This is a genomic window from Pseudomonas fluorescens (assembly GCF_018614655.1).
Lineage (GTDB): Bacteria > Pseudomonadota > Gammaproteobacteria > Pseudomonadales > Pseudomonadaceae > Aquipseudomonas > Aquipseudomonas fluorescens_BX.
In genome coordinates this window covers 55,565-113,235 of sequence record NZ_JAGGOG010000023.1, presented here as the reverse complement: position 1 = coordinate 113,235, position 57,671 = coordinate 55,565, and the positions used below count along the sequence as shown (strand labels likewise).

Genomic DNA, 57,671 nt, shown 5'->3' with positions numbered 1-57,671 from the left:
GGCGTGTTCTTCGGCAACTGGTACAGCCAGATGCTCCAGAGTCGGGTTCATGGCCAGATCAAGGACGCGCGACTCGACCAGGCGATTGCGGGTGTCGAGCGGCTGGAAAAAATGCTGTGCGATGAAGGTGCGTTGATCTTCAAGTTCTGGTTCCACCTGTCCAAGAAACAAATGAAGGCCCGGCTCAAGACCTTGCAGGATGACCCGCTGCACAGCTGGCGCCTCAGCCCGCTGGATTGGCAACAGTCCGAGACCTACGACAAGTTCGTGCATTTCGGCGAGCGCGTATTGCGTCGTACCAGCCGGGACTACGCGCCCTGGCATGTGATCGAAGGTGTTGATGCTCACTACCGTGGGTTGACCGTTGGCAAGATTCTGCTGGAAGGCCTGCAAAGCGCCCTGAAAGTGCCCAAGGGCAAGGCCAGCGGCATGAACCCCGCGCCATTGCCGTCCGCCGTGGACCAGATAAGCTTGCTCGACAGCCTGGACATGACCCTGCGTCTGGACAAGGACGATTACGAAGAGCAGTTGATTACCGAGCAGGCCAGGTTCTCTGGCTTGATGCGCGACAAGCGCATGCGCAAGCACGCCCTGGTGACTGTGTTTGAAGGCAACGACGCGGCGGGCAAGGGCGGGGCGATTCGCCGGGTCGCGGCCGCGCTCGATCCTCGCCAATACCACATCGTGCCAATTGCCGCGCCGACTGAAGATGAACGGGCCCAGCCTTACCTGTGGCGCTTCTGGCGCCAGATCCCGGCGCGGGGCATGTTCACGGTGTTCGACCGTTCCTGGTATGGCCGGGTGCTGGTGGAGCGGATCGAAGGGTTCTGCACGCCGGCGGACTGGATGCGTGCCTATGGCGAGATCAACGACTTCGAAGAGCAACTGCGCGATGCCGGCGTGATCGTGGTCAAGTTCTGGCTGGCCATCGACAAACAGACCCAGCTGGAACGTTTCCAGGCCCGGGAAGAGATTCCGTTCAAACGCTTCAAGATCACCGAGGACGACTGGCGCAACCGCGACAAGTGGGACGCCTACCGGGCGGCGGTGGGCGATATGGTCGACCGTACCAGCACCGAGGTTTCACCCTGGACATTGGTTGAGGCCAATGACAAGCGCTGGGCGCGGGTCAAGGTGTTGCGCACCATCAATCGATCGCTGGAGGACGCGTTCGACAAGTCCGACAAACATGACAAAAAGGGCAAGAAGAAAAAGTAATCCCTGTGGCGAGGGGGCTTGCCCCGTTGGGCTGCGGAGCAGCCCTAAAACCTGTCATCGAGGTCTATCTGAAAGAACTCAACGATCCTATTGGGGCTGCTGCGCAACCCAACGGGGCAAGCCCCCTCGCCACAAAGGCTCTTCACCTTCGGGGATCTGTCGATACCTGAGACATACGCGGGATGAATGATTGTCGCGGTTGATGGGGGCTGGATCTATGCTCGATCCATCTCTCTACCACCACAACAAGAGGCAAGCCCATGCGTGAAGTAGTGATCGTCGACAGCGTGCGAACCGGCCTGGCCAAGTCCTTTCGCGGCAAGTTCAACCAGACGCGCCCCGATGACATGGCTGCCCATTGCGTCAATGCGCTGCTGACCCGCAGTGGCATCGATCCGGCCAGTGTCGAAGATTGCATCGTCGGCGCCGGCTCCAACGAAGGGGCTCAGGGCTACAACATTGGGCGCAACGTCGCGGTATTGTCGCGCCTGGGCACGGGTACGGCGGGTATGACCCTCAACCGTTTCTGTTCCTCGGGCTTGCAGGCGATTGCCATCGCGGCCAACCAGATTGCTTCCGGCTGCAGCGACATCATCGTCGCGGGCGGGGTCGAGTCCATCAGCCTGACCATGAAAAGCGTCAACACCGACAACCTGATCAACCCGTTGCTCAAGGAGCAGGTGCCGGGTATCTACTTCCCCATGGGCCAGACCGCCGAAATAGTCGCTCGCCGCTACAGCGTCAGCCGCGAAGACCAGGACCTGTATGCCCTGCAAAGTCAGCAGCGTACCGCCCAGGCGCAAGCGGACGGTTTGTTCGATGATGAAATCGTGCCGATGGCGGTCAAGTACAAGGTTGAGGACAAAAACACCGGTGAGGTACGGATCCTTGATGGCGTGGTGGATCGCGACGACTGCAACCGCCCGGACACCACCTTGGCCAGTCTGGCCGGTTTGAAACCGGTATTCGCCGAGGACGGCTCGGTGACGGCGGGCAACTCGTCGCAGTTGTCCGATGGCGCCTCGATGACGCTGCTGATGAGCTTGGAAAAAGCCCTGGAACTGGGGCTCAAACCCAAGGCGTTTTTTCGCGGCTTTACCGTGGCGGGTTGTGAACCGGACGAGATGGGCATCGGCCCGGTGTTCTCGGTGCCCAAGCTGCTCAAGGCGCGGGGTCTGAATGTAGCGGATATTGATCTATGGGAGCTCAATGAAGCGTTTGCTTCCCAGTGCCTGTATGCGCGCAATCGGTTGAAAATCGACAACGCCAAATACAACGTTAACGGTGGGTCAATCTCTATTGGGCACCCGTTCGGCATGACCGGGTCGCGACAGGTCGGGCATCTGGTGCGGGAACTGCAGCGGCGAAAATTGCGTTACGGCATCGTCACCATGTGCGTGGGGGGCGGGATGGGCGCGACCGGGTTGTTCGAGGCCGTGCGCTAACCCGTAATACACCGCAGATCGAAATGTGGGCGCGAGCAAGCCCGCCCACAGTTTGATCTGTGTGGAGTCATAATAAATAGCTCGCCAAAGCCCCCCCGCAACCCCCTAGAATGCCGTTCTTCTTCCTCAGGCATCCGGGGCATTCATGCACATCTCATCCGGCCGCTGGGTCTACGGTTTATCCCTGGCCCTGCTGACCGCGCTGCTTTGGGGTATTTTACCCATCAAGCTCAAGCAAGTCCTGCAGGTCATGGACCCGATCACCGTAACCTGGTTTCGCCTGACAGTGTCCGGTCTGTGTCTGTTCATCTACCTCGCTGCCGTCAAGCGTTTGCCCAGCCGAAAAGTATTGGGGCCAAAAGGCGGTTGGTTGGTAGCGATGGCGGTGTGCGGGCTGGTGGGCAACTACGTGCTGTATCTGGTGGGGTTGAAATTGCTGAGCCCCGGTACCGCGCAACTGGTGGTGCAAGTGGGGCCGATCTTTCTGATGATCGCCAGTGTGTTCATCTTCAAGGAGCGCTTCAGCGTGGGGCAGGGCATGGGCCTGCTGGTGCTGATTATCGGTTTCGGGTTGTTCTTCAACCAGCGCCTGGAAGAACTGCTGACGTCCTTGGGTAATTACACCGCCGGGGTGCTGACCATCCTGCTCGCGACCACCATCTGGACCTTCTACGCCTTGGGCCAGAAGCAGTTGCTCACGGTATGGAACTCCTTGCAGGTAATGATGGTGATCTACCTGTCATGCGCCGTGCTGTTGACGCCGTGGGCGCATCCTCTGCAAGCACTGCAATTGAGTCCGCTGCAAGGCTGGCTGTTGCTCGCCTGCTGCCTGAACACGCTGATTGCCTATGGCGCGTTTGCCGAGGCCCTGGCCCATTGGGAAGCATCGCGGGTCAGCGCAACCCTGGCGATGACGCCCCTGGTGACCTTTGCCGCAGTTGCTGTTGCAGCGTGGCTGTGGCCCGAGTATGTGCATGCCGAGCAAATCAATGCGTTGGGTTATGGCGGTGCGGTGTTGGTGGTGCTGGGGTCGGCGACGGTGGCATTGGCGCCTTCGTTGTTCGCCGGGCTCAGGGCCCGGCGGATACGACTGTTGTAGCTGCTGCCGAGGCACGAGGCTGCGATGGGTGGCGAAGCGACCCCCGGAGGCGGTCCTGCGGACACGCATCGCAGCCCCGTGCCTCGACAGCGGCTACGGGCGTTAGACCATGTTCTCCGGCCGCACCCAGGCATCAAACTCTGCATCGGTCAGGTAACCCAGCTCCAGCGCCGCTTCCCGCAACGTCAGCCCTTCGGCATAGGCCTTCTTGGCGATTTCGGCTGACTTGTCGTAGCCGATATGCGGGTTCAGCGCCGTCACCAGCATCAAGCCACGCTCCAGGTGCTGGGCCATTTGCACCGTGTCAGGCTCCAGCCCTGCAATGCAATGCTGCTGGAAGTTGCTGCAGCCGTCGGCCAGCAAGCGAATCGATTCGAGCAGGTTGTGGATAATCACCGGCTTGTACACGTTCAACTGCAAGTGGCCCTGGCTGGCGGCAAAACCGATGGTCACGTCATTGCCCATCACTTGGCAGGCCAGCATCGACAGCGCTTCGCACTGGGTCGGGTTGACCTTGCCGGGCATGATCGAACTGCCGGGCTCATTGGCGGGCAACTTGACTTCCGCCAGCCCCGCCCGCGGGCCGGAACCCAGCAGGCGCAGGTCGTTGGCGATTTTCATCAAGGCCACGGCCAGGGTTTTCAGTGCGCCAGACAACGTGGTCAGCGGTTCATGCCCCGACAGTGCGGCGAATTTATTCGGCGCGGTGACAAACGGCAGGCCTGACAGCGCCGCCAGTTCAGAGGCGATCGCCTCGCCAAAGCCGTGGGGTGAGTTGAGCCCGGTGCCGACGGCGGTGCCACCCTGAGCCAGCTCGTACACGGCGGGCAGGGCGCTGCGAATGGCCCGTTCTGCGTAGTCCAACTGCGCGATGAACGCCGAGACTTCCTGGCCGAAGGTGATCGGTGTGGCATCCATCATATGAGTACGGCCGGTTTTCACCAGCTTCATATGGCGCGCCGACAATTCCGCCAGGCCGCCGGACAGCTCGCGGATGGCCGGCAACAAGTGTTGGTTGACCGCTTGGACAGCCGCAATGTTCATGGCGGTGGGGAAACAGTCGTTGGAACTCTGGGAGCGGTTGACATGATCGTTGGGGTGTACCGGGTCTTTGCCACCGCGGGGCTTGCCCGAGAGCTCGTTGGCGCGACCGGCGATCACTTCGTTGGCGTTCATGTTGCTCTGGGTGCCGCTGCCGGTCTGCCAGACCACCAGAGGGAACTGGTCGTCGTGCTGCCCGTCGAGCACTTCGTCGGCGGCTTGTTCGATCAGCCGGGCGATGTCGGCGGGCAGGTCACCGTTACGGTCGTTGACCCGTGCGGCCGCCTTCTTGATCAGGGCCAGGGCGTGCAGTAACGCCAGGGGCATGCGCTGGTCGCCAATGGCGAAGTTGACCAGCGAGCGTTGGGTCTGAGCACCCCAGTAAGCGTCGTCCGGGACTTGCACCTCTCCCAGGCTGTCGGTTTCGATACGGCTCATCGGGCACACTCCTTCCAAGACATGATTGCGCAGTTTAGGCCGTGATCGCTGTGAGGGGTTCCCCTGCGGTCTGTTTATCGACTTTCGTCGCGCAAATGCAGGCTCTATAAGGGGTGGGGTTGAGCGCTGAGGTTTTTTAGGCGCAGAATGGTCGCCCTTGGGGTTTTACCTCGCCTGCTAGAAAAGGAAACTCGATGACTCGTCTTCGTGCCATCTGTACCGCGGTTGCTCTGGTATGCGCCAGCGGCCAGGTTTTTGCCGATACCGCCAGCCACAACGCCAGTGCCGAAGCCTTCCTTACGCTGGCCCATGCCGACAAGCTGGGTACCCCGGTGTACATGCAAGTGCAGCAAATGTTCGCTCAGCGTTTCGAACAGACCAAGGCGCCTGCTACCAAGCAAAGCGTGCTGGACAGCTACCAGGCCAAGGCCAACGCTGCCCTGGACCAGGCTATCGGCTGGAACAAGCTCAAGCCTGACATGGTCAAGCTCTATACCACTAACTTCAGCGAATCCGAGCTCAAGGACCTGGTTGCGTTCTACCAGTCGCCCCTGGGCAAGAAAGTCCTGGAAAAAATGCCTCAGTTGACCCAGCAATCGGCCCAGATGACCCAGGCCAAGCTGGAAAGCGCGGTACCTGTGGTGAACAAGCTGTTGGAAGACATGACCAACGAGCTGACGCCTAAAGCCGCAGCACCGGCCAAAAAGAAGTAATCAGGAATGACCATGCAACAGCGTATTGAAGCGGCACTTGTCGCCCTGGCCCCGGAACACCTGAGCGTGCTGGATGAAAGCCATATGCACAGCCGTGGGTTGCAGACCCACTTCAAGGCCGTGCTGGTCAGCCAGCAGTTCGAGGGGCTCAACCGCGTCAAGCGCCACCAGAAGGTCTACGCCACCCTGGGTGACCTGATGAGCGAGTTTCATGCGTTGGCGCTGCATACCTATACGCCTGAAGAATGGGCGAAAATCGACGCAGCCCCGGCCTCGCCGACCTGCGCTGGCGGCCATAGCTGATCAGAAGGTGTTTCTGACACCTGGCATTTGCTAGAATCCGCAACGCGCCGCTCAGTCGGCGCGTTTTTTTTGCATCCGGTTCACCCTTTGCGAGGGTAGCCACCTGGAGAGATACATGACACACCCTATTGTCGTGGCGGCACTGTATAAGTTCGTCACCCTGAAAGATTACGTTGCCCTGCGCGAGCCACTGCTGCAAGCGATGGTCGACAACGGCATCAAAGGCACCTTGCTGATCGCCGAAGAAGGCATCAATGGCACCGTCTCCGGCAGCCGTGAAGGCATTGATGGCCTGATGGCCTGGCTCAAGAACGATCCGCGCATGGACGATATCGACCATAAAGAATCGTACTGCGACGAGCAGCCGTTCTACCGCACCAAGGTCAAGCTCAAGAAAGAGATCGTGACCCTGGGCGTCGAGGGTGTCGACCCCAACAAGAAAGTTGGCACCTATGTCGAGCCGCAAGACTGGAATGCGCTGATCAGCGACCCTGAAGTCTTGCTGATCGACACCCGCAATGACTACGAAGTGTCGATCGGCACCTTTGAGGGCGCCATCGACCCGAAGACCACCAGTTTTCGCGAGTTTCCCGACTACATCAAAGCCAACTTCGACCCGGCCAGGCACAAGAAAGTCGCCATGTTCTGCACGGGCGGCATTCGTTGTGAAAAAGCTTCTAGTTATATGCTCAGCGAAGGTTTCGACGAGGTGTATCACCTCAAGGGCGGCATCCTGAAATACCTCGAGGAGGTGCCTCAGGAAGAAACCAAATGGCAGGGCGACTGCTTTGTCTTCGATAATCGCGTTACCGTGCGCCACGACTTGAGCGAAGGCGACTACGATCAATGTCATGCCTGCCGCACACCGATCAGTATCGAAGACCGCGCGTCCGAGCACTACGTGGCTGGCATCAGTTGCCCGCACTGCTGGGATAAGCTCTCCGAGAAAACCCGTCGCAGCGCCATCGATCGACAGAAGCAGATTGAGCTGGCCAAGGCCCGCAATATGCCGCACCCGATTGGCTACAACTACAAGCAATCACCTTCCGAGGCCTGAGCCATGTCCGCGCGCCTGCTCTATGTAATGGATCCGATGTGTTCCTGGTGCTGGGGCTTCGCGCCAGTAGCCAAGGTACTGGTGGAGCAGGCGCAGGCCGCCGGCGTCGAGTTGCACTTGGTGGTGGGCGGCTTGCGCACCGGCAGTGGCGCGGCGCTGGAGCCGGCAACCCGGCGCTATATCCTCGAGCATTGGCAGGCGGTCACCGAAGCCACCGGTCAGCCGTTCAAGCTGGACGGTGCGTTGCCTGACGGCTTTGTCTACGACACCGAACCTGCCTGCCGCGCCCTGGTCACGGCCCGCAGCCTGGCCCCGGATTGCGCCTGGAAGCTGTTGGGCCTGATCCAGCGTGCGTTTTATGTCGAAGGTCGGGATGTCACCCAGGCCAGCGTCCTGGTGGAGTTGGCCGAGACCGCCGGCGTGCCGCGGATCGAGTTCGCCGAAGCCTTTGACCGTGCCGACCAGCATGCCGCCACTGCCGCCGATTTCACCTGGGTCCAGGACCTGGGTATTGCCGGCTTCCCCACGCTGTTGGCCGAGCGCAACGGCCAGTTGTCCCTGTTAACCAACGGCTACCAGCCGCTGTCCGAGCTATCGCCCTTGCTCGGTCGCTGGCTGGAGCGCGCCGCCTGTGCCTGATCAGCCCGACAGTACTGTGCCGCCCCGGCGTGTCGATCGCCTGACCTGGGCGGAAGTTCGCCGTCTGGCGCTGCATCACAAGAAATCCCTGTGGATCGCCAATGGCGTCGCCGTGCTGGCGACCTTGTGCAGTGTGCCGATTCCCCTGTTGTTGCCGTTGTTGGTGGACGAAGTGCTGCTCGGGCATGGCGACGCGGCCCTGAAGGTGATGAACCATGCGCTGCCGCTGGGCTGGCAGAAAGCGGCTGGCTATATAGGCTTGATGTTGCTGGTGACCCTGGCGTTGCGCTGCGGTGCCTTGGTGTTCAACGTGTTGCAGGCACGATTGTTCGCACGGCTGGCCAAAGACATCGTCTACCGCATCCGGGTGAGATTGATCGAGCGGCTCAAGCGGATTTCACTGAGTGAATACGAAAGCCTGGGCAGCGGCACCGTGACCACCCACCTGGTCACCGACCTGGACACGGTGGACAAGTTTGTCGGCGAGACCCTGAGCCGTTTCCTGGTGGCCATGCTGACCCTGGTGGGTACCTCCGGGATTCTGATGTGGATGCATTGGAAGCTGGCGCTGTTGATCCTGCTGTTCAACCCGTTGGTGATTTACGCCACGGTGCAGTTGGGCAAGCGGGTCAAACACCTGAAAAAACTGGAAAACGACAGCACTTCGCGGTTTACCCAGGCCCTGACCGAAACCCTCGACGCGATCCAGGAAGTACGCGCTGGCAACCGTCAGGGGTTTTTCCTCGGGCGCCTGGGCCGGCGTGCCCAGGAAGTGCGGGACTTCGCCGTCAACTCCCAGTGGAAAAGCGATGCATCGAGTCGTGCCAGCGGCTTGCTGTTCCAGTTCGGTATCGACATCTTCCGCGCGGCGGCCATGCTCACGGTGCTGTTTTCCGACCTGTCCATCGGCCAGATGCTCGCGGTGTTCAGTTACCTGTGGTTCATGATCGGCCCGGTAGAGCAACTGCTGAACCTGCAATATGCCTACTACGCGGCAGGGGGTGCGCTGACTCGGATCAACGAGCTGCTGGCACGGGCCGACGAACCGCAATACGCTGGTGGTACCGATCCCTTTGTTGACCGCGAGACCGTGGGGATCGAGGTCCGTGGCCTTGACTTCGGGTATGGTGAAGAGCTGGTACTTGACCAACTCAACCTGGTCATTGCGCCGGGCGAGAAGGTGGCGATTGTCGGCGCCAGCGGTGGCGGTAAAAGCACCCTGGTGCAACTGTTGCTGGGGCTCTATACACCACAGGCGGGCATAATCCGTTTTGGTGGCGCTACCCAGCAGGAGATTGGCCTTGAGACGATTCGCGAGAACGTTGCGGTGGTGCTCCAGCACCCGGCGTTATTCAATGATACCGTGCGCGCCAACTTGACCATGGGCCGCGAGCGCAGTGATCAAGCTTGCTGGCAGGCGCTGGAAATCGCCCAACTGGAGGCTACCGTCAAGGCTCTGCCTTTGGGGCTGGACAGTGTCGTGGGGCGCTCAGGGGTGCGTTTTTCCGGTGGGCAGCGTCAGCGTCTGGCTATCGCGCGGATGGTCCTGGCTGAGCCGAAAGTGGTCATACTCGATGAGGCCACCTCAGCCCTGGACGCGGCCACCGAGTACAACCTGCACCAGGCATTGGCACGGTTTCTCAGTGGTCGTACTACACTGATCATTGCCCACCGACTGTCGGCGGTAAAACAGGCTGACCGCGTGCTGGTGTTCGATGGTGGGCATATTGCCGAAGATGGCGACCATCAGCAGCTCATCGCCGACGGCGGGCTCTACGCCAAGCTGTACGGACATTTACAGCAGGTGCGCTGAGGTTGTTGAGTTTCAAGCGAATTTCTGTGCTTAGTACGTGAGTTCCCCGTGGGGAAAGCGGCTTTCCTGCTTCATTTCATGAAGTGGGCGCTAAATCGATCCGGGACATCCCTGTGGATGGACCGCATTTAGCTTGGGCTGTGCTGTCAGGAGCGGTTATCCACTGGCCTGTGCTTGTGCAAGGGACCTCATGAAGCAAAAGCGGACTCTCGGAACACCTCGGTTGTTGGGCATTGTCTGGCCATTTATTGCCGTCGTGCTGTTTCAGGCATTGATGGGCGGCGTCAGTCTTTACATGCTTTCAGCGGTGCGCGGCTACGTGGCAGGTGAAAGCCTCTGGTCCAAGGGCCAGAAAGACGCCATCTACTACCTGACGTTGTACGCGGACAGCCGCGACGAAGCCATCTTCCTTAAATACCAGAACGCTATTGCCGTGCCCCAGGGCGGGCATGAGCTGCGGGTGGCGCTGGACCGTCCTGCGCCAGACCTGGAGGCGGCGCGCCTGGGCATTCTCAAGGGCGGTAACCATCCTGATGACGTCTCCAGTCTGATCTGGCTGTACCTCAATTTTCGCCATTTCAGTTACCTGGAAAAAGCCATCGAGTTGTGGATGGTGGGGGATGGCTACCTGGTGCAATTGGATGACTTGGCGCAGGAGATGCACAGGGCGATTGTCAGTAATCAGGTGAACAGCGGCGACGTGAACCGCTGGAAAGAGCGCATCTTTGCCATCAACGACGGCGTGACGCCGGCCGCCAAGGCGTTCAGTGATGCCTTGGGCGAAGGTTCACGCATGATTTTGCGGCTTCTGCTGGTGATCAACCTGGCCACGGCCTTGGGCTTGATCGCCCTGGCGTTGTTGCGTACCCACAAGTTGCTGGCCCAGCGGCATGCCTTTGCCGATGCCCTGCAGCTGGAGAAGGAGAGGGCGCAGATCACCCTGGAGTCCATTGGTGACGGGGTGATTACCACGGATGTTGACGGCGCCATTGCCTACATGAACCCGGCGGCCGAGGTCCTGACCCACTGGAAAGCTCCCCAGGCGCAGGGGCTGCCGCTGGCAGCCTTGTTCAATCTGCTGGATGAAAACGCCCAGTCTGATGGTTTTACCCTGATCGAGCACATTCTTGACGGCCAGCTCAGTGGTGGCAGTGAACATTCGAAATTGATCCAGCGGATGGATGGCAGCACGGTTTCCGTGACGCTGGTAGGCGCGCCGATCCGCAGTGCGGGCAAGGTCAGTGGCGCGGTGCTGGTGCTGCATGACATGACTCAGGAACGGCAGTACATCGCCAACCTGTCCTGGCAGGCGACCCATGACGCCTTGACTGGCCTGGCCAATCGCCGTGAGTTTGAATACCGCCTGGAGCAGGTGCTGCACAACGTGGGGCACCAGCAAGCGGGGCGCCATGCATTGATGTTCCTCGATCTGGATCAGTTCAAGCTGGTCAACGATACCTGCGGGCATGCGGCAGGCGATGAGTTGCTACGGCATATCTGCGCGCTGTTGCAGTCCGGCCTGCGTGAAGGCGACACCCTGGCCCGTCTGGGCGGCGATGAATTCGGCATTCTGCTGGAGAATTGCCCCGCCTCTGCGGCGGAAAAAATCGCTGAAAGCCTGCGCCATACCGTGCAAAGCCTGCACTTTGTGTGGAAGGGCCGACCTTTTGTAACCACCGTCAGCATCGGCCTGGTGCACATCTCGCATACCCCCGCCACCCTGGAGACTTCGCTGCGAGCCGCCGACATGGCCTGCTACATGGCCAAGGAAAAGGGGCGCAACCGGGTGCAGGTCTATCACGCCGATGATTCGGAGTTATCCCTGCGTTTTGGCGAAATGGCCTGGGTGCAGCGCCTGCACATGGCTCTGGAGGAGGATCGCTTCTGCTTGTACGCCCAGGAAATTGCGCCGCTGGGGCATACCGAGCATGACAATGGACACATCGAGATCCTGTTGCGCCTGCACGACGAGGCCGGTCGGATTATCTTGCCCGACAGCTTTATTCCGGCCGCAGAACGTTATGGTCTGATGACCTCCCTGGATCGCTGGGTGGTAGAGAATGTATTCAAGATTATTGCTGGATGTATGTATGAGCGCCCGGGCCGCCCCATGGCCATGTGTGCGATCAATCTGTCAGGTATTACTATTGGCGATGATGCTTTTCTTGGATTTTTGCGTGAAAAGTTCACTGCCTACAACATACCTGCGGAAATGATTTGTTTTGAAATTACTGAGACCAGCGCGATCTCAAATTTGGGTAGTGCAATTCGCTTTATCAATGAACTCAAAGAGTTAGGTTGCCATTTTTCCTTAGATGACTTCTGCGCCGGAATGTCCTCATTCGCATATCTTAAACATTTACCTGTAGACTTCCTGAAGATCGATGGAAGTTTCGTAAAGGATATGCTGGACGACCCGATTAACCGCGCGATGGTCGAAGTGATCAATCACATCGGTCATGTCATGGGTAAACGCACAATTGCCGAATTTGTCGAAACACCGCAGATCGAACAAGCCCTGCTTGAGATTGGTGTGGACTACGCTCAGGGATACCTGATTGAGCGCCCGCAGTTGTTTACCTTTGACAGCTTGCAGTGTCGGCCTGTACGGCCACAGCCCCAGTTATTCAAGGCGCCTGGCACGTTCCGCTGAAACATTTGCTGGTCTGTACAATCACACATCAAAAGGAGCTCGACAGTGATCGACACATTCAACAGAACCGGTCCGCTTATGGAAGCCTCAAGTTACCCCGCCTGGGCTCAGCAATTGATCCAGGACTGTAGTGAGAGCAAGCGCCGAGTTGTCGAGCACGAACTGTACCAGCGCATGCGCGATAACAAGCTCAGTGCCAAGACCATGCGCCACTACCTGATTGGTGGTTGGCCGGTGGTGGAACAGTTTGCGTTGTACATGGCACAGAACCTCACCAAGACCAAGTTCGCCCGTCATCCTGGGGAAGATATGGCGCGGCGCTGGTTGATGCGCAATATTCGCGTAGAACTTAACCATGCCGATTATTGGGTGCACTGGGCTCGTGCCCACGGTGTCAGCCTGGAAGAGTTGCAGGCGCAGAACGTGCCGCCTGAGTTGCATGCCCTGAGTCATTGGTGCTGGCACACCAGTTCGGCCGATTCACTGATCGTCGCCATCGCCGCCACCAACTACGCCATCGAGGGGGCTACGGGGGAGTGGTCTGCCGTGGTGTGTTCGACGGGCGTCTACGCGGCGGCCTTCCCTGAGGAAGATCGCAAGCGCGCGATGAAATGGCTGAAGATGCATGCCCAGTACGATGATGCCCACCCATGGGAAGCGCTGGAAATCATCTGCACGCTGGCCGGGATGAATCCGAGCAAGGCGCTGCAGGTCGAGTTGCGTCAAGCGGTGTGCAAGAGCTACGACTACATGTATCTGTTCCTGGAGCGTTGCATGCAGTTGGAGAAAGCGCCGGCAGTCCGTGAGCGTCCGACGCTGGTCGCCAGCGAGGCCTGATGCGGGGGTGGCGGGGTATGGTTACCCCGCCATTGCCAGGCGGTTGCGGCCTTCGCGCTTGGCCACATACAAGGCATTGTCCGCCCGGCGCAACACGCTCTCGGCGGACTCTCCAGCCAGCAATGTCGAGCAACCCAGGCTCACCGTCAATTCGATACATGTCCCATCCATCCAATAGTCCTGGGCCTGTGCTGCCTGGCGCAGGCGCTCTCCAACCATGGCTGCAGCGTCCCGGCCAGTGTTGGACAGCAGGATCAGAAACTCTTCGCCACCAAACCTGAACACCATATCCACATTGCGCAACTGGCTCTTGATCGAGGCGGCGACGGCCTTGAGCACCTTATCGCCAGCGGCGTGGCCATGGCTGTCGTTGATGCGCTTGAAGTGATCAATATCCAGCATCAGCAATGACAGCGGGTGCAGGTGCCGTCTGGCCATGTCGATTTCCCGTTGCAGGGTCTGGTCCATGGCGATGCGATTACCGGTTTCGGTCAGTGGGTCACGCAGGGCGCTGCGGGTTGCTGCGCGGTACAGCAGGGCATTGCGCATCGGGTAGAGCAGCGTCGCCAGCAGTGACTCCAGCTTGCCTTGCTCGTCGTCCAGAAAGCGCTGATTGCGCCGAAAGACCAACTCGCCCAGATGCTCGCCTTCATGGCTGAGGGCGTAACTCACGCAGTGGTGGCCTCGCTGACCGTATTCCAGGCGCAAATCGCTGGTTTCGTGACGGTATTGCAGGGCGTCGAGGGGGACCAGGCGTTGGATTTCCCGGAAAAACAAACCGAGGATGCGCTCAGGCTCCAGGCTGGTCTGCAATTGCAGGCTCAGTTGCTGGCGAAGTTGGGTGGCTGTGGTGGGGCGCCGTGCGAGAAGAGAAGGTTGACCAAAGCCCAGGCGTTGCAATTTGGCGCTATCGAAGTCAATTGCGTTGGTCTGGGTCGGTGTTTTCATAAACTGATAGGCCTCTAAGCACTTAATGCTGCCTTACAGGCTGGATGGGAGCGGCGAGTGCCAAGCGTCTTCCTGTTCCTTCAGTTCCGTAGGACATGGGGATAGTCTAGACCGCTTTGCCGGGGGTTATAACCCCTGTTTCCGGCCACACGTCGTGTCTTTGTGCCACCTGTGTGAGAGAGGTCTCGACGAAATTCGTGCCATTTGCCTTGACTGAGTGAAAGCGCTTTTAATTCAGTTGGTTGGGTTTTTGGCGGGAAATGGGGTGGGTGAGGAAGGGCGGTAAGCTGGCGTAGGAGCTGTTGAGTGTCAGGTGGATCCTCAGGGATCGCCGCTTTACTCGACAGCTCCTGCGAGCTTTATTGCGCGTCGAACGCCTGTCCGTTGATGCCGGTGCTGTCCGGACCCATCAGGTACAGGTATACCGGCATGATTTCTTCAGGTGTCGGATTATCAGCAGGATTTTCTCCAGGGTAGGCTTGGGCGCGCATGCTGGTGCGGGTTGCGCCTGGATTGATGCTGTTGGCGCGCACGGGCGCGACGGTGTCGAGTTCATCAGCCAGGGTCTGCATCAAGCCTTCGGTGGCAAACTTCGACACCCCGTAGGCGCCCCAATAGGCGCGGCCCTTGCGGCCTACGCTGCTGGAGGTGAACACCACCGAGGCGTCCTGGGACAGCTTGAGCAGTGGCAGCAGGGTGCTGGTGAGCATGAACATGGCGTTGACGTTGACTTGCATCACCCGCATGAAGTTCTCGCCGGACAATTGTTCGATCGGTGTGCGTGGGCCGATGATCGATGCGTTGTGCAGCAGGCCATCGAGGTGGCCGAACTCCTGTTCAATCATTGCTGCCAGTTCGTCGTACTGGTGGGGCAGGGCGGTCTCCAGGTTGAACGGAATCACGACGGGCTGTGGGTGGCCGGCCGCTTCGATCTCGTCATAGACCTGGGCCAGGTTGGCTTCGGTCTTGCCCAGCAACAGCACAGTGGCGCCATGGGCGGCATAGGTTTTTGCCGCTGCCGCGCCAATACCGCGACCGGCACCCGTCACCAGGATGACCCGGTCTTTGAGCAGTTCTGGGCGTGCGGAGTAATCAAACATAAACGACCTCTACAGAGTTCACAGGGTTCAGCAGCTGCACAGCGCGTTATCCAGCACCTGACGCAACTCCAGCGGATGATTCACCACGACATCGGCACCCCAGTTGCGCGGGTTGTCGTCCGGGTGAATATAACCGTAGGTGACGGCGGCGGTGCGGGTCCCGGCGTCACGTCCCGATTCGATATCTCGTAGGTCATCGCCGACGAACAGCACGCTGGCCGGGTCCAGGTCGAGCATCTTGCAGGCCAGGATCAATGGCTCTGGATCCGGCTTACTGTTTTTCACGTGGTCCGGGCAGATCAACAACGCCGAGCGCTCGGCCAGGCCCAGTTGTTTCATGATTGGTTCGGCAAAGCGCAATGGCTTGTTGGTAACCACGCCCCAGATCAGCTTGGATTTTTCGATGTCGGCCAGCAGCTCGGCCATCCCGTCGAACAATTTGCTATGGGTCGCGCAGCCCTTGAGGTAGCGCTCCAGAAACTCCAGGCGTAGCTCTTCAAAGCCCGGAGATTGCGGGTCAATGGAAAAGGTCACTGCGACCATTGCCCGGGCACCGCCGGAAATTTCATCGCGGATGTGCTGGTCATTCATCGGCGGCAGGCCGCGCTCGGCACGCATGGCCTGGCAGATGGCGATAAAGTCCGGCGCGGTGTCCAGCAGGGTACCGTCCATGTCGAAAAGAACCGCTCGCAACTTCACAGGCTTACTCCTCTCGCAGGGTCTGGATCATGTAGTTGACGTCAACGTCGCTGGCCAGTTTGTAATGCTTGGTCAGCGGGTTGTAGGTCAGGCCGATGATATCCTTGACGGTCAAGCCGGCCTGGCGGCTCCACGCACCCAGCTCGGAGGGGCGGATGAATTTCTTGAAGTCATGGGTGCCGCGAGGCAGCAGTTTCATGATGTATTCAGCGCCGATGATCGCGAACAGATAAGCCTTCGGATTACGGTTGATGGTGGAGAAAAACACCTGGCCGTCCGGCTTGACCATGCGAAAGCAAGCGCGGATCACCGACGAAGGGTCAGGCACGTGCTCCAGCATTTCCAGGCAGGTGACCACGTCGAATTGCTCGGGCATCTCTTCTGCCAGGTCTTCGGCGGTGATCTGCCGATATTCGACGCTGACGCCCGATTCCAGCTGGTGCAGTTGGGCTACGGCCAGTGGCGCTTCACCCATGTCGATGCCCATCACGGTCGCGCCGCGCTGAGCCATGGCTTCGCTGAGGATGCCGCCGCCGCAGCCTACATCCAGTACCTTTTTGCCGGCCAGATTGACCCGTTCGTCGATCCAGTTGACGCGCAGCGGGTTGATGTCGTGCAGGGGTTTGAACTCGCTTTCGCGGTCCCACCAACGATGGGCCAGGGCTTCGAATTTGGCGATTTCAGCGTGGTCGACGTTGCTCATGGGTCATCCTCTAAATCTGATAAAACGGTTTGCCGGTCCCGAGACAGGGCTCAGGCACGGCGTTATTCGGTGTGCCCGCTGATGCGTTGGCCCCAGGCGATGGCTGTGGCGCACAACTGTTGTTCATCCAGACGGGTCAGTTGCCGGTCGTCGAGCAATTGCTTGCCGCCGACCCAAAGGTGTTTCACACAATCGCGTCCAGTGGCATATATAAGCTGTGAGACCGGATCGTAGATCGGTTGTTGCGCCAGGCCCGACAGATCGAAAGCCACTATGTCTGCGGCCTTGCCGACTTCCAGTGAGCCGATTTCGCTTTCCTGGCCCATGGCTCGCGCCCCATTGAGGGTGGCCATGCGCAAGGCGCGATGGGCATCCAGTGCCGTGGCCGAACCGGCGACGGCCTTGGCCAGCAGCGCTGCGGTACGGGTCTCGCCCAAAAGATCCAGGTCATTGTTGCTGGCGGCGCCGTCGGTGCCTACTGCCACATTGACGCCGGCTTGCCACAGACGTTCCACCGGGCAGAAGCCGCTGGCCAGTTTCAGGTTCGATTCAGGGCAATGGATGACGCTGCTGTTACTTTCTACCAGTAAAGCCAGGTCGTCATCGCTGATTTGGGTCATATGAACGGCCTGGAAGCGCGGCCCGAGCAACCCCAGACGCCCAAGGCGGGCCAGCGGCCGCTCGCCGTGCTGTTCCATCGACTGCTGCACTTCGAAGGCTGTCTCGTGAACATGCATGTGGATGCCGGCGTCCAGTTCTTCGGCGATCACCCGGATTTTCTCCAGGTTTTCATCGCAGACGGTATACGGCGCATGCGGGCCGAAGGTGATTTTGATCCGTGGGTGATGCTTGAGGTCGCCAAACAGCTCAACGCCTTGGCGGATAGCCTCGTCGGCAGTGCTGGCGCCGGGAATCGGGAAATCCAGGATCGGGATGGCGATCTGTGCACGAATGCCGCTGTTGTGCACCCGTTCGCTGGCGACTTTCGGAAAGAAGTACATGTCCGAAAAACAGCTGATGCCACCTTTGATTTGCTCGGCAATGGCCAGATCGGTGCCATCACGTACGAAGGCTTCATCAACCCACTTGGCCTCGGCGGGCCAGATGTGGTTTTCCAGCCAGGTCATCAGCGGCAGGTCGTCGGCCAGGCCGCGAAACAGGGTCATCGCCGCATGGCCGTGGGCGTTGATCAGGCCGGGGCTAAGCAACATGCCCGGTAATTCCCGGACTTCGCTGACGGCCAGTTTCAGCGCTTGCGCGCGTGGTCCGATAAAGGCAATACGCCCGTCGCGGATGCCCAGGCCGTGCTCTTTGAGTACCACGCCAGCAGGCTCGACCGGCACCAGCCAGGTTGGCAGTAGCAACAAGTCCAGCGGGGCGGCAGGTGGGGTCATCGCGAGCGTCGTCCAAGGCTGTTATTAAGAAGTGGCGAAGTATACCCGAGCGTCTTGGCTGGCGGATCGCTATAATCGGCGGCTTTTGTTCATGAGTGCGGGGTGAGGGATGCGCGACCGACTGTTGGCTGCGGAGAAGGTGAAGGCCATCGATTGGCGTGATGGCACTCTGTACCTGCTTGATCAGCGCAGGTTGCCATTCGAGCAAACCTGGGTTGCCTGCGCCAGTGCGGCGGCCGTGGCCGAGGCCATTCGTTCGATGGTCGTGCGGGGTGCGCCGGCCATTGGTATAAGCGCTGCCTATGGTCTGGTGCTGGCCGCCCGTGAGCGAATCGCCGAGGGCGGTGACTGGCAGGCTGCGTGGGAAGAAGACTACGCGCTACTGGCCGATACCCGTCCGACTGCGTCGAACCTGTTCTGGGCCCTCAAGCGGATGCGCGACCGCCTGGACCGTCTGAAGAAACACGCTGATCCGCTGGTGGCTCTGGAAGCTGAGGCTGTTGCGATCCATGAAAGTGATCGGGAGGCCAATCTCACCATGGCCCAGCTCGGCGTCGAGTTGATCCGCAAGCACCAGGGCAATGCGCAGGCCATTCTGACCCATGGCAATGCTGGCGCGCTGGCCACCGGCGGCGTCGGCACGGCCCTCGGGGTGATTCGTGCAGCCTTCCTGGAAGGTATGGTCGAGCAGGTTTATGTCAATGAAACGCGCCCTTGGCTGCAAGGTTCGCGGCTGACGGCCTGGGAATTGGCGGGCGAGGGCATCCCGGTCACGGTGAATGCCGACTCAGCGGGCGCACACATCCTCAAGACCAAAGGCGTAACCTGGGTGATCGTCGGCGCCGATTGCATTGCGGCCAATGGTGACGTGGTCAGCAAGATCGGCACCTATCAGTTGGCCGTGTGTGCCATGCACCACGGCGTGCGTTTCATGGTGGTAGCGCCGAGCTCCACCATCGACATGATGCTGGCCAGTGGCGATGAAGTTTCCCTTGAGGAGCGTGACAAGCGTGAACTGCTGGAGGTCGATGGCAAGAGACTTGCCGCCGATGTGGGCGCGTTCAACCCGGTGTTTGATGTGACGCCGGCGGACTTGATCGATGTCATCGTCACGGAAAAGGGCATTGTCGAGCGGCCGGACACGGCGAAACTGGCGCAGTTGATGTGTCGTAAGCGGCTGCATTAAGGGTTTCTGCCCTCTAAATCCGGCTTGGATCCGGCTCTAAGCCCCTCTCGTCTCCTTTAAGCCTGTCACCGGTCAACTAACTATGCTCCATGCGCATCAGGGGGATAGGTGCGTGGCGGCGATTGTGATAACATTCGGCGGTTTCCAGGGTCGCCCCAAGGGGTGACCTTTAATGCGCAGATCCGTGTCATAACTCGTTGATTTGTCGTAAGTCGTTGCCAGGCACCATGCCAGCAGCGACGAGCTTCGTTCGTCCCATATGGATGTGACGAGGTTTCACCCGAAAAAGGAATCAGGCTTCTCATGGGCGAACTGGCCAAAGAAATCCTCCCGGTCAATATCGAAGACGAGCTGAAACAGTCCTACCTCGACTACGCGATGAGCGTAATTGTCGGTCGGGCACTGCCTGATGCGCGCGATGGCTTGAAGCCCGTGCATCGGCGTGTGCTGTTCGCGATGAGCGAGCTGGGTAACGACTGGAACAAGCCGTACAAGAAATCTGCCCGTGTTGTCGGTGACGTGATCGGTAAGTATCACCCTCACGGCGACACTGCGGTGTACGACACCATCGTTCGGATGGCCCAGCCGTTTTCCCTGCGCTACCTGCTGGTAGACGGTCAGGGCAACTTCGGTTCGGTCGACGGCGATAACGCAGCAGCCATGCGATACACCGAAGTGCGCATGACCAAGCTGGCACATGAGCTGCTGGCTGACCTGCACAAAGAAACCGTGGACTGGGTGCCGAACTACGACGGCACCGAAATGATCCCTGCGGTCATGCCGACCCGTATTCCCAACCTGTTGGTCAACGGCTCCAGCGGTATCGCCGTGGGCATGGCCACCAACATCCCGCCACACAACCTCGGTGAAGTCATCGACGGTTGCCTGGCCCTCATCGACAACCCTGAGTTGACCGTTGATGAGTTGATGCAATACATCCCGGGTCCGGACTTCCCGACCGCCGCGATCATCAACGGTCGCGCCGGTATCATCGAAGCCTACCGCACCGGTCGCGGCCGCATTTACATGCGTGCCCGCTCGATGATCGAAGACATCGACAAGGTCGGTGGTCGTCAGCAGATCGTCATCACCGAGCTCCCTTACCAGTTGAACAAGGCGCGTCTGATCGAGAAGATCGCCGAGCTGGTTAAAGAGAAGAAGCTTGAAGGCATCACCGAACTGCGCGACGAGTCCGACAAGGACGGTATGCGCGTCGTGATCGAACTGCGTCGTGGCGAAGTGCCTGAGGTGATCCTCAACAACCTCTACGCCCAGACCCAGTTGCAAAGCGTGTTTGGTATCAACGTGGTGGCGCTGATCGACGGCCGCCCACGGATCCTGAACCTCAAGGACCTGCTGGAAGCCTTCGTACGTCACCGCCGCGAAGTGGTCACTCGTCGTACCGTCTTCGAACTGCGCAAGGCCCGCGAGCGCGGCCATATCCTGGAAGGCCAGGCGGTTGCGCTGTCGAACATTGACCCGGTCATCGCTCTGATCAAGGCTTCGCCGACTCCGTCGGAAGCCAAGGAAGCACTGATCAAGATGCCGTGGGAATCCAGCGCTGTAGTGGCGATGGTTGAGCGCGCCGGTGCCGACTCGTGCCGTCCGGAGACCCTGGACCCGCAATACGGTCTGCGTGAAGGCAAGTACTTCCTGTCACCAGAGCAGGCCCAGGCCATCCTGGAGCTGCGTCTGCACCGCCTGACAGGTCTGGAACACGAGAAGCTGCTGGCCGAGTACCAGGAGATCCTCAACCAGATCGGCGAGCTGATCCGCATCCTCAACAGCGCAGTGCGCCTGATGGAAGTGATCCGCGAAGAGCTGGAAGTGATCCGCGCCGAATACGGCGACGTGCGCCGCACTGAAATTCTGGATGCGCGTCTCGACCTGACCCTGGGTGACATGATCCCGGAAGAAGAGCGCGTCGTGACCATTTCCCACGGTGGCTACGCCAAGACCCAGCCTCTGGCTGCGTACCAGGCCCAGCGTCGTGGTGGTAAAGGTAAATCGGCCACTGGCGTCAAGGATGAGGACTACATTGCTCACCTGCTGGTTGCCAACAGTCACACCACGCTGCTGCTGTTCTCCAGCAAAGGCAAGGTGTACTGGCTGAAAACCTACGAAATCCCGGAAGCGTCCCGCGCAGCCCGTGGTCGTCCGTTGGTCAACCTGCTGCCGTTGGGTGAGGGTGAATACATCACCACCATGCTGCCGGTCGAGGAATACACCGAAGGTCACTACATCTTCATGGCTACCGCCAACGGCACCGTGAAGAAGACCCCGCTGGAATCTTTCAGTCGTCAACGTAGCGTGGGCCTGATTGCCCTGGAGCTGGACGAAGGCGACGTGTTGATTTCCGCTGCTATCACCGATGGTGAGCGTGAAGTCATGCTGTTCTCCGACGGTGGCAAGGTCACCCGCTTCAAGGAATCCGACGTTCGCGCCATGGGCCGTACCGCCCGCGGTGTGCGCGGCATGCGTCTGCCGGAAGGGCAGAAGCTGATTTCCATGCTGATCCCGGAAGAAGGCAGCCAGATCCTCACCGCTTCGGCTCGTGGCTATGGCAAGCGTACCGCCATCAGCGAGTTCCCTGAGTACAAGCGTGGTGGTCAAGGCGTTATCGCCATGGTCAGCAACGATCGTAACGGCCGTCTGGTCGGCGCGGTCCAGGTGCTTGATGGCGAGGAAATCATGCTGATTTCCGACCAGGGCACTTTGGTGCGTACCCGTGTTGATGAAGTGTCGAGCCTGGGTCGCAACACCCAGGGCGTGACCTTGATCAAGCTGGCCAGCGATGAAACCCTGGTTGGTCTGGAGCGTGTCCAGGAGCCATCGGAAGTCGAAGGCGAAGAGCTGGAAGGCGAGGAAGGGATTGAGCTCGAGGGCCAGGTGATCGGCGGCGCCGATGACGGCGTCGACGAGCAACCACTCGACGCTGCCGCAGACGAAGAAGAGCCGCAGGAATAAGCGGACACACAGGGGGCGGATGAAGATTCGCCCCCTTGTTGTTTGTCCGGATGGAAATGTCGACACCCACGGCGATTCCTTGTGGGAGCGGGCTTGCTCGCGAAGGCGGACTGACATTCACTACAGATGTCGGCTGTTAGATCGCTTTCGCGAGCAAGCCCGCTCCCACATTGGATCGGGTGTCGGCTGATATGTTTGCGTGACTACCACCAGATCAGAGTGAGATTGGATGTGAGCAAGAGAGCCTATAACTTCTGTGCCGGTCCCGCGGCGCTTCCTGAAGCAGTCCTGCAGCGCGCGCAGGGTGAACTCCTCGACTGGCATGGAAAAGGCCTCTCCGTGATGGAAATGAGCCATCGCAGCGATGAGTTCGTGTCCATTGCCACCAAGGCCGAGCAGGATATGCGCGACTTGCTGGACATCCCATCCGACTACAAAGTGTTGTTCCTGCAGGGTGGTGCGAGCCAGCAGTTCGCCCAACTGCCGTTGAACCTGTTGCCTGAAGATGGCACTGCTGACTATATCGACATCGGTATCTGGTCGCAGAAGGCTATCGAAGAAGCATCGCGCTACGGCAACATCAACGTGGCGGGTACCGCCAAGCCGTACGACTATTTTGCGATTCCCGGTCAAAACGAGTGGAAGCTGTCCAAGGATGCGGCCTACGTGCACTACGTGCAGAACGAGACCATCGGCGGACTGGAGTTCGACTGGGTTCCTGAGGTCGGTGACATTCCCTTGGTGTGTGACATGTCTTCGGACATTCTCTCGCGTCCGATCGATGTGTCCCGCTACGGCATGATCTACGCCGGCGCGCAGAAAAACATCGGCCCGAGCGGCATCCTGGTCAATATCATCCGTGAAGACCTGCTGGGTCGTGCCCGCTCGCTGTGCCCGACCATGCTCAACTACAAGGTCGCGGCCGACAACGGCTCGATGTACAACACCCCGCCGGCCTTCGCCTGGTACCTGTCGGGCCTGGTGTTCGAGTGGCTGAAAGAGCAGGGCGGTGTGGCCGCCATGGGCAAGCTTAACGAAGAGAAGAAACGTACCTTGTACGACTTCATTGACGCCAGCGGCCTGTACAGCAACCCGATCAATCTGACCGACCGCTCGTGGATGAACGTGCCGTTCCGCCTGGCTGACGATCGCCTGGACAAGCCATTCCTGGCCGGCGCCGACGAGCGCGGCCTGCTGAACCTCAAGGGCCACCGCTCGGTGGGTGGCATGCGCGCCTCCATCTATAACGCTGTCGACCTCAATGCCGTCAAGGCGTTGGTGGCTTACATGGCAGAGTTCGAAAAGGAACACGGCTAATGTCTGAGCAAGAACTCAAGGCCCTGCGCGTACGCATTGACGCCCTGGACACCAAAGTCCTGGAGCTGATCAGTGAGCGTGCGCGCTGCGCCCAGGAAGTTGCGCGGGTGAAAATGGCCTCCCTGGCGGAAGGCGAAGTGCCGGTTTTCTACCGCCCGGAGCGTGAAGCCCAAGTGCTCAAGCGTGTGATGGAGCGTAACCAGGGGCCGTTGGGTAACGAAGAGATGGCGCGGTTGTTCCGTGAAATCATGTCTTCCTGCCTGGCCCTTGAGCAGCCATTGAAAGTGGCTTACCTCGGCCCTGAGGGTACCTTCACCCAGGCAGCCGCCATGAAGCACTTTGGTCATGCCGTGATCAGCAAGCCGATGGCGGCGATCGATGAAGTGTTCCGCGAAGTGGCGGCGGGTGCGGTGAATTTTGGCGTAGTGCCGGTGGAAAACTCCACCGAAGGCGCAGTCAACCACACCCTCGACAGCTTCCTTGAGCACGACATGGTGATCTGCGGCGAAGTCGAGTTGCGTATTCACCACCACCTGTTGGTGGGTGAAAACACCAAGACCGACAGCATCAGCCGCATCTACTCCCATGCCCAGTCGCTGGCCCAGTGCCGCAAGTGGCTGGACGCCCATTACCCGAATGTCGAGCGCGTGGCGGTGTCCAGCAACGCTGAAGCGGCGAAGCGGGTCAAGGGTGAATGGAACTCGGCAGCGATCGCCGGGGATATGGCAGCCGGCCTGTACGGGTTGACGCGCCTGGCCGAGAAAATCGAGGATCGCCCGGACAATTCCACGCGCTTCCTGATGATCGGCAGCCAGGAAGTGCCGCCTACCGGCGACGACAAGACCTCGATCATCGTCTCCATGAGCAACAAGCCTGGCGCGCTTCATGAGTTGCTGGTGCCGTTCCATGATAACGGGATTGACCTGACGCGAATCGAGACTCGTCCTTCGCGCAGCGGTAAATGGACGTATGTGTTCTTTATCGACTTCGTCGGCCATCACCGCGACCCGCTGGTCAAGGGTGTGCTGGAGAAAATCAGTCAGGAAGCCGTGGCACTCAAGGTGCTGGGCTCCTACCCGAAAGCGGTTTTGTGAGGCTTTAACATGAGTGGCAACTTCCTCGCCCTGGCACAGCCGGGCGTGCAACAACTGTCGCCTTACGTTCCGGGCAAGCCTGTGGACGAGTTGGCGCGTGAGTTGAATCTGGATCCGGCGAATATCGTCAAGCTGGCCAGTAACGAAAACCCGTTGGGCCCGAGCCCCAAGGTACTGGCGGCGATTCGTGAGGAGCTGAGCGAACTGACCCGTTACCCGGACGGTAATGGTTTTGCCCTCAAGTCCCTGCTGGCTGAAAGCTGTCGGGTCGAGCTCAGTCAGGTGACCCTGGGTAATGGTTCCAACGATATTCTTGAGTTGGTGGCGCGTGCTTATCTGGCGCCAGGCCTGAATGCGGTGTTCAGTGAGCATGCGTTTGCGGTCTACCCGATCGTCACCCAGGCGGTCGGTGCCGAGGCACGGGTGATTCCGGCCAGGGACTGGGGGCATGACCTGCCAGCCATGTTGGCGGCCATCGACGCCCAGACCCGTGTGGTATTTATCGCTAACCCGAACAACCCTACCGGCACTTGGTTCGGTGCCGAGGCGCTGGACGATTTCCTGCAGGATGTTCCGGAGCATGTGCTGGTAGTGCTGGACGAGGCCTACATTGAGTACGCAGAAGGCAGTGACCTGCCGGATGGCCTGGACTTTCTTGCGGCTTATCCGAACCTGCTGGTTTCGCGGACGTTCTCCAAGGCCTATGGTTTGGCGTCGCTGCGGGTTGGCTACGGGTTATCCACAGCCGTTGTGGCTGATGTGCTGAATCGCGTACGCCAGCCGTTTAATGTCAACAGTATTGCGCTGGCGGCGGCTTGTGCCGCTGTGCGTGATGCCGAGTATTTGGCTGAAAGTCGTCGTGTCAACGAAAGCGGCATGCTTCAGTTGCAGGAAGGTTTCCGTGAGTTGGGCTTGGGCTGGATTCCGTCCAAGGGCAATTTCATCTGCGTGGACCTGGGGCAAGTGGCGGCACCGGTGTTTCAAGGCCTGCTGCGTGAGGGCGTAATCGTGCGTCCGGTGGCCAACTACGGCATGCCGAACCACCTGCGTATCACCATTGGTTTACCGGCTGAGAACAGTCGCTTCCTTGAGGCGCTGGCCAAGGTCCTGGCTCGTGGTTGATGTCACTGTATTGCAACCTGCTGTTCCCCTGATCGGTCGCCTGGTGGTGGTCGGTCTGGGATTGATCGGTGGTTCCTTCGCCAAGGGCTTGCGTGAAAGCGGTCTGTGCGGCGAGGTGGTTGGCGTTGACCTGGATCCGCAATCGCGCAAGCTGGCTGTTGAGCTGGGTGTGGTGGATCGCTGTGAAGCTGATCTGGCGGTGGCCTGTCAGGGCGCGGACGTCATTCAGTTGGCGGTACCGATCCTGGCCATGGAGAAGTTGCTGACGTTGTTGGCAGGCATGGATCTGGGGCAGGCAATCCTGACGGATGTCGGCAGTGCCAAGGGCAATGTGGTGCGAGCGGCGCGATTGGCCTTTGGTGGTATGCCGGCGCGGTTTGTGCCGGGTCATCCGATCGCAGGCTCCGAGCAGAGTGGGGTAGAGGCGTCCAATGCGCAGCTGTTCCGTCGCCATAAGGTGATTCTGACGCCGTTGGATGAAACTGATCCGGCAGCCTTGGCGGTGGTTGATCGGCTTTGGCGTGAGCTGGGGGCGGATGTCGAGCATATGCAGGTTGAGCGACACGATGAAGTGTTAGCTGCGACCAGTCATTTGCCGCACTTGCTGGCGTTTGGCCTGGTGGATTCCCTGGCCAAGCGCAACGAGAACCTCGATATTTTCCGCTACGCCGCCGGTGGCTTTCGCGACTTCACCCGGATTGCCGGCAGCGATCCGGTGATGTGGCATGACATCTTCCTCGCTAATCGCGACGCGGTGCTGCGTACTTTGGATACTTTCCGTAGTGACCTTGACGCCTTGCGCGATGCGGTCGATGCGGGTGACGGCCATCAGTTGTTGGGTGTGTTCACTCGTGCGCGAGTGGCGCGGGAGCATTTCAGCAAGATTCTGGCCCGTCGAGCTTATATGGACACGGTCGCGAATGCGGATGACCTGGTTTTTCTCGCCAGCCCAGGTGGCTGTCTGAGTGGGCGGATTCGGGTGCCGGGGGACAAGTCGATCTCCCATCGGTCGATCATGCTGGGGTCTCTGGCGGACGGTATCACCGAAGTCGAAGGCTTCCTTGAGGGTGAAGATGCCCTGGCGACGTTGCAGGCTTTTCGTGATATGGGCGTGGTTATTGAGGGTCCGCATCATGGGCGCGTCACCATTCATGGGGTTGGCTTGCATGGCTTGAAGCCAGCGCCAGGTCCGATCTATCTCGGTAACTCCGGTACCTCCATGCGGCTGTTGTCCGGTTTGCTGGCGGCGCAGAGTTTTGACAGCGTCTTGACGGGTGATGCGTCGCTGTCCAAGCGCCCGATGAGTCGCGTGGCCAAGCCATTGCGGGAAATGGGTGCAGTTATCGAGACGGGGCCGGAAGGGCGGCCGCCACTGACCCTTCGTGGCGGTCAGGCGCTTAAAGGCCTGACCTATACACTGCCGATGGCCAGCGCCCAGGTTAAATCCTGCCTGCTGCTGGCCGGGTTGTATGCCGAGGGTAAAACCGCGATTACCGAGCCGGCGCCGACCCGTGACCATACCGAGCGGATGTTGCGTGGTTTTGGTTATCCGGTGGAGGTGGCGGGTGCTACCGCTTCGGTTGAGCCTGGCCATGCACTGACCGCGACGCATATCGAAGTGCCAGGAGATATTTCTTCCTCGGCGTTCTTCCTGGTAGCGGCCTCGATTGCCGAAGGCTCAGAGCTGTTGCTTGAGCATGTGGGTGTCAATTCGACCCGTACCGGGGTGATCGACATCCTGCGGCTAATGGGGGCTGATATCACGCTGGAAAACCTGCGTGAGGTTGGCGGCGAGCCCGTTGCTGATTTGCGTGTCCGCGCGGCGCCGTTGAAGGGTATCGAAATTCCCGGGGCGTTGGTTCCGCTGGCTATCGACGAGTTTCCAGTGTTGTTCGTGGCGGCAGCCTGTGCCGAAGGCCGAACGGTATTACGCGGGGCAGAGGAGTTGCGGGTCAAGGAGTCTGACCGAATCCAGGTCATGGCCGACGGTCTGCTCGCCCTGGGCGTGAAGTGTGAACCGACACTTGATGGGATTATCATCGACGGTGGCGTGATAGGCGGCGGCGAAGTCCATGCCCATGGTGATCACCGGATTGCGATGGCCTTCAGCGTGGCTTCCCTGCGGGCTGCTGCGCCGATTCGTATCCATGACTGTGCCAACGTGGCTACGTCTTTTCCGAATTTTCTTACACTGTGTGCCCAAGTCGGCATTCGTGTTGCCCAAGAGGCTCAATTGTGAATATCAAAGCACCGGTGATTACCATCGACGGGCCAAGCGGCTCGGGCAAAGGCACGATCGCCGGCATCCTGGCCAAGCGCCTGGGCTGGTGCCTGCTGGATTCCGGGGCGTTGTACCGCCTGCTGGCGTTCGCGGCGCGCAACCATGGGGTCGACCTGACCAACGAAGAATCCCTCAAGCTGCTGGCGGCGCACCTCGACGTGCAGTTTCTCGGGGCGACGGAAGGTCATCCGCAACGCATCATTCTGGAAGGGGACGATGTTACCGACGACTTGCGTAATGAGCAGGTGGGTGCCTGGGCTTCCCAAGTGGCGGCATTGCCGGCGGTACGTGATGCCTTGTTGCAGCGCCAACGGGCGTTTCAGGAGCCGCCGGGCCTTGTGGCGGATGGTCGCGACATGGGTACGGTGGTGTTTCCCGAGGCTCCGTTGAAGATTTTCCTGACCGCCAGCGCCGAGGAACGAGCCCGTCGCCGTTACTTGCAGTTGAAGGGCAAAGTCGATGGTGTTAGTCTGTCGAGTCTGCTAGATGAGATCCGTGCACGCGATGAGCGTGACACCCAGCGTGCGGTAGCCCCGCTAAAGCCGGCGGCTGACGCCATACAGCTGGATTCCACGGAGTTGTCCATCGAGCAGGTGCTGGAACGCATCTTGAGTGAAATCGCCATTCGCGATATCACCGGGTGACTCAGAAGGAGCGCAGGGGACCAGTCTTAGTCCTGCATTCCTTCTTTTATATGAACGTAACCCACACCGTCTGGGGTGTGGCAGATGGGCGTATTCTTCGCCCTTATCAACAGGAATTAAAATGAGCGAAAGCTTTGCGGAACTCTTTGAAGAAAGCCTAAAAACCCTGAACCTTCAGGCTGGCTCCATCATCACCGGTGTTATCGTTGATATCGATTACCAAGCTCGCTGGGTAACCGTTCACGCTGGTCTGAAGTCTGAAGCACTCATCCCGCTTGAGCAGTTCTACAACGACGCTGGCGATCTGACTATCAATGTCGGTGACGAAGTTCACGTTGCGCTGGACTCGGTTGAAGATGGCTTCGGTGAAACCAAGCTCTCCCGTGAAAAAGCCAAGCGCGCTGAATGCTGGATTGTTCTGGAAGCAGCCTTCGCAGCTGAAGAAGTGGTCAAGGGCGTTATCAACGGTAAGGTTAAAGGCGGCTTCACTGTCGACGTTAACGGCATCCGTGCGTTCCTGCCAGGTTCTTTGGTTGACGTTCGTCCAGTGCGCGACACCACGCACCTGGAAGGCAAAGAGCTCGAATTCAAGGTCATCAAGCTTGACCAGAAGCGCAACAACGTTGTCGTTTCCCGTCGCAGCGTCCTGGAAGCAGAGAACTCCGCCGAGCGTGAAGCTCTGCTGGAATCCCTGCAGGAAGGCCAACAAGTCAAAGGTATCGTCAAAAACCTCACCGATTACGGCGCATTCGTCGATCTGGGTGGCGTCGATGGCCTGCTGCACATTACCGACATGGCTTGGAAGCGTATCAAGCATCCATCGGAAATCGTCAATGTTGGCGACGAGATCGATGTCAAGGTTCTGAAGTACGATCGTGAGCGCAACCGTGTCTCCCTGGGCTTGAAGCAGCTGGGCGAAGATCCATGGGTCGCTATCAAGGCTCGTTACCCAGAAAGCACTCGCGTAACCGCGCGTGTTACCAACCTGACCGACTACGGCTGCTTCGCTGAGCTGGAAGAAGGCGTGGAAGGCCTGGTACACGTTTCCGAAATGGACTGGACCAACAAGAACATCCACCCTTCGAAAGTCGTACAAGTCGGCGACGAAGTGGAAGTTATGGTTCTGGATATCGACGAAGAGCGTCGTCGTATCTCCTTGGGCATCAAGCAGTGCAAATCTAACCCATGGGAAGATTTCTCTGGCCAGTTCAACAAGGGCGATAAAATCTCCGGCACCATCAAGTCGATCACCGATTTCGGTATCTTCATTGGTCTGGACGGCGGCATCGACGGCCTGGTTCACCTGTCCGACATCTCCTGGAACGAAGTGGGCGAAGAAGCTGTTCGTCGTTTCAAGAAGGGCGACGAGCTGGACACCGTTATCCTGTCGGTTGACCCAGAGCGCGAGCGCATCTCCCTGGGCATCAAGCAACTGGAAAGCGATCCGTTCTCCGAGTACGTTCAAGAGAACGACAAAGGCGCCATCGTTAAAGGCATCGTGAAAGAAGTTGACGCTAAAGGCGCCATCATCACTCTGGCCGACGATATCGAAGCGACTCTGAAAGCCTCCGAAATCAGCCGTGACCGCGTTGAAGACGCGCGTAACGTTCTGAAAGTTGGCGAAGAAGTAGAAGCCAAGATCATCAGCGTTGACCGCAAGAGCCGCTTGATCTCCCTCTCCATCAAGTCGAAAGACGATGCTGAAGAGAAAGAAGCAATCCAGAGCCTGAAAACGGCCCCGGAAGCTGCTGCACCTGGTGAGACCACCATGGCTGCACTGCTGCGCGAAGCAATGGCTAAGCAGAACTAAGTTCTGTAAAGCTATAGAAAAAGGGCGACTTCGGTCGCCCTTTTTTGTGCCTCGAATTCCGTTCCCGCGGGCTGGCCGTTGGGGGGCGTGTCTTCTGCGGCCTTGTGGCTGCGTTAGTCGATGACTGGTTGCAATAGGCTCTATCTGATGATGCTGGTCGTTGGGTGTCTCCTGTGGCTTCTGAGGAAGTAGGGCGCCAAGCCTCGGACTTACGCTTAAAGCTCTAACTTCTGAAAGATAAGTCAATACTCGGGCTGTTCAAACTGCGCTGGTCATGCTAAAACCTTCGAAGCGCTTTTCCTAGCTGCTTGAAAAAGAAGGGAAAAATATGACGAAGTCGGAGTTGATCGAACGAATTGTCACCCATCAAGGGCTGCTCTCATCCAAGGATGTGGAGCTGGCCATCAAGACTATGCTTGAACAAATGTCTCAGTGCCTCGCTACCGGTGATCGCATCGAAATTCGCGGATTTGGCAGCTTCTCACTGCACTATCGTGCGCCGCGTGTTGGCCGTAACCCGAAGACCGGGCAGTCCGTCAGCCTTGACGGAAAATTCGTGCCCCACTTCAAGCCGGGCAAGGAACTGCGGGATCGGGTGAACGAAGACGAAGAAGACGGCGTCTGAGTGTTTTTGGTGAAGGGAGAAACTTATGCGCGGTGTTAAGCGCGTTGCCTTGGTGCTGATAGTGCTGGTTGTCGCCTTGGTGATCCTGGCGTTTGTATTGGAAAACCAGCAGGACGTTGCCCTGTCGTTCCTGGGGTGGTCTACGCCGCAGATGCCGGTTTCAGTGTTTGTTGCGGTTGCTTTGATTGTTGGCATGGTTGTGGGTCCGATTATCGGGTTTTTAACGATCCGTAAACCCAGGCGGCCGAAGCATGGAATCGAATAACGGGCTTGAGTCCCCTTATTCATGGGGTGATCAGGGTTTTTACCCGCCCAGAAGGCTATTTCGGATAATCCCTTATAGAGATTGGGAAATTCCTTACAGATAAGTCAAGTCTTGTAATGTAGCGCGTAGATGGCAAAATGCATTCTGTTCTCGAGAACAGGCATTTTGTGTGCCCCAAAGCCAGCAGCGACGCAGGTTTTTGTCGGCTAATTACTATAAAAACAAGAAAATCCACAAATCGTCTGCATAACGAGCCCGCAGTTTCTCTTTGAAGGCAGGTTTTTGTTGTGAGTAGTAGCTTCCGCGCTCCCCCGGTACCCCCATCCGATGAAATCGATATCTTCGCGCTTTCTCATGCTATTTGGCGCCAGAAAAAGCTCATCGCCGTTGTCGCGGGCAGTGTAGTGCTTGCGGCGACCGCATACGCTTTCTTGGTAACTCCCGAATATCAAGTCAGCAGTGTGCTGCGACCAGCAGCGATCAATGAGCTCGATGCCCTGAATCGCTCAGAGGTCTACAGGCTTCCTCCCAGCGAAGCCTTGATCAAGGTCGGTGCATCCCTTGAGTCATACGACACACGCTTGGGCTTTTTCAGAGCAAACCAGAAACTATTCAAAGAGTTTGAGCGTCCAGGCCGGACTCTTGAACAGAGTTTTGAGGAGTTCAATAGAAACTCGATCAACCTAGTTTTGCCTGATCCCAAGAAGGCGGACTCTATCAGCGCTAATATCAAGCTCGAAATGAACTACCCCCAAGGAGTAGATGGCGTTGCGATCGTTAATAATTTTATCGAGTACGCGATTGCCTCTGAGCGCGAACAGTTAGCCGCAGACTTGAATGTGATCGTTAAGAACCGTCTAAATGAACTGAAGGGAAAGCTGGATGCAGCTCGCTCAAATTACGACACTGAAAAGGAAGCCAAAATCGCCTCCTTGTCTGAATCTGATAGTCTGCGGCGCGCCCAACTACAAGATGAATTGAAAGCGCTGCGGAGCCAGCTCAAAACTCAGCGTGTAGATCGGATCGCTCAGCTAAACGAAGCGATCAGTATAGCCAAATCATTGGGGATCCGAAAACCGACTACTCCTTCATCGTTAGGAGATAACGAGCGCGGATCCGGTAGCGTCATGCGAACTGAGGTCAATAACCAACAGATACCACTGTACTTTATGGGGGTAGAAGCGCTTGAGGCAGAACGCACGGCTTTGACTCAGCGCAAGACGGATGACTTCACGGAAGGGCGCATCGCCCAGATCGCGAAAGAACTCCAGTTGCTCCAGTCAAATAGAGAGATTGAGATACTGAAAAGACGCGAAAATGAAGACCTCTTTTTGAGTGGGGTGCAGCCATTGCGCGCAGAGGTTTCTCGTCTTCTCAATCTGAGTATCGATATGAGTCGGCTGAAACTAGTGACAATTGACAAGCTGGCGCTGGAGCCGTTGAGTCCTATCAAACCGAAGAAAATGCTGATTTTGGTATCCGGCCTGATTTTCGGGATCATTCTTGGTGCCCTGATTGCTCTATTTCGGCATGTTATTGTCTTGAGGCGCGATGGTTTTGGCGGTACAGATGTCACTTCTACTACCATTCTCATGTCGGATCAGCGTAAACCTATCACCACTAATTAAGAGGTCGCAGATGTTTACGGAGCACCGCAGCAATGACGGTGCTGGAATGGAACTACGGCCCCGGTGCGTGTCTCTAAAGTCCCATGGAGTTTGGGGTAGCCCTTAGTCATCGATTTGTTTTATGTTGGTTTCCAGCAAGGCGGGTCTTAGGGAGGGGCACTTTTTTGACTTCATGTCAGCTGCCGTCCTCTCTTGTGATGGCAAGAGGCGGATAATGAACGTCAGGCGTGGTTCATTACCACTCATCATACCGGGGCAAAGACGTTGCAGAAAGGGAGCGTCCTATTTGCGCAGAGCCCGAAAGTCCTGCATCTATCCCGCTTTAGAGCTCTGTTAAAAGGTGAGAGCTATTGCGGTTCGTGTGTTTTGGGCAGGATACAATTGGTTACATGGTGGGCTTAACGCACTTCATTGGAGTGGCTCTTTGGGAATTTCTGGTGCTTTCGTGGCGTTGGATCGGTAGAAGTGAGATATTTGTCCATATGCCTGCAGAAAATTTAGTTTTTTGTAGGGCTATTTACGAAAAATGGGGGTTAAGGTTTTCGCCCTTGAGTCAAGGCTTTTTGGGTGGTAGCGCTCCAAGTGCTGGACACCTGAATTTGAGCTGCTTGTAAGAGGCGTACGTCGTGACTATTGGCCATAGCCGCGGAAAAAGAATGCCAAGAGTGATGACAGCGGCTGCGTACCTGAAACGTTTGAGCTATGTTTTGGCTAGAATCCATCTCTAGATTACTCAATGCCGGACAGTAGAATTATAGCCATTAGCTAGACCAATGCTAGGTTATAGCCAGAATAGTAAAGGAAGTTTTAAAAATGACGGTCAGTAAACGCAAGGGCATTATTCTAGCCGGTGGCTCAGGTACGCGGCTTCACCCCCTCACGCTGGGGGTCTCTAAGCAAATGCTACCGATTTTCGATAAGCCTATGATCTTCTATCCGCTATCTGTGTTGATGCTGGCGGGAATGCGAGAGATTCTTATTATTTCTACGCCGGAAGACTTGCCTTGCTTCCAGAAGTTACTAGGTGATGGTAGCCAATATGGCATTGAATTGAGCTATGCCGTGCAGCCTAGCCCTGATGGGTTGGCCCAAGCGTTTATTATCGGTGAAGAATTCATTGGCGATGATCTGTGTTGCTTGATTTTGGGTGATAACATTTTCTATGGGCAGCATTTCTCCGATAACTTGAAGTCAGCCATGTCCAAGACGACAGGTGCAACGGTTTTTGGTTATCACGTCTCCGATCCAGAACGCTTCGGTGTTGTTGAGTTTGACGCTGAGGGAAATGCGTTAAGCATCGAAGAGAAGCCGGAAAGACCGAAGTCAAATTATGCTGTTACAGGACTGTATTTTTACGATAATACAGTGATTGGTATTGCAAAAGGTATCAAGCCTTCAAGTCGAGGCGAGTTGGAAATCACGGATGTCAATCGTTGTTACATGGAAAAAAACGCTCTCACTGTTGAAGTGTTAGGGCGTGGCTTTGCTTGGTTGGATACTGGAACCCACGAAAGCCTTCTCGAGGCGAGCCATTTTGTACACACTATCGAGCATCGCCAAGGGCTCAAAGTTGCTTGCTTGGAGGAAATAGGATTTGGTAATGGCTGGATCTCCAAAGAGAAGCTTGCCTCGCAAGCTGAAAAGCTGAAAAAAACCGGATATGGTCAGTACTTGTCGCAACTACTTAATGAGACACCGTCAGCATGAAAGTTACTCAGACAAAAATTCCTGATGTTGTAGTGTTCGAACCGCAGGCGTATGAAGATAGCCGTGGATGGTTTATGGAAAGCTTCAATGAGTTTAGTTTTCATGCTGAACTGAAAAAAATTGGCCTTCCCGTGCCGAGATCATTCGTTCAGGATAATCATTCGTGCTCTAAAAAAGGTGTGCTGCGGGGCCTACATTATCAAATGGGCCCTCATGCTCAGGGAAAGCTAGTCAGGGTGACGAAAGGCGCCGCATACGACGTCGCTGTCGATATTCGACGCAACTCCCCAACCTTCGGGATGTCGGTAGGTATTGAACTGAGTGCAGAGAATAGAAAGTGCTTATGGATTCCTGAAGGCTTTGCTCACGGTTTTGTAGCTTTAGAAGATGATACCCATTTCTTATACAAAACCACAGACGTTTACTGTAAGGAGCTGGAGCGTAGTATCGTTTGGAATGATAGTGATCTCGATATCCAGTGGCCTAGGTGCGATGATTTTTCTGTCAGTGAAAAAGATGCGAGTGCCGTCAGCCTTCGAGATGCTGAATTACCGACGTTCTATCTGCCGGGAACTACCCGGTTGGTCGACCTGAAAATTATTGGTGATGAACGTGGTAGCCTGATTTCCCTTGAGGCGGGCAATATTCTGCCTTTTGATGTCAAACGTGTTTATTACATATTTGGCACGTTGGCGGAAGTAAGTCGTGGTTTCCATGCCCATAAAAATCTATTGCAGTTGGCCGTCTGTGTCTCGGGAAAATGCCGTATGGTGCTGGATAATGGTACCCACACCGAGGATGTTTGGTTGGACTCACCATCCAAAGGCGTATTCATTAATAATCTGATATGGCGTGAGATGCACGACTTTAGTGAAGATTGCGTTCTGGTTGTTTTTGCCAGTGAAAAGTACGCAGAGTCGGATTACATTCGAAACTATGATGATTTTATTCGGATTGTGAAAGCTCAAGCCGAGAGTTGAATTTCTTTGGTTATCAGGTAAGTCGCCAAGTAGCCGGCTCAAATTTCTTCTAGTCAGCGGCGATTTTTCTAATCAGTTTTAATTTGGTGGTGCGATGATTGAATTTCTGAGTTTGAAAGACGTTAATGCTGAGTATGCAGTTCAGTTGAAAGAAGCGTGCGCCCGAGTCATTGACTCGGGTTGGTATGTGCAAGGCGTTGAGCTAGCTACTTTCGAAAAACGCTTTGCTCAGATGTGTGGCGTCAAGCATTGCTTGGGTGTTGCTAATGGTCTTGATGCACTATCGCTGACTTTACGGGCTTGGAAAATACTTGGAAAGTTGCAGGAAGGCGATGAGGTTATCGTTCCTGCCAACACTTACATTGCCAGTATTTTAGCAGTCACCGAAAATGGGTTGACCCCTGTATTGGTCGAGCCCGATGAGAAAACGCTGAACATTTCTCCTGCATTAGTGAGGGCAGCGATAACGCCGCGCACAAAAGTGATTATTCCTGTTCATTTGTATGGTCAACTGGCTGACATGCAAGAGATTCAGGATATCGCGGCCGAGCATAAGTTACTTGTACTCGAAGACGCTGCGCAGGCCCACCTCGCGAGCATAGATGCCACACCGGCGGGAAGTTGGGGAGATGCCGGAGCGTTTAGTTTTTATCCAGGCAAAAACCTGGGAGCATTGGGTGATGCTGGTGCTGTGACGACCAACGATGATGAGTTGGCTGATGTGATCAAAGCATTGCGAAACTATGGCTCTCATAAGAAATACGAGAATATCTACCCAGGTGTAAATAGTCGTCTGGATGAAATTCAGGCGGCGATGTTGAGTGTTAAGTTGAACTACCTTCAGTCTAACACGGGGAGTCGTAGGGTTGTTGCGGATGTGTATATGAAAGGTATAAATAATCCGCTTATAACATTGCCGTTGGATAAAAAAACTTCGGCTCTTACCTTGGAAAGTCATGTTTGGCATTTGTTTGTCATTCGCTGTGAGGCTCGAGACGAGCTACATCAGTATCTCGCGAATGCAGGGGTTCAAACTCTCATTCATTATCCTATTCCCCCCCACAAACAAAAAGCGTACAGCGACTGGAATAGTCTTTCGTTTCCACTGACAGAAAAAATTCACGACCAAATTCTAAGTCTGCCCATCGGCCCGACTATGAGTCTGGCTGATGCGAAGGTAGTGGTTGATGCTTGCAATAGTTTTGTCGGGCGCGGTTGATACTTAAATGACGCTGATAAAGACAAGCTTGCTGAACGGTATTGCAGTACTGGTCAAGATGCTTACTCTTCTTGGCCTGAATAAAGTGCTTGCCGTTTATGTAGGACCCGTTGGGTACGCATCACTGGGACAGTTCCAGAATGCGATCCAGATGATTACTACCTTCGCCAGTGGCGCTATCAATACTGGCGTCACCAAATACACCGCGGAATATCACGATGATGAACTAAAGCAGCAAGCTGTTTGGCGAACGGCAGGGACTATCGTGGTGGTAGGTTCACTGTTTACCAGCGTCATAATTGCTCTATTTAGCGATTCGCTAGCATCATGGGTCTTCGGCAAAGAAGGTCTGGGTGGGGTGTTTGTTTGGTTTGCAGCGACGCTATTGCTGTTTACACTCAACGCTCTTTTACTTGCGATATTGAACGGAAAGAAGGAGCTTCTTCGTTACGTGCTTTCGAATATCGCCGGAAGTGTACTGGCATTCGTGGTAACAACGGGTATGTCGATCTATTATGGGCTGTATGGTGCACTGGTTGCACTGGCAGTCTATCAATCGATTAATTTTTTCGTGACATTGCTAGTTTGCTGGGAAGCGCCCTGGTTCAAAGTAAAGTACTTGTTCGGAGAAGTTGATCGGGGTGTACTTGTCAACTTTACCAAGTTTACGGCCATGGCGTTAACCTCAGCGACATGCGTTCCAATTAGTCATATTTTGGTGCGAAATCATTTGGGGGATACACTTGGTTGGGCTGCCGCCGGTTATTGGGAGGCTATCTGGCGATTGAGTTCCGCCTATTTGATGCTGGTGACCACGACGCTGAGTGTTTATTACCTACCAAAACTGTCAGAGCTGAAGACTTATGAGGGCATCAAGCAGGAAATAATCCAAGGATATAAGATGATTCTGCCCTGCGCTGCAATTTGTGGCCTTGTGATTTATCTATTCCGCGATCTAATTATCAATTTGTTGTTCACCGATGATTTTCTTCCAATGCGGGATCTTTTTGCATGGCAGATGTTCGGTGACACATTGAAAATTGGCAGTTGGATTCTGGCTTATTTGATGTTGGGGAAGGCGATGTTCAAGCTTTTCATCGTCACGGAAGTTTTAGGATCGGTAGGGTTTTATGTGTTTTCGATCTGGCTGTCCGGGATTTACGGGTTGGAAGGGGTCACAATAGCACATGCCCTGACTTACGCACTTTATTGGACTGTCATGATTGTTTTTATTACCAGGGAGCTCAAAGGGATGAAGCTTTCGACGTCAGAGTGATTGACGGTGTTGGCTGTCGGTGAGTTTTTATTTGTCGGATGTTTTTAGTAACAGGTGAGGAGCGAATTTTTGACTGCGTATAGCCCAAAAGTTTCTGTAATGATAATTACATATAATCAAGAAAATTTGATTGCAGAAACAATACAGAGCGTGCTGGATCAGGACTATCCAAATCTTGAGATTGTGGTAGCAGATGATGCTTCCACGGATGGAACCGCAAAAGTTATTCTCGAGTTTCAGTGTAAATATCCTGAAATAGTTAAGCCAGTACTGAATAAAAAAAATTTGGGAATTACTGGTAACTCCAATGCGGCTTTTTTTGCATGCACTGGAGAGCTAATTGCTTTGCTGGGGGGAGATGATCTATTCCTACCGGGAAAACTCTCGTCACAAGTCGAGGTTTTTAATGATCCCGCAGTAGTGTTGTCTTACCATCCTGTTGAGATATTTAATCATCATACTAATGAAACGATATTTATCACTAACTCGACAAAGAAAGAAGAAATTAAAGATGTCTATGAGTTGATCTCGAAGGGTGGTATCCCGGGCGCTTCATCTGTCATGGTTCGAAAAAGCAATTGCCCTGCACACGGCTTCCATCCTGCGTTTCCTGTTGTATCCGATTGGATTTTTTGTATTGAGGTGGCTGCGACGGGCCAGGTAAGGGAGTTGGCGGGCGTCTACGGCAAATACAGAAAGCACGGCTTAGGTGCGAGTGATCGGACGTTAGAGCTATTGGATGAGTCTCTCCGAACATTGGAAATCATTTCCAAACAGTATCCAGAGGATGTTCGGATGCAAGCAGCATGTGCTCGGGGTGGTCAGCGTTATATTGCAGGCGAGCTTTTTCGCCAGGTAATAAAGGGTGACGTAGCTAATGTTGCGCGCCTCGAAAATTATATGCTTACCTATACTAAATCGAGTCGATATTTATTTGTAAAGCTTGTATTTGTCTTCCTCAAAAACAAGATATTCTTGACGGTCGCGTCGGTACCGCTGGCACATTTTAAAAATTTTATCAAAAAGCGTGCGTAGTATGATGATAATTTAATGTGGCTCACATAGGTCGGGTGGGATATGTTTAAGGTTTTAGAGTTTAGGAATATGTATCTGCTGCCAGTACTGGCAATGGCGATATTTTATATCCTTCCATCACTATTGGGTGTTTTCTTTGGTGAGCGTGATCAAGCACCGGTTTTACTATTCCTCTCGGTGTTGAGTATTCTGTCTTACTTATTGTTTTATATATTGTTTTCAGGTTATTGGTTTTCGCGATTACTTAATACGGTTCCGAAACTTCCTATGAGTTGGAGGGTGTTTAATCTAACTATCCTTGGGATTTATTTTGCTGTCATTCTTTACGCCTCATTAACTGCGCCAGGAATAGCCTTGTTTGCAGCGTTCAAGGGGGTGGGGCTCGCGGAGTTATCTGGTCTGCGTGAGGAGTTTCTGAGGACGCGCGAAGGTTCTGAGCGAATACTGACATATATTTACGCAATAGGTGTTACATCGTTAGTTCCGCTTGTGATTACTCAAATGTTCGTGGATAAAGCACGACGTCGTTTTTGGGTCTTGTTCGCTTTTATTTTTACTTTATTGCTGACGCTGGAGAAGGGCCGGGCATTGGTGGCGATGATCCCGTTGATTATTTTGTTTGTAAACGTAGGGAAGAAGAATAAGGCTTATTTGTCAGTTTTTTATTTGGTAATTGTAATCGCGACTGTTTCGGTGTTGGCGCGCGGGGCCTTAACTTCCGCTGATGCAGCGCCCGCTGAAGAGAGCCCAATGGCTTCGGTGCCGGTTGAATACAATCTATTTCCTGAAGAGACATCCCAGTTCTACTATTTGATCAATCGGGTTATGTATATCCCCTATCTTACAGCTATCGATTGGCTTCGTTATAAGGATGAGGTTCTCTCAGGCGAAAGTGTCTCGGGTCGATCCATCGGCCTTATTGCTTTTTTAATGGGCGAGCCTAAGATTAATCTTGAGCAGGAAGTGTTTGCTTTCGAATGGGGACAGAATGAAACAGGGACGGGGTCGGCGAATACAGTATTTTATGTCGATGCATTTCTGAATTTTGGTTACTTTGGCGTTATTCTTTATTCGGCAATCTTGGCGCTGTTTGTGAGAATTTGCATACGATCTGGAAATACTGCTTTGTGTGCATGCTTGGGTATCTCCATTTGCACTCTGACTCTGAATGCGCTTCCAGCGGTTCTATTTAGTGGTGGGTTGGCATTTTTGGTTTTTATTGCCCTTTTCTTTAAAGGGAAAAGGCCCGCCTATTTGGCGTAGGGAAAATTAGGAGATGAGTATGTCTAAAATTGTTTTGGTTACCGGCGGTGCTGGGTTCATAGGGTCGCATTTGATACCAAAGCTACAGGCTCATGGGTATCGAATCAGAGTTCTGGATCCGCTTACTGTTCAAGTGCATGGTGTCCTTCCTCAAGACCTCGATTGGTTGGCTGGCGAGGGTATTGAATTTATCCGCGGTAGCGTGACGAGCAAGGAGGACTGGACCCGTAGTCTGGAGGGTGTGCATGCGGTTGTCCATCTGGCGGCCGAAACTGGTACTGGTCAGTCGATGTATGAAATTGCCAAGTACAATGAGGTCAACTCTCAGGGGACGGCATTGATGTTTGAAGTCCTCAGCAGGATGACGACGCATCAGGTCAAGCGTATCGTCTTATCTTCGAGCCGTTCGGTGTATGGAGAGGGCGCTTATGTAAATCCTGAAAGTGGTATGCGTGTTTGCCCTTCTGCACGAACGGCTGATGCGCTGAACTTGCAACAATGGGAGCCAGTTTGCCCACTTTCGGGGGCTCAGTTGCAATTAGTCCCAACGAAAGAAACTGATCAGATTGCACCGTCTTCTTTCTATGCAGCAACTAAGTATGCGCAGGAAGATCTTGTTCGTATCGGCTGCCAGTCGATGGGCATCGGCTATACAATTTTTCGCTTGCAGAACGTCTACGGCGAGCGCCAGTCTTTGAACAACCCTTACACCGGGATCCTGTCGATCTTCTCAACAAAGATTCGCCGGGACAGCGTCCTGCCATTATTCGAGGACGGGCTTGAAAGTCGCGATTTTGTCCACGTGGATGATGTGACAGACGCGTTGCTCGCCGGCCTGACGGTCACGGAGTCTCCGAATGCCATTATCAACGTGGGTAGTGGAGTGGCGACTTCAGTCAAGGAGGTCGCTGAGGAACTGACTAAAGCTTTTGGTAAAGAGCCTAATGTAACAGTGACGGGGCAATTCCGTATTGGTGATATTCGTCATAACTACGCAGATATTGAGCGACTGATATCTCTGCTAGGTGTTGTCCCTAAAGTTAGTTTGAAAGAGGGACTGAAGCGTTTTGCCGCCTGGGTATTGTCGCAACCTCTGCCGGAAGACCAGCTTGAGAAAGCTAATCAAGAGCTTCGTGCTCGTAAATTGATGAACTAAGGCGATATTTCAATGGAACAGAACGGGATGAGTATCTGCTCGTTATTACGTGCCGATATCCAACGGCAAAGAGAATTATTTGGCGCTCCGCCTCTCAAGTCCAGAGTAAAACTGCTGTTGAGTATGTTTTCTCCAAGATTTGCCCCCGTTCTGCTCTATAGACTGGCCTACAAGTGCCAGATGAATGGGTTGAGGCCGTTTGCAAAGTTGTTTTCATTACTTAATTTTTTAGTATTCGGTATTGAAATAGCAACGGTTTGCAAGATTGGACCTGGACTGTTTTTTCCCCACACCCAAGGCACCGTTATTGGTGCTGTGAGTATTGGAAAAAATGCTGTTATTTACCAAGGTGTAACCCTTGGAGCGAGGGATTTAGACTTTACTTATACGGCGGATCATCGCCCTGTAATTGGGGATAATGTATTGGTGGGGGCAGGTGCTAAGGTCTTGGGCGGGTTGTTCATTGGTAACAATGTTACCGTGGGTGCTAACGCTGTTTTGTTAACGTCTGCTGCGGACAACGTGACGGTGGCCGGTATCCCTGCGAAAGTTGTAAAAGTGACGGAAAAATAGCATGAGTTTTTCACTGGGCAATAAAAAAATCCTGTATGTGGCTCCTCGGTTTTTTGGTTATGAGAACGAGATCCGCGACGAACTGACCCGACGCGGGGCTGACGTTACCTTCCTGCTTGACCGTCCCTTTGAGTCCGCACTCCTGAAAGCGGTAACTCGCGTTCGCCGGAGTTGGGTCATGGGAGCAGCAGATCGATATTATGCAGAGGAAATGAAGTCGTTGGCGGACCGTGACTTCGATTATGTTTTTGTAGTAAATGGACAAACGTTGTCGACAGAAACTCTCGCACAATGGCGTTCGTTTTATCCTCGTGCGAAGTTTATTCTTTATATGTGGGATTCGTTCCGTAATCGTCGCTTGATTTTTAATAATATACCTTATTTTGACCATGTTTTTTCGTTTGATCGAGATGACGCTGAGAAGTACTCTTTGAATTTTAGGCCTCTATTTTTCTCAGCAGGATTCGAATCAGTTGTGCCCCATGAAAAACGCTACGATATTAGCTTTATCGGCACAGCACACTCCGATCGTTTTTCAATTGTTAGACAGATTGACAATGGTTTGGACGTTACAGCAAAAAGGTTTTGGTACTTATATTTGCAAGCACCTTGGGTGTTCTGGTTGTATCGAGTAATCAACTCGGGATTCCGGAGTGCACGTCGTTCCGACTTTAAGTTTGAGTCAATTTCCAAAGCTGATGTTCAGTCCGTCTTCAATGCATCTGATGCGATATTGGATATTGAACACCCGCAGCAGACAGGGTTGACTATGCGGACCCTAGAAACATTAGGGGCTAGAAAGAAGTTGGTCACGACTAATAAAAACGTGAAAAGCTATGACTTCTATTTTGAAGGCAATATATGTGTTGTCGACCGAAAACAGCCTAGGATACCTCAAGACTTCTTCAGTATTCCTTATGTCGATGTCCCACCTCAGGTATATAATCGCTACCGATTGGCAGGTTGGGTCGATGAGATATTTGGGTCTGCCGATGCAGACGAATAGCGGTCCATCTTCCAGTAAGTCTTGGGAGTGCAGCAGTAGGGCATTGGATCGTTTTTTTTCATTTTCGGCTACATTATCGAAGGTGACTCATAAACCCTTGCTCGGGGAGCGTTTAGTGGCCCCAGGCGGTAAGGCCGGTCAGAGTTGTTTTTTTGTTCCGGGCGTATTAGGGCGAACGTAATGGAGTTTTATATGTTGTGGTGGTTTCTGCCTGTTCTGGCCGTGGTCTCCCTGGGGCTGACTTGGATGCTTCGCCGTTACGCGCTGGCCAGCAGTTTGATTGATGTGCCGAATGCACGTAGTTCCCATACCGCTCCGACTCCGCGGGGGGGGGGAGTTGCGATCGTTCTGAGCTTTCTGGCCGCACTTCCTGTTTTGGGGCTTATGGACAGAATGCCGTGGGAGGGAGTGTGGGCACTTCTTGGGGCGGGTGCACTGGTAGCCGTTTTGGGGTTCCTGGATGATCACGGTCACATCGCCGCTCGTTGGAGGCTGCTCGGGCATTTCACTGCTGCATTTTGGGTTTTGTTCTGGTTGGGTGGTTTGGCGCCTGTTTCTATCTTCGGATTCATTCTCGAGCTAGGCCCACTGGGTTATGCGCTGGCAGCCTTATATCTGGTGTGGATGCTCAATCTTTATAATTTTATGGATGGCATTGATGGCATTGCAAGCGTCGAGGCTGTTTGTGTGTGTTTGAGCATTGCGCTGCTCTACAGTATTGGCGGGGCTTTTGATTTACTGTGGGGGCCGATGTTGCTTGCGTTCTCTGTTCTGGGTTTTCTTTACTGGAATTTCCCACCAGCGAAGATTTTCATGGGAGACGCGGGAAGCGGATTTCTAGGCATTACCCTCGCTGCACTTTCTTTGCAGGGAGGCTGGAGCTCTTCCGTATACTTCTGGGCTTGGTTGATTTTGCTGGGCGTTTTTATTGTCGACGCTACCGTCACGCTTGTGCGCCGGCTCATTCGGGGGGAGAAAGTTTATGAGGCGCACCGTAGCCACGGTTACCAATTTGCATCTCGTCGATATGGCAGGCACCTGCCGGTAACATTGGTGACCGGACTGATCAACGTCGTTTGGCTGTTGCCTATAGCCTACCTGGTTGTAAAGACCGGTTTAGATGGTTTGACTGGGGTGTTGATTGCTTATGTACCTTTGGTGCTCTTGGCCTTAAAGTTCAGGGCTGGAGAGGCTGAGGTGCGTTAAGCAGTTTGTCCTTGGGTTTGTAGCAATATGAGCCTTCAGGTTGAAGTGTTGACGGTGTACACGAAAAATGGGACTAGGTGCTCAAGATGTATATGGATAGGTTACGAGCTTTTTTGGTTGAGCTTCCAAGGCGGCAGAAACGATTGATACAGGTTTCGGCTGATGTCGTTCTGGTCTGGCTGGCGCTTTGGCTTTCGTTTGTAGTGCGCCTTGGCATTGACGAAATGGTCAACCCGCTGCAGCTTCACCTTTGGCTCTTCCTGGCCGCGCCCGTGGTTGCCATTCCTTTGTTTATCCGCTTCGGCATGTACCGTGCCGTGATGCGATACTTTGGCAATGATGCGCTGATAGCCATCATTAAGGCTGTCAGTCTTTCATCGTTGATACTGGGTGTCGTCGTCTACTGGTACAGCAATCATCAAAATATTGTTCCACGGTCCATTGTGTTCAATTACTGGTGGCTCAGCCTGATCATGATCGGTGGCCTACGCTTGGCCATGCGTCAGTACTTTCTGGGTGACTGGTTCTCGGCCACTCAGCACGTCCCCTTTACCAGTCGTGACGATGGATTGTCCCGGGTTGCTATTTATGGTGCAGGTGCTGCTGGCAACCAATTGGTAGCCGCATTGCGAATGGGACGGGTGATGCGGCCCGTCGCTTTTATCGATGATGACCTGAGTATCTCTGATCGTGTGATTTCGGGTCTTCAGGTCTATAAGCCCAAACATATTCAACGCATGATAGATGCGACGGGAGCTCAGGAAATCCTCCTGGCGATCCCATCATCCAATCGCGGTCGTCGTCGTGAAATACTCGGCTTTCTCGAAGGTTTTCCGTTGCACGTGCGTAGCGTCCCGGGATTCATGGATCTTGCCAGCGGCCGAGTCAAGGTCGATGATATTCAGGAAGTAGACATTGCCGATCTTCTAGGTCGTGATGCCGTTCCGGCGCAAGGAGATTTGCTCGAACATTGCATCAAGGACCAGACTGTCCTGGTGACAGGTGCGGGCGGTTCTATCGGCTCCGAACTTTGTCGACAGATCCTGGCTCTTCGTCCCAAAGCACTGCTGTTGTTTGAGCACAGCGAGTTCAATCTTTACAGCATTTTGTCTGAGCTGGAACAACGCATTGGTCGTGAGTCGTTGCCTGTTCGCTTGCTCCCGATACTGGGTTCGGTGCGCAATCAGGACAAGTTACTGGATGTCATGAAGATGTGGCATGTGGATACGGTCTACCATGCTGCTGCTTATAAACATGTCCCTATGGTTGAGCACAATATCGCTGAAGGTGTATTGAACAACGTGATCGGTACGTTGAATACTGCCCAAGCTGCGCTGCAGGCCGGGGTCGATAACTTCGTATTGATCTCCACAGACAAGGCAGTACGTCCAACTAATGTAATGGGTAGCACCAAACGGTTGGCCGAATTAACCTTACAAGCCCTGAGTCGAGAATTGGCCCCCGTGTTGTTTGGCGATAAGTCAAATGTCTCGCGGGTCAACAAGACTCGTTTTACTATGGTGCGCTTTGGCAATGTTCTCGGTTCTTCGGGTTCGGTAATTCCGCTTTTTCACAAGCAGATCAAGTCTGGGGGGCCCTTGACAGTGACCCATCCGAAGATTACGCGTTACTTTATGACCATTCCGGAGGCCGCGCAGTTGGTCATCCAGGCCGGCTCTATGGGGTTGGGCGGAGATGTGTTTGTTTTGGATATGGGCGAGCCGGTAAAGATTGTGGAGTTGGCCGAGAAGATGATCCATCTTTCCGGGCTGAGCGTACGTACTGACAAGAACCCGCATGGCGATATTGCCATCGAATTCAGTGGCCTTCGTCCTGGTGAAAAGCTTTACGAGGAATTACTGATTGGTGACAACGTTGTGGCGACCCAGCACCCGATGATCATGAGCGCCAACGAGGATCATTTGCCCTGGGAGGTGCTAAAGGCTAAGTTGAATGAGTTACTGCTCGCTGTCGACCAGGACGACTACGTGCGGGTTCGGCAATTGTTACGTGAGACGGTCAGTGGTTATACACCCGATGATGAAATCGTTGACTGGATTTATCAACAGCGCCGTTCAGAACCCTGAATTCATATGTTGTAATATGTTCATCTTTGACATATCTATTACATCGTCTAAGTTTGTAAAGCAGCTTTGGAAAGCTGCTTTACTTTATTGATGTCATGGAGTGTCTCTAGCATGCATAACACTATTTTTTCCTCGTTGTTTTTTGCTTTTCTGGTTGGAAGTTCGGCAATGGTTGGTGCCGCACCTGCTGTCACACAGCCTGTTCCGGCGACTGTTGTAGTGCCGGTGTTTTCGAACGAGCAAGTCGGCAATGTCAATCTCAATACGGCGGACGTTGAAACACTAAAGCGTGACCTATCGGGAGTTGGTACCGCCAAGGCGATGGCAATAGTTAACTATCGTGACAACCATGGACCTTTCGCTTCGGTAGACGAGTTACTTCAGGTCAATGGTATTGGGAAGTCACTCTTGGAGAAAAATCGTAATAAGTTGAGTGTTCACTGATAGAGAGATGCAAAAATAGCCAGTCATCTGACTGGCTATTTTAAGAGTTATGAAAATATTCGCTTATCAAACTATGATGTTAGGTTTCTGTTTGAAATACTATTTTAGGTTACGAAATTTTGCTTGATAGACGCTGCTTTGTCAGTTCTACAGCCTCTTTCGTAATAGTGAATAGGAAGTCCAGTTCAGTTTCTCCTGTTTTAATAGCTCCCATTTTTTCATGGAAAGATATAACCCGCTCATTTCCTTTTCTCACATCGAAATGTGATTGCTTGAAATTGAGGTACTCAAATGCAAATTTATATACTAGGAATGTGCTTTCTAGAGCAGCGTATTTTGTTTTGTCTTCATTGAGTATCCAGCTTCCCCAGCAGAATGAGTCTTCTGTCAAATCATATATTCGGACTGTTCCGCAAGGGACCCCATCGTTTCTCTCAATGATAAAGTAATATTGAGTTCCCGCTTTTTCATCAAGTTTGTATTTTTTTATCCACTCTCTTTGTGCTTCGATACTTGGGTTTACCGAAGACAAAAACTGATTATATTTTTCATCGAGGCGCAGAGTCAGAACGAACTCAGCATCACTCTCCTCAATCAATCGAAGTCCTATAGTCTTTGATTTCAAATCCATGCTGTTCTCCTATCGGGCTGTGGGGCGAAGTATGACACCTGCCTTCGATGGGAGCTGAAAAAATCATCGGGCAGGGGCTAAATAGTGTTGGTATCTAGCGATGGCGTGATCTGCCAACCGGGGTGATATTCTTTGGTGCTGGGCAGTTTATATCAAGCTACCCTCACACGTCGCCAAGACCTTCCTATATTAAGGGGCGACGTGACGAGCCAACCCTATTTTGATCTGCTGTCTGCTCGTGGAGCAACGTTCCTCTATGGATGCGTCAAAAAACATTTTTCGATTGGCTAGTCGCGGCGTTACTGGAGCACGCTATCGGTATTTTTATTTTATAACTGCTGAACAACATCGAGTATCAGCCGCTGTAACTCAGCGTTCTTTACACTCATGGATAAGACGAAGGGCGAGATGCCGGTTGTAGGATAGCGACTCACACGGGGCCACGGTGAGTTGCTCCAAGCGTGCGTTGAGTTCAGCGCATCGGTATCTTGGTTGTTCTGTCCCCGCGGGCCTAATTGAGCACAAGGTGGGCAGCGGACAGCCTTGCTCAGGGAGGTCAGGTGCTATTCAGAATGATAACTGTCGATAAGCGCTTCCAGTGGCCGTTTCTGCTGAAACAGTTGGGTGCCGTGCTCATCGAGCTCTGTCGCGGCCGCCTGCAAGGCCTTTTCCACCAGTTCGTCCTCAGATTTGAATGCGAATAAACCCCGCCGTGTGTCAGGTCCAGCGCTTTCATCAGCGGTTGCAGGCCGGTGGCGTCAATCCCGTCACGACGAAAGTGGACTGAGGCTTTCTGATGACGCGCTGGTGGGTTTGAGCTTTTTGGTCCTGTGAGTAGCGCGTGGGATTGCCTCCGAAACATCGCGCGATATTTTCCAAACTTGGCTGAACCTTTCACCACTCTTTACACATTTGTGTCGACCGCACTCATCAGCACTTGGGTTGGCACGAATAGTGATTACCTCTGACACAACGATTGTTGAACAATCAAGAGGTCGCCATGGGTATCACATTGTCGTTGGCTGATCAGATTGCCTTGGAGCTTCGAGCCGATATCACCGGTGGGCGGCTGTTGCCTGGCATGGCGTTAGTCGAGGCAGAGCTGGTCAAGGCCTACAACGCTTCACGCAATACCATTCGCGAGGCATTGCATCGCCTCGGCCAAGAGGGTTTGACCCGCTATGTGCGTAACAAAGGGGTGATGGTCCGACGGTTGGAGCGGGATGAGGTACGCGACCTGTTTGTCGTCCGCCGTACGTTAGAGTTGCAGGCAATTGCTATGGGGCGACCCTTATCGGCTGAACAGTGTGACCGTATGCAGGTGGCGATCGAAGCCACCACCCTGGCTCGGGAGCGTGAAGACTGGAGCTCGGTGGCAACCCACAGCCTGGGCTTCCACCAGCAGATTGTCGGCTTGATGTGCAGCCCGTTGTTTGATGAGTTTTTTGCCCAGGTGATCGCGCAGTTGCGTCTGGTGTTTTGCGCGGCCCCTGATGAACAACGTTTCCAGTCACCTTGGCTGGAAAGGGATCGAGAGATTTACGCGTTATTGGCACAAGGCGATAAGCCGGCGGCAGGGGAGGCGATGAGCCTGTATCTGGACGACTCGGAGCGCCTGTCGCTGGCTCTGTTTACTCATTCTGATGGAGGACGTTCACCATGTATAAAGACTATCCCGCCGCTTACCAGGTGAGTAAAGGCTCGGCCTTGCAGGTCGACAAGGCGTTCTACGAGCGGGTTCGCGATGCTGTTGATCAACGCACGCTGATCGAACAGTTCGAAGTGCCGATCCGCACCGGGCGGGCATGGAAGGTCCCCGCCGGTCATGTGTTTCGGGTCACCACGCCGGTGGGGCCGCAGGTGGGTGATTTCAACGTGTGGAATACTAACGACCCACGCGAGCGTTTATGGGCGGCGCGTACCCGGCAGTTGCAGGGCGCCCATGTCAGTACCCATGATCGGCTCTGGTCGAATCTGCCGTTCCTGAGGCCATTGGTGACCATCACTGATGACAGCCTGGCCGGTTATGGCATTGATGAACACGGTGGGCGTTTGCACGATTTGCTGGGCACGCGCTGCGATCCCTATGTGAACAAGATGCTGACGGGGGAGGACTTCCACCACCATTGCCATTCAAACCTGACCCGCGCAGTGCTGCCCCACGGGCTGACGGAGTTTGATGTGCATGACGTGCTGAATATCTTTCAGTGCACCGGGCTCAATCACGACGACATGTATTTTATGAAGGCCTGTCCTGCGCAGAAAGGTGACTACCTGGAGTTCTTTGCCGAGATTGATTTGCTGTGCGCGCTGTCGACATGCCCGGGCGGGGATCTGTCACTGCCGATGTGGGGGCCGGATGCACAGGATCCGCTGACCGTGTGCCGTCCGTTGGGGGTGGAGATTTATCGATTGGAAGACGGGCTGCTCGCAGGCTGGAGCCAGCCCGAACGTGCTGCCTATAAAGGCCAGCACGGGTTGCATATCGCCAAGGCGGATTGGGAGTCATCCTGATCAGCGATCCTGTGAGTCCTTGGCATCCGCCTGGGCGTTGCGTTCGGCCACGCGTTTGCGTTGTTCGTCCGTCAATTCCACCTTGTTGGCGCTGTCACGCAGCATCAACAATCCACCGACGATCGAACCGATCGCAACCACCAGAATCAACCAGGCATACCAGGGCATAACGCTCTCCTTGAGGCAGCTTGCCGCGGGAGGATTTCCCACGGCAATATCAGCTTTGAGCTACGGGGTTTATCAGTGGTTCCATTGTAGCCCCGTTCTGCCTCGAGACTCAGAGTCCGGTCAACATCGCGTCAGCCGGTGCGTCGGCGCGGTCTTGTGCAGTCAGTTGGAAGTAGACATAACCCACCGCCATGAAACCGAGGAAAATCAGCCCGATCAGCGTGTTGAACCAGGCCATCGCCACCAGGCACACCACGGCCAGCACCAGGGCGATGCCGGGAACGATGGGTTAACCCGGGGCACGGAAGGTGCGTTCCAGCATCGGTTCGGTTTTGCGCAGTTTGAACAGACTGAGCATGCTCATGATGTACATCACAATGGCGCCGAACACCGCCATGGTGATCATCGCCGCAGTGAGGGTCATGCCACCCAGGTTGATCAGGCCATCGCTGTAGATTGCTGCGATACCGACGATACCACCGGCGATGATTGCCCGATGGGGCGTCTGAAAGCGCGACAGCTTGGCGAGGAAAGAAGGTAAATACCCGGCACGCGCCAGGGCAAAGAACTGGCGAGAGTAGCCAAGGATGATGCCGTGGAAGCTGGCCACCAGGCCAAACAAGCCAATCCACACCAGCATGTGTAGCCAGCCTGAACTGTCACCGACCACGGTTTTCATCGCTTGCGGCAGCGGATCGTTGATGTTCGACAGCGTGCGCCAGTCACCCACGCCGCCGGCGAAGAACATCACGCCCATCGCCAGGATCACCAGCGTCAGGATGCCGCTGATATAAGCCTTGGGAATCGTGCGTTTCGGGTCCTTGGCTTCTTCGGCGGCCATGGCGGCGCCTTCGATGGCGAGGAAGAACCAGATGGCAAATGGAATCGCGGCAAACATACCGGCAATCGCAGGCGCGCCGAAGGTGTCGGAGCCGGCCCAGCCATTGAGAGCGAAGTTGCTGAAACTGAAGGCAGGCGCGACCACGCCCATGAATACCAGCAGTTCGGCGACGGCCAGCACGCAGACCACCAGTTCAAAGGTTGCCGCCAGTTTGACTCCGAGAATGTTCAGGCCCATGAACACAATGTAAGCGCCCACGGCGGCGTGTTTTGGGTCGAGGGCCGGAAACTGCACATTCAGGTAGGCACCGATGGCCAGGGCGATGGCCGGTGGTGCGAAGACAAATTCAATCAGCGTCGCCAACCCTGCAATCAAGCCGCCTTTCTCGCCAAACGCCCGGCGGCTGTAGGCAAAGGGTCCTCCTGCATGGGGAATTGCGGTAGTCAGCTCGGTGAAACTGAAGATAAAGCAGGTGTACATGGCGGCGACCATCAATGAGGTCACCAAAAAGCCCAGGGTACCGGCCACGCCCCAGCCATAGCTCCAGCCAAAGTACTCCCCGGAAATCACCAGCCCGACGGCGATACCCCATAAGTGCAAGGTGCCCAAGGTTGGTTTGAGTTGTGTGTTCATCGTGTTGCTCCCTGAACGGTGTGTAATGTTTCAGGACGTTGCAGTGGTCATGCCATTCCCGGCAACGGTGTCGTAAAGCGGTTCCGCTGTCGCCTGGGGGACGGTTTTGCGTTTGAATACGTTCCTTGCTGCACCAGATAAGTGCGGCGGTGATGCTGACGGCGCCATCGCGGGCAAGCCCGGCTCCCACAGGTGACAGCATTCCAGTGTGGGAGCCGGGCTTGCCCGCGATGAGGCCCTCAAAGTCCCCCAAAACCCCAGAGTAAACCCCGCATAACCCCACTCTTTACGCGTTCTTTACGCCCCGTCCATACCCTCGCTCTCGTTCCTTTACGCCGCACCTGCGGACAATGCTCCCTACACGCGGCAATCGCCGTACGACGGAGAAACTTCCATGAGCGTTCTGGACGGGGTGTCACTGCTATTGGCCGTGGCGCTGTTCATTTATCTGCTGGTTGCGCTGTTACGCGCGGATCGGAACTAGGAGCGGCTATGCACAGTTATGACTATTTGCTGATCATCGCCTTCTTCGCCTTGGTACTGATTCCGGCGCCCTTCCTGGGTCGGTTCTACTATAAGGTGATGGAAGGTCAGCGTACTTGGCTCACGCCGGTTTTCGGCCCGGTGGAGCGCGTGTGTTATCGCATCGCTGGCGTCGACTCGCAGAGCGAGCAGAGCTGGCAGAAATACACCCTGGCCTTGCTCGCCTTCAACCTCGCAGGCTTTTTGCTGTTGTTTGCAATCCTGGTGTTTCAGGACTACCTGCCCCTCAATCCGCAGAAATTGCCGGGGCAGGAATGGACTCAGGCTTTCAATACCGCGGTCAGTTTCATGACCAACACCAACTGGCAGTCCTACAGCGGCGAGGCTTCCCTGAGCTACCTCAGCCAGATGGCTGGTCTCACCGTGCAGAACTTCGTCAGTGCCGCCACCGGTCTGGCGGTCCTGGTCGCGCTGTGCCGTGGTATCGGTCGCAAATCCAGCAAGACCCTGGGTAATTTCTGGGTCGACATGACTCGCGCCACCCTCTACGGCTTGCTGCCGTTGTGCCTGGTGCTGGCACTGTTCCTGGTGTGGCAGGGCGTGCCGCAAACGTTCGCTCATTACGTGGATGCGGTGACGATGCAGGGCGTGGATCAAGTGATCCCCTTGGGCCCGGCAGCCAGCCAGATTGCGATCAAGCAACTGGGCACCAACGGCGGTGGTTTCTTCGGGGTCAACTCGGCGCATCCGTTCGAGGATCCGACGGCCTGGGCCAACCTGTTCGAAGTGGCATCCATCATCCTGATCCCGGTGGCATTAGTGTTCACCTTTGGGCATTACGTAAAAGACCTGCGTCAGAGCCGAGCGATCCTCGGTTGCATGTTGGCGCTGTTCCTCATCGGCGGCGCGACTTCGCTGTGGTCCGAATACCAGCCCAACTCGACCCTGAACAACCCGGCCGTCGAACAGACTGCGCCGCAGGAGGGTAAGGAGGCACGCTTCGGCACCACCGGTACGGTGTTGTGGTCGGTGACCACCACCGCCGCGTCCAACGGTTCGGTGAACGGCATGCAGGACAGCCTCAGTCCCCTGAGCGGGATGGTCGCGCTGGTCAACATGATGGTCGGCGAAGTGATCTTCGGCGGTGTGGGTGCCGGTATGTACGGCATGTTGCTCAACGTGTTGATTGCGGTGTTCCTCGCCGGCCTGATGATCGGCCGCACCCCGGAATACCTGGGCAAGAAACTCCAGGCCAAGGAAGTGCAATTGCTGGTAGTGACCTTGATGGTGATGCCTGTCGGTGTACTGGTGCTTGGCGCCATTGCCGCCAGCCTGCCTGGTCCGGCCAGCGCTATCAGCAACCCGGGTCCTCACGGTTTCAGCCAGTTGCTCTACGCCTACACCTCGGCCAGTGCCAACAACGGTTCGGCGTTTGGCGGTTTCAGTGCCAACACTCCGTTCCACAACCTGATGCTCGGCCTTGGCATGTTGATCGGTCGCTTCGGCTACATCCTCCCGGTACTGGCCTTGGCCGGCAGCCTGGCGATGAAGAAAACCGCACCGATTGGCCAGAACAGCTTCCCGACTCATGGCCCGCTGTTCGTGACCCTGTTGACCGTGACCATTTTGCTGGTGGGCGGCCTGAGCCTCTTGCCGACACTGGCGCTGGGCCCTATCGCTGAACACTTGAGCATGGCTGCCTTTTAAATAAAGAGCCGAGGGATATGAAAATGAATATGCCTGCAAAAAATGCAGCTCCCGTGAACGCTCAGGAGCCGGCTAAAACCGCCATCTCGGCCCTGTGGCGCCCGGCGCTGATCCAGGCCTTCGTCAAGCTGGATCCGCGCCAGTTGCAACGCTCGCCGGTGATGCTGGTGGTCGAACTGACCGCGATCCTCACCACCGTATTGTGCTTTGTGCCGGACACCTCAGTACCGACCTACGTCGCCGTTCAAATCGCCGTATGGCTGTGGTTCACCGTGCTGTTCGCCAACTTCGCCGAAGCCTTGGCTGAAGGTCGCGGCAAGGCCCGCGCCGACAGCCTCAAGGCCGGCAGCGAAGGCCTCAGTGCGCGTCGCAAGGAAGCCGATGGCAGCTTCAAGGTCGTGCCCGCCGCAAGCCTGCGTAAAGGTGATGTGGTGCGGGTTGTTGCCGGGGAGATGATCCCCGGCGACGGCGAGGTCATTGAAGGTATCGCTGCCGTCAACGAAGCGGCGATCACCGGCGAATCCGCCCCGGTGATCCGTGAGTCCGGCGGCGACCGCTCGGCGGTCACCGGCAACACCCGCCTGGTTTCGGACTGGTTGGTGATCCGTATCACCGTCAATCCAGGTGAGTCGACACTGGACCGCATGATCGCCCTGGTAGAAGGTGCCACACGCCAGAAAACCCCCAACGAAGTAGCACTGGATATCCTGCTGATCGGCCTGACGCTGATCTTCCTGCTGGTGGTGGTGACCCTGCAGCCGTTCGCCCACTTTGCCAATGGCAGCCTGCCGCTGGTGTTCCTGGTGGCGCTGTTGGTCACGCTGATTCCTACCACCATCGGCGGCCTGTTGTCGGCCATCGGTATTGCCGGTATGGATCGCCTGGTGCGCCTGAATGTGATCGCCAAATCCGGCCGCGCCGTGGAAGCGGCGGGGGACGTGCATGTGTTGTTGCTGGACAAGACCGGCACCATCACGTTTGGTAACCGTCGTTGCACGGCGGTGGTTGCCGCGCCCGGTGTCAACGGCAAGGAACTGGCCGAGGGGGCGTTATTCGCTTCGCTGGCCGACGATACCGCCGAAGGCAAGTCCATCGTCGAGTACCTGCGGGCGTTGCATCCTCAGGCTGAGCCCTCGGCTGAAGAGCTGACCGTGGTGCCGTTCAGCGCCGAAACGCGCTTGTCCGGTGTCGATTACCAAGGCCGCGTATTCCGTAAAGGCGCCGTGGATTCGCTGCTGGCATTTATCGGCCTGCAGCGCAGTGACCTGCAACCGGCGCTGTCCCGGGAAATCGACAAGATCGCCCAGAGTGGCGGCACCCCGTTGCTGGTGTGCGCCGATGGCAAATTGCTGGGGGCGATTCACCTCAAGGACGTGGTCAAGCCCGGCATTCGAGAGCGTTTCGCTGAACTGCGCAAACTGGGGATTCGTACGGTGATGGTAACGGGTGATAACCCATTGACCGCCGCCGCAATTGCCGCTGAAGCGGGCGTCGATGACGTACTGGCCGAAGCCACGCCGGAGAAAAAGCTGGCACGTATTCGCCATGAACAGAACGACGGTCGTCTGGTAGCCATGTGCGGCGATGGCGCCAACGACGCCCCGGCGCTGGCCCAGGCCGACGTTGGCATGGCGATGAACGACGGTACTCAGGCCGCCCGTGAAGCGGCCAACATGGTCGACCTCGACAGCGATCCCACCAAGCTGCTGGACGTGGTGCAGATCGGCAAGGAGTTGCTGGTAACCCGTGGCGCACTGACGACCTTTTCCATCGCTAACGATGTGGCCAAGTACTTCGCGATCCTGCCGGCGCTGTTTGCCTCGATCTACCCGCAACTGGGTGTGCTCAACGTGATGCACCTGCAAAGCCCGCAGAGCGCGATCCTCTCGGCCATCGTGTTCAACGCGCTGATTATCGTGGTGCTGATCCCGTTGGCACTGCGCGGTGTGCGTGTGCACGCGGCGAGTGCGGCAGCATTGCTGCGGCGCAACCTGTTGATTTATGGCCTGGGCGGGCTTCTGGTGCCGTTCGTGGGGATCAAGGCGATCGACATGCTGTTGACCGCACTGCACCTGGTGTAACCGGCTGATTTTTGTGGCGAGCGGGCTTGCCCGCGTTGGGCTGCGCAGCAGCCCCAGTAGGACCGCCGCATTCTTTCAGACAGAGTGAGGTGGCCGGTCTAGGGGCCGCTGCGCAGCCCAACGGGGGCAAGCCCCCTCGCCACGGGTTTCAGTTGTGTCAGAAATTGATGTGTTCAACGAATTGAGGAATATGAAATGTCCAACATGATCCGCCCGGCCCTGAGCCTGCTGGTGTTGATGACTCTGATCACCGGCGTGGCCTATCCCCTGGTCGTCACCGGCGTGGCGCAAGTGGCGTTCCCTGATCAAGCCAACGGCAGCCTGGTACGTGATGCCAGTGGCAAGGTCCGCGGTTCAAGCTTGATTGCCCAGGATTTCACCGGCGACAGCTGGTTCCATCCACGGCTGTCTGCCGGGGCATTTGCTACCGTCTCCAGCAGCGCCAGCAACCTGGGGCCAAGCAACCCGGCGTTGGCTACCCGTGTGTTCGACGATGCCAATAAACTGTTGGTGTCGAGCCAGGGCCCGGTGCCTCTGGCGATGTTGACTACCTCTGGCAGCGGTCTTGATCCACACTTGCCACCGCAAGCAATTGCCTATCAACTGGCGCGGGTTGCGGCGGCACGTAATCTGCCGGTGTCGACCCTGGAACGCTTGATGGATGAGCACATCGAAAGCCCGCTGGTAGGCCCGCCGGTGGTGAACGTACTGGCGCTGAACATGGCTTTGGAAAAGTTGTAAGCAGTGGCGCCGCCATTCGACTTGCTCGCGAAGGCGGACTCAAACAATCCACATCAACACCTGAAGGAAGACCGCCCGCATGAGCGACTCCGGCCGCGCCGATGCCCTGTTAGCCGACTTGCCCCGGGACGGCCGTGGCCGGCTCAAAGTGTTCCTCGGCGCCGCCCCGGGTGTCGGCAAGACCTACGCCATGCTCCAGGCTGCCCACACCCAGCTGCGCCAGGGCGTACGACTGGTCGCCGGTGTAGTGGAGACCCATGGCCGCGCCGAGACCGAAGCCTTGCTCAGCGGCCTGCCGCAACAGCCGTTGCTGCGCTCGGAATACCGCGGCGTGATGCTGGAGGAAATGGACCTCGACGGCCTGCTCGCCGCCAAGCCAAAGCTGGTGCTGGTAGACGAACTGGCCCACAGCAACGCTCCCGGTAGCCGCCACGAAAAGCGCTGGCAGGACATTCAGGAACTGCTGGCGGCCGGCATCAACGTGTTCACCACCGTCAACGTGCAGCACCTGGAAAGCCTCAACGACCAGGTGCGTGGCATCACTGGCGTGCAGGTGCGTGAAACCTTGCCCGACTGGGTGTTGCAGGAGGCCGATGAGCTGTTGCTGATCGACCTGCCATCCCGCGAGCTGCTGGAACGTCTGCGCGATGGCAAGGTGTATGTGCCGGAGCAGGCGCGGGCAGCCATCGATGCATTTTTCACCCAGACCAATCTCATGGCCTTGCGCGAACTGGCGATGCAGACCGCGGCGGCCCACGTCGACGATGATTTGGCCCAGGGCTATCGGCAACTGGGCCAGGCAGCACCAACGGTGCGCGGACGTCTGTTGGTGGGCGTGGACGGTGATGCCCAGGCCGAGCGCCTGGTACGTCACGCCAGCC

General features: G+C 55.9%; 48 protein-coding genes and 3 pseudogenes (2 of these 51 running past the window's edge). 41 read left to right on the top strand and 10 right to left on the bottom strand.

Annotated elements, in window-relative coordinates:
• The 3 genes from pap to J7E41_RS22745 form a co-directional block, all read left to right on the top strand.
• A protein-coding gene (pap, locus tag J7E41_RS22755; RefSeq protein ID WP_214996424.1) for a polyphosphate:AMP phosphotransferase crosses the window boundary here: on the top strand, positions 1–1,218 show its 3' portion. 303 nt of this gene lie to the left of the window's left edge; the window shows 1,218 of its 1,521 coding nt (coding positions 304–1,521); the start codon falls outside the window, past its left edge; it ends in the stop codon at positions 1,216–1,218.
• Positions 1,219–1,478: 260 nt separating this feature from the next.
• Positions 1,479–2,663, top strand: a complete 1,185-nt coding sequence (locus J7E41_RS22750) for a thiolase family protein (RefSeq protein ID WP_214996422.1) — start codon at positions 1,479–1,481, stop codon at positions 2,661–2,663.
• Positions 2,664–2,808: 145 nt separating this feature from the next.
• Positions 2,809–3,762, top strand: coding sequence for a DMT family transporter (locus tag J7E41_RS22745; RefSeq protein WP_214996420.1), 954 nt, complete (start codon positions 2,809–2,811; stop codon positions 3,760–3,762).
• A gap of 102 nt (positions 3,763–3,864) precedes the next feature.
• Here J7E41_RS22745 and J7E41_RS22740 read toward each other — a convergent pair whose 3' ends face one another.
• A complete protein-coding gene (locus tag J7E41_RS22740) occupies positions 3,865–5,241 on the bottom strand; it encodes a class II fumarate hydratase (RefSeq protein ID WP_214996418.1) in 1,377 nt (458 codons plus the stop codon).
• 194 nt (positions 5,242–5,435) lie between these two features.
• Here J7E41_RS22740 and J7E41_RS22735 point away from each other — a divergent pair, with 194 nt between their 5' ends.
• The 7 genes from J7E41_RS22735 (at position 5,436) to J7E41_RS22705 (ending at position 13,256) form a co-directional block, all read left to right on the top strand.
• Positions 5,436–5,954: a DUF2059 domain-containing protein gene (locus J7E41_RS22735; RefSeq protein ID WP_169353689.1), complete on the top strand. Its 519-nt coding sequence runs from the start codon at positions 5,436–5,438 to the stop codon at positions 5,952–5,954.
• Positions 5,955–5,960: 6 nt separating this feature from the next.
• On the top strand, positions 5,961–6,257 hold the full coding sequence (locus J7E41_RS22730) for a BolA family protein (protein ID WP_214996416.1): 297 nt from the start codon (positions 5,961–5,963) through the stop codon (positions 6,255–6,257).
• A 115-nt stretch (positions 6,258–6,372) separates the two neighbouring features.
• Positions 6,373–7,314, top strand: coding sequence for a rhodanese-related sulfurtransferase (locus tag J7E41_RS22725; protein ID WP_214996414.1), 942 nt, complete (start codon positions 6,373–6,375; stop codon positions 7,312–7,314).
• A 36-nt stretch (positions 7,315–7,350) separates the two neighbouring features.
• Positions 7,351–7,953: a DsbA family protein gene (locus J7E41_RS22720; RefSeq protein WP_214996466.1), complete on the top strand. Its 603-nt coding sequence runs from the start codon at positions 7,351–7,353 to the stop codon at positions 7,951–7,953.
• Positions 7,946–9,766 carry an ABC transporter ATP-binding protein gene (locus J7E41_RS22715; RefSeq protein ID WP_214996412.1) on the top strand — a complete coding sequence of 607 codons (1,821 nt, stop codon included), beginning with the start codon at positions 7,946–7,948 and terminating at the stop codon, positions 9,764–9,766. Before J7E41_RS22720 ends, J7E41_RS22715 begins: the two co-directional genes overlap by 8 nt.
• A gap of 190 nt (positions 9,767–9,956) precedes the next feature.
• Positions 9,957–12,419, top strand: coding sequence for an EAL domain-containing protein (locus J7E41_RS22710; RefSeq protein ID WP_214996410.1), 2,463 nt, complete (start codon positions 9,957–9,959; stop codon positions 12,417–12,419).
• A gap of 78 nt (positions 12,420–12,497) precedes the next feature.
• A complete protein-coding gene (locus J7E41_RS22705; protein WP_251029631.1) occupies positions 12,498–13,256 on the top strand; it encodes a TenA family transcriptional regulator in 759 nt (252 codons plus the stop codon).
• Between the two features lie 21 nt (positions 13,257–13,277).
• On the opposite strand, the gene J7E41_RS22700 is transcribed toward J7E41_RS22705, so the two are convergent.
• The 5 genes from J7E41_RS22700 to J7E41_RS22680 all read right to left on the bottom strand — a co-directional run bounded on the left by J7E41_RS22700 (position 13,278) and on the right by J7E41_RS22680 (position 18,100).
• Complete coding sequence (locus J7E41_RS22700; protein ID WP_214996408.1) at positions 13,278–14,204, bottom strand: GGDEF domain-containing protein; 927 nt, start codon at positions 14,202–14,204, stop codon at positions 13,278–13,280.
• Between the two features lie 359 nt (positions 14,205–14,563).
• Positions 14,564–15,304, bottom strand: a complete 741-nt coding sequence (locus J7E41_RS22695) for a YciK family oxidoreductase (protein WP_214996406.1) — start codon at positions 15,302–15,304, stop codon at positions 14,564–14,566.
• A 27-nt stretch (positions 15,305–15,331) separates the two neighbouring features.
• Entirely contained in the window at positions 15,332–16,003 is a 672-nt protein-coding gene (gene mupP, locus J7E41_RS22690; protein WP_214996404.1) for an N-acetylmuramic acid 6-phosphate phosphatase MupP, read from the bottom strand.
• 4 nt (positions 16,004–16,007) lie between these two features.
• Positions 16,008–16,706 (bottom strand): bifunctional 2-polyprenyl-6-hydroxyphenol methylase/3-demethylubiquinol 3-O-methyltransferase UbiG, encoded by a 699-nt coding sequence (ubiG, locus tag J7E41_RS22685; RefSeq protein ID WP_214996402.1) that lies wholly within the window; start codon positions 16,704–16,706, stop codon positions 16,008–16,010.
• Positions 16,707–16,768: 62 nt separating this feature from the next.
• On the bottom strand, positions 16,769–18,100 hold the full coding sequence (locus J7E41_RS22680) for a TRZ/ATZ family hydrolase (protein WP_214996400.1): 1,332 nt from the start codon (positions 18,098–18,100) through the stop codon (positions 16,769–16,771).
• Between the two features lie 109 nt (positions 18,101–18,209).
• Between J7E41_RS22680 and mtnA the strand changes: the two genes are divergently transcribed.
• The 24 genes and pseudogenes from mtnA (at position 18,210) to J7E41_RS22565 (ending at position 46,991) form a co-directional block, all read left to right on the top strand.
• A complete protein-coding gene (gene mtnA / locus J7E41_RS22675; protein ID WP_214996398.1) occupies positions 18,210–19,286 on the top strand; it encodes an S-methyl-5-thioribose-1-phosphate isomerase in 1,077 nt (358 codons plus the stop codon).
• A gap of 303 nt (positions 19,287–19,589) precedes the next feature.
• Positions 19,590–22,253, top strand: coding sequence for a DNA gyrase subunit A (gene gyrA / locus J7E41_RS22670; protein ID WP_214996396.1), 2,664 nt, complete (start codon positions 19,590–19,592; stop codon positions 22,251–22,253).
• Positions 22,254–22,484: 231 nt separating this feature from the next.
• Entirely contained in the window at positions 22,485–23,570 is a 1,086-nt protein-coding gene (gene serC, locus J7E41_RS22665; protein ID WP_214996393.1) for a 3-phosphoserine/phosphohydroxythreonine transaminase, read from the top strand.
• The gene (gene pheA / locus J7E41_RS22660) at positions 23,570–24,664 is read left to right on the top strand and encodes a prephenate dehydratase (RefSeq protein WP_029298704.1); all 1,095 of its coding nucleotides are present in this window, start codon (positions 23,570–23,572) and stop codon (positions 24,662–24,664) included. Before serC ends, pheA begins: the two co-directional genes overlap by 1 nt.
• A gap of 9 nt (positions 24,665–24,673) precedes the next feature.
• Positions 24,674–25,786 carry a histidinol-phosphate transaminase gene (gene hisC / locus J7E41_RS22655; protein ID WP_214996391.1) on the top strand — a complete coding sequence of 371 codons (1,113 nt, stop codon included), beginning with the start codon at positions 24,674–24,676 and terminating at the stop codon, positions 25,784–25,786.
• A 28-nt stretch (positions 25,787–25,814) separates the two neighbouring features.
• On the top strand, positions 25,815–28,025 hold the full coding sequence (locus J7E41_RS22650; protein WP_251029634.1) for a bifunctional prephenate dehydrogenase/3-phosphoshikimate 1-carboxyvinyltransferase: 2,211 nt from the start codon (positions 25,815–25,817) through the stop codon (positions 28,023–28,025).
• Positions 28,022–28,711 carry a (d)CMP kinase gene (gene cmk / locus J7E41_RS22645; protein WP_169353705.1) on the top strand — a complete coding sequence of 230 codons (690 nt, stop codon included), beginning with the start codon at positions 28,022–28,024 and terminating at the stop codon, positions 28,709–28,711. The genes J7E41_RS22650 and cmk overlap by 4 nt, the downstream gene beginning before the upstream one ends.
• Before the next feature lie 121 nt (positions 28,712–28,832).
• Positions 28,833–30,521, top strand: coding sequence for a 30S ribosomal protein S1 (rpsA, locus tag J7E41_RS22640; protein ID WP_169353706.1), 1,689 nt, complete (start codon positions 28,833–28,835; stop codon positions 30,519–30,521).
• A 328-nt stretch (positions 30,522–30,849) separates the two neighbouring features.
• A complete protein-coding gene (gene ihfB / locus J7E41_RS22635) occupies positions 30,850–31,146 on the top strand; it encodes an integration host factor subunit beta (RefSeq protein ID WP_032888918.1) in 297 nt (98 codons plus the stop codon).
• Between the two features lie 25 nt (positions 31,147–31,171).
• A complete protein-coding gene (locus tag J7E41_RS22630; RefSeq protein WP_214996388.1) occupies positions 31,172–31,411 on the top strand; it encodes a lipopolysaccharide assembly protein LapA domain-containing protein in 240 nt (79 codons plus the stop codon).
• Positions 31,412–31,698: 287 nt separating this feature from the next.
• Entirely contained in the window at positions 31,699–33,039 is a 1,341-nt protein-coding gene (locus J7E41_RS22625) for a Wzz/FepE/Etk N-terminal domain-containing protein (RefSeq protein ID WP_214996386.1), read from the top strand.
• Positions 33,040–33,852: 813 nt separating this feature from the next.
• Entirely contained in the window at positions 33,853–34,746 is an 894-nt protein-coding gene (gene rfbA / locus J7E41_RS22620; protein WP_214996384.1) for a glucose-1-phosphate thymidylyltransferase RfbA, read from the top strand.
• Positions 34,743–35,294 (top strand): annotated as a pseudogene (rfbC, locus tag J7E41_RS28165) (dTDP-4-dehydrorhamnose 3,5-epimerase); the annotation flags it as partial. The gene rfbA and the pseudogene rfbC, both read left to right, overlap by 4 nt.
• Positions 35,295–35,327: 33 nt before the next feature.
• Entirely contained in the window at positions 35,328–35,726 is a 399-nt protein-coding gene (locus tag J7E41_RS28160) for a sugar 3,4-ketoisomerase (protein ID WP_246211937.1), read from the top strand.
• A 94-nt stretch (positions 35,727–35,820) separates the two neighbouring features.
• A complete protein-coding gene (locus J7E41_RS22610; RefSeq protein WP_155584299.1) occupies positions 35,821–36,945 on the top strand; it encodes a DegT/DnrJ/EryC1/StrS family aminotransferase in 1,125 nt (374 codons plus the stop codon).
• A 7-nt stretch (positions 36,946–36,952) separates the two neighbouring features.
• Positions 36,953–38,221, top strand: coding sequence for an O-antigen translocase (locus J7E41_RS22605; protein ID WP_214996380.1), 1,269 nt, complete (start codon positions 36,953–36,955; stop codon positions 38,219–38,221).
• A gap of 69 nt (positions 38,222–38,290) precedes the next feature.
• Positions 38,291–39,256: a glycosyltransferase family 2 protein gene (locus J7E41_RS22600; protein ID WP_214996378.1), complete on the top strand. Its 966-nt coding sequence runs from the start codon at positions 38,291–38,293 to the stop codon at positions 39,254–39,256.
• Between the two features lie 69 nt (positions 39,257–39,325).
• The gene (locus J7E41_RS22595) at positions 39,326–40,519 is read left to right on the top strand and encodes a hypothetical protein (RefSeq protein ID WP_214996376.1); all 1,194 of its coding nucleotides are present in this window, start codon (positions 39,326–39,328) and stop codon (positions 40,517–40,519) included.
• Positions 40,520–40,538: 19 nt separating this feature from the next.
• Positions 40,539–41,675 carry an NAD-dependent epimerase/dehydratase family protein gene (locus J7E41_RS22590; RefSeq protein ID WP_251029629.1) on the top strand — a complete coding sequence of 379 codons (1,137 nt, stop codon included), beginning with the start codon at positions 40,539–40,541 and terminating at the stop codon, positions 41,673–41,675.
• Between the two features lie 12 nt (positions 41,676–41,687).
• Positions 41,688–42,248, top strand: coding sequence for a serine O-acetyltransferase (locus J7E41_RS22585; protein WP_214996372.1), 561 nt, complete (start codon positions 41,688–41,690; stop codon positions 42,246–42,248).
• Position 42,249: 1 nt separating this feature from the next.
• Entirely contained in the window at positions 42,250–43,254 is a 1,005-nt protein-coding gene (locus J7E41_RS22580) for a DUF3880 domain-containing protein (protein ID WP_214996370.1), read from the top strand.
• Between the two features lie 192 nt (positions 43,255–43,446).
• Positions 43,447–44,460: an MraY family glycosyltransferase gene (locus J7E41_RS22575; protein ID WP_214996368.1), complete on the top strand. Its 1,014-nt coding sequence runs from the start codon at positions 43,447–43,449 to the stop codon at positions 44,458–44,460.
• 92 nt (positions 44,461–44,552) lie between these two features.
• Positions 44,553–46,547: a polysaccharide biosynthesis protein gene (locus tag J7E41_RS22570; RefSeq protein WP_155584404.1), complete on the top strand. Its 1,995-nt coding sequence runs from the start codon at positions 44,553–44,555 to the stop codon at positions 46,545–46,547.
• A 111-nt stretch (positions 46,548–46,658) separates the two neighbouring features.
• Positions 46,659–46,991, top strand: coding sequence for a ComEA family DNA-binding protein (locus J7E41_RS22565; protein ID WP_214996366.1), 333 nt, complete (start codon positions 46,659–46,661; stop codon positions 46,989–46,991).
• A 109-nt stretch (positions 46,992–47,100) separates the two neighbouring features.
• On the opposite strand, the gene J7E41_RS22560 is transcribed toward J7E41_RS22565, so the two are convergent.
• Both J7E41_RS22560 and J7E41_RS28155 read right to left on the bottom strand, forming a co-directional pair.
• A complete protein-coding gene (locus J7E41_RS22560) occupies positions 47,101–47,622 on the bottom strand; it encodes a GNAT family N-acetyltransferase (RefSeq protein ID WP_214996364.1) in 522 nt (173 codons plus the stop codon).
• Between the two features lie 329 nt (positions 47,623–47,951).
• Positions 47,952–48,492 (bottom strand): annotated as a pseudogene (locus J7E41_RS28155) (TetR/AcrR family transcriptional regulator).
• Positions 48,493–48,622: 130 nt separating this feature from the next.
• Here J7E41_RS28155 and J7E41_RS22555 point away from each other — a divergent pair.
• Positions 48,623–49,315, top strand: a complete 693-nt coding sequence (locus tag J7E41_RS22555) for a GntR family transcriptional regulator (RefSeq protein WP_214996363.1) — start codon at positions 48,623–48,625, stop codon at positions 49,313–49,315.
• Positions 49,282–50,136 (top strand): urea carboxylase-associated family protein, encoded by an 855-nt coding sequence (locus tag J7E41_RS22550; RefSeq protein WP_214996361.1) that lies wholly within the window; start codon positions 49,282–49,284, stop codon positions 50,134–50,136. The genes J7E41_RS22555 and J7E41_RS22550 overlap by 34 nt, the downstream gene beginning before the upstream one ends.
• Here J7E41_RS22550 and J7E41_RS22545 read toward each other — a convergent pair whose 3' ends face one another.
• Both J7E41_RS22545 and eat read right to left on the bottom strand, forming a co-directional pair.
• Positions 50,137–50,304 (bottom strand): DUF2897 family protein, encoded by a 168-nt coding sequence (locus J7E41_RS22545; RefSeq protein ID WP_169353725.1) that lies wholly within the window; start codon positions 50,302–50,304, stop codon positions 50,137–50,139. It abuts the gene before it with no gap.
• Between the two features lie 109 nt (positions 50,305–50,413).
• A pseudogene (gene eat, locus J7E41_RS22540) lies at positions 50,414–51,778 on the bottom strand (ethanolamine permease).
• A gap of 394 nt (positions 51,779–52,172) precedes the next feature.
• Between eat and kdpF the strand changes: the two are divergent.
• The 5 genes from kdpF to J7E41_RS22515 form a co-directional block, all read left to right on the top strand.
• Positions 52,173–52,262: a K(+)-transporting ATPase subunit F gene (gene kdpF, locus J7E41_RS22535; RefSeq protein ID WP_003218754.1), complete on the top strand. Its 90-nt coding sequence runs from the start codon at positions 52,173–52,175 to the stop codon at positions 52,260–52,262.
• A gap of 8 nt (positions 52,263–52,270) precedes the next feature.
• On the top strand, positions 52,271–53,968 hold the full coding sequence (kdpA, locus tag J7E41_RS22530) for a potassium-transporting ATPase subunit KdpA (RefSeq protein ID WP_214996359.1): 1,698 nt from the start codon (positions 52,271–52,273) through the stop codon (positions 53,966–53,968).
• Between the two features lie 23 nt (positions 53,969–53,991).
• Positions 53,992–56,049, top strand: a complete 2,058-nt coding sequence (kdpB, locus tag J7E41_RS22525; RefSeq protein ID WP_214996357.1) for a potassium-transporting ATPase subunit KdpB — start codon at positions 53,992–53,994, stop codon at positions 56,047–56,049.
• Between the two features lie 195 nt (positions 56,050–56,244).
• The gene (gene kdpC / locus J7E41_RS22520; protein WP_214996355.1) at positions 56,245–56,790 is read left to right on the top strand and encodes a potassium-transporting ATPase subunit KdpC; all 546 of its coding nucleotides are present in this window, start codon (positions 56,245–56,247) and stop codon (positions 56,788–56,790) included.
• Between the two features lie 79 nt (positions 56,791–56,869).
• Positions 56,870–57,671, top strand: partial view of a sensor histidine kinase gene (locus J7E41_RS22515; RefSeq protein ID WP_214996353.1) — the 5' portion only. Its footprint extends 1,850 nt past the window's final position; only the first 802 of its 2,652 coding nucleotides appear in the window; it begins with the start codon at positions 56,870–56,872; the stop codon falls past the right edge of the window.

Excerpts from the sequence above, each read along its gene's own strand:
- J7E41_RS22570 (WP_155584404.1), top strand. The coding sequence starts at position 44,553 with ATGGATAGGTTACGAGCTTTTTTGGTTGAGCTTCCAAGGCGGCAGAAA.
- ihfB (WP_032888918.1), top strand. The coding sequence starts at position 30,850 with ATGACGAAGTCGGAGTTGATCGAACGAATTGTCACCCATCAAGGGCTG.
- J7E41_RS22700 (WP_214996408.1), bottom strand. The coding sequence starts at position 14,204 with ATGAAAACACCGACCCAGACCAACGCAATTGACTTCGATAGCGCCAAA.
- gyrA (WP_214996396.1), top strand. The coding sequence starts at position 19,590 with ATGGGCGAACTGGCCAAAGAAATCCTCCCGGTCAATATCGAAGACGAG.
- J7E41_RS22555 (WP_214996363.1), top strand. The coding sequence starts at position 48,623 with ATGGGTATCACATTGTCGTTGGCTGATCAGATTGCCTTGGAGCTTCGA.
- J7E41_RS22730 (WP_214996416.1), top strand. The coding sequence starts at position 5,961 with ATGACCATGCAACAGCGTATTGAAGCGGCACTTGTCGCCCTGGCCCCG.
- J7E41_RS22740 (WP_214996418.1), bottom strand. The coding sequence starts at position 5,241 with ATGAGCCGTATCGAAACCGACAGCCTGGGAGAGGTGCAAGTCCCGGAC.
- J7E41_RS22580 (WP_214996370.1), top strand. The coding sequence starts at position 42,250 with ATGAGTTTTTCACTGGGCAATAAAAAAATCCTGTATGTGGCTCCTCGG.
- J7E41_RS22680 (WP_214996400.1), bottom strand. The coding sequence starts at position 18,100 with ATGACCCCACCTGCCGCCCCGCTGGACTTGTTGCTACTGCCAACCTGG.
- J7E41_RS22750 (WP_214996422.1), top strand. The coding sequence starts at position 1,479 with ATGCGTGAAGTAGTGATCGTCGACAGCGTGCGAACCGGCCTGGCCAAG.
- kdpC (WP_214996355.1), top strand. The coding sequence starts at position 56,245 with ATGTCCAACATGATCCGCCCGGCCCTGAGCCTGCTGGTGTTGATGACT.
- kdpA (WP_214996359.1), top strand. The coding sequence starts at position 52,271 with ATGCACAGTTATGACTATTTGCTGATCATCGCCTTCTTCGCCTTGGTA.
- J7E41_RS22575 (WP_214996368.1), top strand. The coding sequence starts at position 43,447 with ATGTTGTGGTGGTTTCTGCCTGTTCTGGCCGTGGTCTCCCTGGGGCTG.
- rpsA (WP_169353706.1), top strand. The coding sequence starts at position 28,833 with ATGAGCGAAAGCTTTGCGGAACTCTTTGAAGAAAGCCTAAAAACCCTG.
- J7E41_RS22735 (WP_169353689.1), top strand. The coding sequence starts at position 5,436 with ATGACTCGTCTTCGTGCCATCTGTACCGCGGTTGCTCTGGTATGCGCC.
- J7E41_RS22550 (WP_214996361.1), top strand. The coding sequence starts at position 49,282 with ATGTATAAAGACTATCCCGCCGCTTACCAGGTGAGTAAAGGCTCGGCC.
- J7E41_RS22710 (WP_214996410.1), top strand. The coding sequence starts at position 9,957 with ATGAAGCAAAAGCGGACTCTCGGAACACCTCGGTTGTTGGGCATTGTC.
- J7E41_RS22605 (WP_214996380.1), top strand. The coding sequence starts at position 36,953 with ATGACGCTGATAAAGACAAGCTTGCTGAACGGTATTGCAGTACTGGTC.
- kdpF (WP_003218754.1), top strand. The coding sequence starts at position 52,173 with ATGAGCGTTCTGGACGGGGTGTCACTGCTATTGGCCGTGGCGCTGTTC.
- J7E41_RS22695 (WP_214996406.1), bottom strand. The coding sequence starts at position 15,304 with ATGTTTGATTACTCCGCACGCCCAGAACTGCTCAAAGACCGGGTCATC.
- J7E41_RS22590 (WP_251029629.1), top strand. The coding sequence starts at position 40,539 with ATGTCTAAAATTGTTTTGGTTACCGGCGGTGCTGGGTTCATAGGGTCG.
- hisC (WP_214996391.1), top strand. The coding sequence starts at position 24,674 with ATGAGTGGCAACTTCCTCGCCCTGGCACAGCCGGGCGTGCAACAACTG.
- J7E41_RS22630 (WP_214996388.1), top strand. The coding sequence starts at position 31,172 with ATGCGCGGTGTTAAGCGCGTTGCCTTGGTGCTGATAGTGCTGGTTGTC.
- J7E41_RS22610 (WP_155584299.1), top strand. The coding sequence starts at position 35,821 with ATGATTGAATTTCTGAGTTTGAAAGACGTTAATGCTGAGTATGCAGTT.
- J7E41_RS22585 (WP_214996372.1), top strand. The coding sequence starts at position 41,688 with ATGGAACAGAACGGGATGAGTATCTGCTCGTTATTACGTGCCGATATC.
- pheA (WP_029298704.1), top strand. The coding sequence starts at position 23,570 with ATGTCTGAGCAAGAACTCAAGGCCCTGCGCGTACGCATTGACGCCCTG.
- rfbA (WP_214996384.1), top strand. The coding sequence starts at position 33,853 with ATGACGGTCAGTAAACGCAAGGGCATTATTCTAGCCGGTGGCTCAGGT.
- kdpB (WP_214996357.1), top strand. The coding sequence starts at position 53,992 with ATGAATATGCCTGCAAAAAATGCAGCTCCCGTGAACGCTCAGGAGCCG.
- J7E41_RS22720 (WP_214996466.1), top strand. The coding sequence starts at position 7,351 with ATGTGTTCCTGGTGCTGGGGCTTCGCGCCAGTAGCCAAGGTACTGGTG.
- J7E41_RS22725 (WP_214996414.1), top strand. The coding sequence starts at position 6,373 with ATGACACACCCTATTGTCGTGGCGGCACTGTATAAGTTCGTCACCCTG.
- mtnA (WP_214996398.1), top strand. The coding sequence starts at position 18,210 with ATGCGCGACCGACTGTTGGCTGCGGAGAAGGTGAAGGCCATCGATTGG.
- J7E41_RS22545 (WP_169353725.1), bottom strand. The coding sequence starts at position 50,304 with ATGCCCTGGTATGCCTGGTTGATTCTGGTGGTTGCGATCGGTTCGATC.
- J7E41_RS22560 (WP_214996364.1), bottom strand. The coding sequence starts at position 47,622 with ATGGATTTGAAATCAAAGACTATAGGACTTCGATTGATTGAGGAGAGT.
- J7E41_RS22565 (WP_214996366.1), top strand. The coding sequence starts at position 46,659 with ATGCATAACACTATTTTTTCCTCGTTGTTTTTTGCTTTTCTGGTTGGA.
- ubiG (WP_214996402.1), bottom strand. The coding sequence starts at position 16,706 with ATGAGCAACGTCGACCACGCTGAAATCGCCAAATTCGAAGCCCTGGCC.
- J7E41_RS22705 (WP_251029631.1), top strand. The coding sequence starts at position 12,498 with ATGGAAGCCTCAAGTTACCCCGCCTGGGCTCAGCAATTGATCCAGGAC.
- J7E41_RS22595 (WP_214996376.1), top strand. The coding sequence starts at position 39,326 with ATGTATCTGCTGCCAGTACTGGCAATGGCGATATTTTATATCCTTCCA.
- J7E41_RS22745 (WP_214996420.1), top strand. The coding sequence starts at position 2,809 with ATGCACATCTCATCCGGCCGCTGGGTCTACGGTTTATCCCTGGCCCTG.